Source organism: Paenibacillus sp. TAF43_2, from assembly GCF_052113545.1.
GTDB lineage: Bacteria > Bacillota > Bacilli > Paenibacillales > Paenibacillaceae > Pristimantibacillus.
The window spans coordinates 1-48733 of record NZ_JBFRDK010000070.1 but is presented as its reverse complement, the minus strand read 5'-3'; the positions used below and the strand labels follow the sequence as shown (position 1 = coordinate 48733).

48 protein-coding genes and 1 pseudogene are annotated in these 48733 nt (G+C 43.5%); 8 read left to right on the top strand and 41 right to left on the bottom strand.

Annotation, left to right across the window (positions count from 1 at the left end):
- Nucleotides 1-122: 122 nt before the first annotated feature.
- On the bottom strand, nucleotides 123-1691 hold the full coding sequence (locus tag AB4Z17_RS16565; protein WP_441960918.1) for a glycosyltransferase: 1569 nt from the start codon (nucleotides 1689-1691) through the stop codon (nucleotides 123-125).
- A gap of 107 nt (nucleotides 1692-1798) precedes the next feature.
- Here AB4Z17_RS16565 and AB4Z17_RS16560 point away from each other — a divergent pair, with 107 nt between their 5' ends.
- Together AB4Z17_RS16560 and AB4Z17_RS16555 are read left to right on the top strand one after the other, a co-directional pair.
- Nucleotides 1799-2152: a DUF5658 family protein gene (locus AB4Z17_RS16560; RefSeq protein ID WP_441907574.1), complete on the top strand. Its 354-nt coding sequence runs from the start codon at nucleotides 1799-1801 to the stop codon at nucleotides 2150-2152.
- Between the two features lie 95 nt (nucleotides 2153-2247).
- Entirely contained in the window at nucleotides 2248-3471 is a 1224-nt protein-coding gene (locus AB4Z17_RS16555) for a voltage-gated chloride channel family protein (protein WP_441960916.1), read from the top strand.
- A gap of 52 nt (nucleotides 3472-3523) precedes the next feature.
- On the opposite strand, the gene AB4Z17_RS16550 is transcribed toward AB4Z17_RS16555, so the two are convergent.
- The 13 genes from AB4Z17_RS16550 to AB4Z17_RS16490 form a co-directional block, all read right to left on the bottom strand.
- Entirely contained in the window at nucleotides 3524-4366 is an 843-nt protein-coding gene (locus AB4Z17_RS16550) for an undecaprenyl-diphosphate phosphatase (protein WP_441960914.1), read from the bottom strand.
- A gap of 201 nt (nucleotides 4367-4567) precedes the next feature.
- Nucleotides 4568-5443 carry a radical SAM/SPASM domain-containing protein gene (locus AB4Z17_RS16545; RefSeq protein WP_076265881.1) on the bottom strand — a complete coding sequence of 292 codons (876 nt, stop codon included), beginning with the start codon at nucleotides 5441-5443 and terminating at the stop codon, nucleotides 4568-4570.
- 131 nt (nucleotides 5444-5574) lie between these two features.
- On the bottom strand, nucleotides 5575-6252 hold the full coding sequence (locus AB4Z17_RS16540; protein WP_441960913.1) for a DUF4166 domain-containing protein: 678 nt from the start codon (nucleotides 6250-6252) through the stop codon (nucleotides 5575-5577).
- Nucleotides 6253-6277: 25 nt separating this feature from the next.
- Entirely contained in the window at nucleotides 6278-7183 is a 906-nt protein-coding gene (locus tag AB4Z17_RS16535; RefSeq protein ID WP_441907571.1) for a DoxX-like family protein, read from the bottom strand.
- Nucleotides 7184-7624: a thiol-disulfide oxidoreductase DCC family protein gene (locus AB4Z17_RS16530; RefSeq protein ID WP_441960911.1), complete on the bottom strand. Its 441-nt coding sequence runs from the start codon at nucleotides 7622-7624 to the stop codon at nucleotides 7184-7186.
- Nucleotides 7625-7759: 135 nt separating this feature from the next.
- Nucleotides 7760-8398: a response regulator gene (locus AB4Z17_RS16525; RefSeq protein WP_441960909.1), complete on the bottom strand. Its 639-nt coding sequence runs from the start codon at nucleotides 8396-8398 to the stop codon at nucleotides 7760-7762.
- 21 nt (nucleotides 8399-8419) lie between these two features.
- Nucleotides 8420-9736 carry an ATP-binding protein gene (locus AB4Z17_RS16520; RefSeq protein ID WP_441960907.1) on the bottom strand — a complete coding sequence of 439 codons (1317 nt, stop codon included), beginning with the start codon at nucleotides 9734-9736 and terminating at the stop codon, nucleotides 8420-8422.
- Nucleotides 9737-9865: 129 nt separating this feature from the next.
- Entirely contained in the window at nucleotides 9866-10081 is a 216-nt protein-coding gene (locus AB4Z17_RS16515) for a cold-inducible protein YdjO-related protein (RefSeq protein ID WP_076265875.1), read from the bottom strand.
- A 45-nt stretch (nucleotides 10082-10126) separates the two neighbouring features.
- Nucleotides 10127-11215: a lactonase family protein gene (locus AB4Z17_RS16510; protein WP_441960905.1), complete on the bottom strand. Its 1089-nt coding sequence runs from the start codon at nucleotides 11213-11215 to the stop codon at nucleotides 10127-10129.
- Between the two features lie 108 nt (nucleotides 11216-11323).
- Nucleotides 11324-11521 carry a hypothetical protein gene (locus AB4Z17_RS16505; RefSeq protein ID WP_441960903.1) on the bottom strand — a complete coding sequence of 66 codons (198 nt, stop codon included), beginning with the start codon at nucleotides 11519-11521 and terminating at the stop codon, nucleotides 11324-11326.
- 24 nt (nucleotides 11522-11545) lie between these two features.
- Complete coding sequence (locus AB4Z17_RS16500) at nucleotides 11546-12265, bottom strand: DsbA family oxidoreductase (protein ID WP_430058938.1); 720 nt, start codon at nucleotides 12263-12265, stop codon at nucleotides 11546-11548.
- Between the two features lie 152 nt (nucleotides 12266-12417).
- A complete protein-coding gene (gene sleB / locus AB4Z17_RS16495; RefSeq protein ID WP_441960920.1) occupies nucleotides 12418-13074 on the bottom strand; it encodes a spore cortex-lytic enzyme in 657 nt (218 codons plus the stop codon).
- Nucleotides 13075-13382: 308 nt separating this feature from the next.
- Nucleotides 13383-14180 carry a TerC family protein gene (locus AB4Z17_RS16490; RefSeq protein ID WP_441907566.1) on the bottom strand — a complete coding sequence of 266 codons (798 nt, stop codon included), beginning with the start codon at nucleotides 14178-14180 and terminating at the stop codon, nucleotides 13383-13385.
- Nucleotides 14181-14707: 527 nt separating this feature from the next.
- Between AB4Z17_RS16490 and xerS the strand changes: the two genes are divergently transcribed.
- Nucleotides 14708-15802, top strand: coding sequence for a tyrosine recombinase XerS (gene xerS, locus AB4Z17_RS16485; protein WP_076265870.1), 1095 nt, complete (start codon nucleotides 14708-14710; stop codon nucleotides 15800-15802).
- 49 nt (nucleotides 15803-15851) lie between these two features.
- Here xerS and AB4Z17_RS16480 read toward each other — a convergent pair whose 3' ends face one another.
- The 3 genes from AB4Z17_RS16480 to AB4Z17_RS16470 form a co-directional block, all read right to left on the bottom strand.
- Entirely contained in the window at nucleotides 15852-17660 is a 1809-nt protein-coding gene (locus AB4Z17_RS16480) for an ABC transporter ATP-binding protein (protein ID WP_441960901.1), read from the bottom strand.
- 15 nt (nucleotides 17661-17675) lie between these two features.
- Entirely contained in the window at nucleotides 17676-19421 is a 1746-nt protein-coding gene (locus AB4Z17_RS16475; RefSeq protein ID WP_441960899.1) for an ABC transporter ATP-binding protein, read from the bottom strand.
- A gap of 312 nt (nucleotides 19422-19733) precedes the next feature.
- Entirely contained in the window at nucleotides 19734-20276 is a 543-nt protein-coding gene (locus AB4Z17_RS16470; RefSeq protein WP_441960897.1) for an ADP-heptose synthase, read from the bottom strand.
- Nucleotides 20277-20483: 207 nt separating this feature from the next.
- Here AB4Z17_RS16470 and AB4Z17_RS16465 point away from each other — a divergent pair, with 207 nt between their 5' ends.
- Nucleotides 20484-21458: a YpdA family putative bacillithiol disulfide reductase gene (locus tag AB4Z17_RS16465; RefSeq protein ID WP_339202626.1), complete on the top strand. Its 975-nt coding sequence runs from the start codon at nucleotides 20484-20486 to the stop codon at nucleotides 21456-21458.
- A gap of 49 nt (nucleotides 21459-21507) precedes the next feature.
- Here the strand turns inward: AB4Z17_RS16465 and AB4Z17_RS16460 are convergent, their stop codons facing one another.
- The 11 genes from AB4Z17_RS16460 to AB4Z17_RS16410 all read right to left on the bottom strand — a co-directional run bounded on the left by AB4Z17_RS16460 (nucleotide 21508) and on the right by AB4Z17_RS16410 (nucleotide 31849).
- Nucleotides 21508-22851, bottom strand: a complete 1344-nt coding sequence (locus tag AB4Z17_RS16460) for a DUF4129 domain-containing protein (RefSeq protein WP_441960895.1) — start codon at nucleotides 22849-22851, stop codon at nucleotides 21508-21510.
- Entirely contained in the window at nucleotides 22848-23990 is a 1143-nt protein-coding gene (locus AB4Z17_RS16455; protein ID WP_441907560.1) for a DUF58 domain-containing protein, read from the bottom strand. The genes AB4Z17_RS16460 and AB4Z17_RS16455 overlap by 4 nt, the downstream gene beginning before the upstream one ends.
- An 8-nt stretch (nucleotides 23991-23998) precedes the next feature.
- Entirely contained in the window at nucleotides 23999-24958 is a 960-nt protein-coding gene (locus AB4Z17_RS16450) for an AAA family ATPase (protein WP_441960894.1), read from the bottom strand.
- 15 nt (nucleotides 24959-24973) lie between these two features.
- Nucleotides 24974-25897 (bottom strand): polysaccharide deacetylase family protein, encoded by a 924-nt coding sequence (locus tag AB4Z17_RS16445; RefSeq protein WP_441882372.1) that lies wholly within the window; start codon nucleotides 25895-25897, stop codon nucleotides 24974-24976.
- Nucleotides 25894-26877 carry a phosphotransferase gene (locus AB4Z17_RS16440; protein WP_441960892.1) on the bottom strand — a complete coding sequence of 328 codons (984 nt, stop codon included), beginning with the start codon at nucleotides 26875-26877 and terminating at the stop codon, nucleotides 25894-25896. The genes AB4Z17_RS16445 and AB4Z17_RS16440 overlap by 4 nt, the downstream gene beginning before the upstream one ends.
- Before the next feature lie 15 nt (nucleotides 26878-26892).
- Entirely contained in the window at nucleotides 26893-27564 is a 672-nt protein-coding gene (locus tag AB4Z17_RS16435; RefSeq protein ID WP_441907556.1) for an MOSC domain-containing protein, read from the bottom strand.
- 268 nt (nucleotides 27565-27832) lie between these two features.
- The gene (locus tag AB4Z17_RS16430; protein WP_441960891.1) at nucleotides 27833-29185 is read right to left on the bottom strand and encodes an amino acid permease; all 1353 of its coding nucleotides are present in this window, start codon (nucleotides 29183-29185) and stop codon (nucleotides 27833-27835) included.
- 134 nt (nucleotides 29186-29319) lie between these two features.
- Nucleotides 29320-29925 (bottom strand): response regulator, encoded by a 606-nt coding sequence (locus AB4Z17_RS16425; RefSeq protein ID WP_441960889.1) that lies wholly within the window; start codon nucleotides 29923-29925, stop codon nucleotides 29320-29322.
- A 62-nt stretch (nucleotides 29926-29987) separates the two neighbouring features.
- Nucleotides 29988-30599: a DUF3298 domain-containing protein gene (locus AB4Z17_RS16420; RefSeq protein ID WP_441907554.1), complete on the bottom strand. Its 612-nt coding sequence runs from the start codon at nucleotides 30597-30599 to the stop codon at nucleotides 29988-29990.
- Nucleotides 30600-30614: 15 nt separating this feature from the next.
- Nucleotides 30615-31127: a GNAT family N-acetyltransferase gene (locus AB4Z17_RS16415; protein ID WP_441960887.1), complete on the bottom strand. Its 513-nt coding sequence runs from the start codon at nucleotides 31125-31127 to the stop codon at nucleotides 30615-30617.
- Nucleotides 31124-31849, bottom strand: a complete 726-nt coding sequence (locus AB4Z17_RS16410) for a phosphonate ABC transporter ATP-binding protein (protein WP_076265856.1) — start codon at nucleotides 31847-31849, stop codon at nucleotides 31124-31126. The genes AB4Z17_RS16415 and AB4Z17_RS16410 overlap by 4 nt, the downstream gene beginning before the upstream one ends.
- Nucleotides 31850-32007: 158 nt before the next feature.
- Here AB4Z17_RS16410 and AB4Z17_RS16405 point away from each other — a divergent pair, with 158 nt between their 5' ends.
- Nucleotides 32008-32232 (top strand): hypothetical protein, encoded by a 225-nt coding sequence (locus AB4Z17_RS16405; RefSeq protein ID WP_076265855.1) that lies wholly within the window; start codon nucleotides 32008-32010, stop codon nucleotides 32230-32232.
- A 65-nt stretch (nucleotides 32233-32297) separates the two neighbouring features.
- Here AB4Z17_RS16405 and AB4Z17_RS16400 read toward each other — a convergent pair whose 3' ends face one another.
- Nucleotides 32298-32435 (bottom strand): hypothetical protein, encoded by a 138-nt coding sequence (locus AB4Z17_RS16400; RefSeq protein WP_179089726.1) that lies wholly within the window; start codon nucleotides 32433-32435, stop codon nucleotides 32298-32300.
- A 145-nt stretch (nucleotides 32436-32580) separates the two neighbouring features.
- On the opposite strand from AB4Z17_RS16400, the gene AB4Z17_RS16395 reads away from it, so the two are divergent.
- A complete protein-coding gene (locus AB4Z17_RS16395; RefSeq protein ID WP_441907551.1) occupies nucleotides 32581-33315 on the top strand; it encodes an HAD family hydrolase in 735 nt (244 codons plus the stop codon).
- Nucleotides 33316-33400: 85 nt separating this feature from the next.
- Here the strand turns inward: AB4Z17_RS16395 and AB4Z17_RS16390 are convergent, their stop codons facing one another.
- The 10 genes from AB4Z17_RS16390 to pdhA all read right to left on the bottom strand — a co-directional run bounded on the left by AB4Z17_RS16390 (nucleotide 33401) and on the right by pdhA (nucleotide 45987).
- Nucleotides 33401-35659: a DNA topoisomerase 3 gene (locus AB4Z17_RS16390; protein WP_441960886.1), complete on the bottom strand. Its 2259-nt coding sequence runs from the start codon at nucleotides 35657-35659 to the stop codon at nucleotides 33401-33403.
- 202 nt (nucleotides 35660-35861) lie between these two features.
- Nucleotides 35862-37022 (bottom strand): hypothetical protein, encoded by a 1161-nt coding sequence (locus AB4Z17_RS16385; protein ID WP_441960884.1) that lies wholly within the window; start codon nucleotides 37020-37022, stop codon nucleotides 35862-35864.
- Nucleotides 37023-37279: 257 nt separating this feature from the next.
- Nucleotides 37280-38767, bottom strand: a complete 1488-nt coding sequence (locus AB4Z17_RS16380) for a glutamate synthase subunit beta (RefSeq protein ID WP_441882407.1) — start codon at nucleotides 38765-38767, stop codon at nucleotides 37280-37282.
- A gap of 245 nt (nucleotides 38768-39012) precedes the next feature.
- The gene (locus tag AB4Z17_RS16375) at nucleotides 39013-39504 is read right to left on the bottom strand and encodes a dihydrofolate reductase (RefSeq protein ID WP_441907547.1); all 492 of its coding nucleotides are present in this window, start codon (nucleotides 39502-39504) and stop codon (nucleotides 39013-39015) included.
- Between the two features lie 42 nt (nucleotides 39505-39546).
- Nucleotides 39547-40503 (bottom strand): thymidylate synthase, encoded by a 957-nt coding sequence (locus tag AB4Z17_RS16370; protein ID WP_441960883.1) that lies wholly within the window; start codon nucleotides 40501-40503, stop codon nucleotides 39547-39549.
- A 55-nt stretch (nucleotides 40504-40558) separates the two neighbouring features.
- Nucleotides 40559-41044, bottom strand: coding sequence for an acyl-CoA thioesterase (locus tag AB4Z17_RS16365; protein WP_441960882.1), 486 nt, complete (start codon nucleotides 41042-41044; stop codon nucleotides 40559-40561).
- A 112-nt stretch (nucleotides 41045-41156) separates the two neighbouring features.
- The gene (lpdA, locus tag AB4Z17_RS16360) at nucleotides 41157-42572 is read right to left on the bottom strand and encodes a dihydrolipoyl dehydrogenase (protein WP_076265847.1); all 1416 of its coding nucleotides are present in this window, start codon (nucleotides 42570-42572) and stop codon (nucleotides 41157-41159) included.
- Between the two features lie 3 nt (nucleotides 42573-42575).
- Nucleotides 42576-43907 carry a dihydrolipoamide acetyltransferase family protein gene (locus tag AB4Z17_RS16355; RefSeq protein ID WP_441907544.1) on the bottom strand — a complete coding sequence of 444 codons (1332 nt, stop codon included), beginning with the start codon at nucleotides 43905-43907 and terminating at the stop codon, nucleotides 42576-42578.
- Between the two features lie 14 nt (nucleotides 43908-43921).
- Complete coding sequence (locus AB4Z17_RS16350) at nucleotides 43922-44899, bottom strand: alpha-ketoacid dehydrogenase subunit beta (RefSeq protein ID WP_441907543.1); 978 nt, start codon at nucleotides 44897-44899, stop codon at nucleotides 43922-43924.
- Between the two features lie 20 nt (nucleotides 44900-44919).
- A complete protein-coding gene (gene pdhA / locus AB4Z17_RS16345; protein WP_076265844.1) occupies nucleotides 44920-45987 on the bottom strand; it encodes a pyruvate dehydrogenase (acetyl-transferring) E1 component subunit alpha in 1068 nt (355 codons plus the stop codon).
- A gap of 290 nt (nucleotides 45988-46277) precedes the next feature.
- Here pdhA and AB4Z17_RS16340 point away from each other — a divergent pair, with 290 nt between their 5' ends.
- Complete coding sequence (locus AB4Z17_RS16340) at nucleotides 46278-47015, top strand: alpha/beta hydrolase (protein ID WP_441960879.1); 738 nt, start codon at nucleotides 46278-46280, stop codon at nucleotides 47013-47015.
- A 61-nt stretch (nucleotides 47016-47076) separates the two neighbouring features.
- On the opposite strand, the gene AB4Z17_RS16335 is transcribed toward AB4Z17_RS16340, so the two are convergent.
- Together AB4Z17_RS16335 and AB4Z17_RS16330 are read right to left on the bottom strand one after the other, a co-directional pair.
- On the bottom strand, nucleotides 47077-47574 hold the full coding sequence (locus AB4Z17_RS16335) for a low molecular weight protein-tyrosine-phosphatase (RefSeq protein WP_441960877.1): 498 nt from the start codon (nucleotides 47572-47574) through the stop codon (nucleotides 47077-47079).
- Nucleotides 47571-48212, bottom strand: coding sequence for a trimeric intracellular cation channel family protein (locus tag AB4Z17_RS16330; RefSeq protein ID WP_076265841.1), 642 nt, complete (start codon nucleotides 48210-48212; stop codon nucleotides 47571-47573). The genes AB4Z17_RS16335 and AB4Z17_RS16330 overlap by 4 nt, the downstream gene beginning before the upstream one ends.
- 223 nt (nucleotides 48213-48435) lie before the next feature.
- On the opposite strand from AB4Z17_RS16330, the pseudogene AB4Z17_RS16325 reads away from it, so the two are divergent.
- Nucleotides 48436-48733: pseudogene (locus tag AB4Z17_RS16325) on the top strand (thiamine diphosphokinase); the annotation flags it as partial.

The window sequence follows — 48733 nt, the reverse complement described above, 5'->3', positions numbered from 1 at the left end:
TAGTAGGCACAACCGGCTGTATGCGGACACACAGCCGGTTGTGAAATCTCCTGCACTAATCGTACACTCAAATATATCACTAGAGTGTATGCTTAGTCAAAGGTTATGATTTATTTGCTTTATTACTCTATCCATTTCACCAGATTCGGCTTCTCATCCAAAATGGATTCATATTGCTCCTTCCAGCCATAAATCGCATCAGGGTCAAGCTTCTTGTACCGGTCGTATTTATGCAAACGATCCTGCTCCCGCGCCCAGCCGAAATGTTTTACTCGCAGGTTTGACGTCTTATTAGCAAGTGAATAAATGTTTTCAGGAAATCTCCCGCAGTGCTGAGGGGTTTGCTTCCACACATAAGAAAATCCCTCTACATATTTCAATAGAAATGGGCGGTACACGCTATGGGCATTCCAGTATACATCCTCGCGATAATGATCTTCTGACCAAAAATCAAATAATCGAAACAAATAAGTGAACGTTTCCGTATCGTTTAGCAGCACTGGCAGCTCTTCCTTAAATTTTTGCTCAAAATATTCATCCGCATCCATATTCAGAATCCACTGCGGCCGAATGCGGATCGTTTCCTCCCATTGCTGCGTTCTTAGCTTTACTTCATTATGAAATTGCGAGCTTTCGTTTTTAATATAGGTCAAAGGAATGCCGGCAAGGCATTCATGAACAATTTCCCCGGTATGATCCGTGCTTCCATCGTCAATAATGACCGCATGATCTATATATTCCCTATGATGCTCAAGCACTTCCTTTAAAAAGCGCTCTTCCTCATTTTTTACGATCATAGATAACGTAAGCTTAGGTCCTGCTGTGGGCACAATGATCGTAGGTCCTTGTGCTGGCAACATATTCGAATTTGTATATGCTTTGTCCTGCGTGGATTCCATAAACAATATAGCGCGCTCAATATCCGATTCTCGGTAGATATGAAAGGCTGGGTATTTGGTGTCCACGTACAAATCGATGCCAAGAGCAACTGCTCGAATGCAGAAATGACGATCTTCGCCCCAAAATGATACATTCGAGATCGTCCGAAATGATATCGGCTTCTCCAGTGCTGAGCGAGCGATATACGTGCATGCACCAAGTCCGCCAACCTGATAAACACCAGGAACTCTAAGCTTCATTAAAAACATGACAGCCGCTTCCGCACCGTCACCGGCTTTTACTGTTCCATCTGACTGAAACGGCCAATACGTATCCTTCAGCCAAACCTGGGGCATTTCCATCGTATTAGGCTGCCACTGTGTCCAGAAAATTGTGGAAATGATCTCTTTCTCGGAAGAAATCAAAGATTCAATTGCTTCCGGGTGAATCAGCAAATCCGAATCAATGAGGAATAGTCCATCATATTGCTGCTCTCTCGCTGTTTGGATCATATGATCCTTCCAGCTTGCGATTTTATCAATTAAATCATTGCTCCAGTAATGAGTAAACTCATCCCTGGCATATGGTGTTATCGAATCGCCTTTTATTAAGATGGTTTCACTTTCATTGTTCTCTTTTTGCTTCGATATAAAATCGCTCAGCAATTGCGAGGACTCCTCGTTATCATTGTCGTCAATAAAGAAATAATCTACTTTAAAAGAGCTTGCTTCGATTCGCGCAAGCGAGGCTAAAAAGTGACGCAATATGGTCGGTCTTTGGCGAATGGGACTTCCAATCAATATTCGCTTCAACGTTAGGCCTCCTTTATTCCACAGAAACTCCTTAGGAATGATAATCCATATGAGGCATATGCATCTATTATGCGAAACCCAGATCATTTTTTCAGAATGGAGGCTTAGTGGCCATTACTGCTCTCAAAGAATGGGACTTAAAACCGCTGCTGTTCGGATTGCTGTTTCTTTGCTTTGCCGACGCTTTATTTACAGATATAGGCTTGCGCCTATCATTAATCGAGGAGCTCAACCCACTCGTACAAAAACTTTATGACTGGAATATCGTTAGCTACTACGGGATGAAGCTAGTGCTCCCGCTGCTGCTAATCCTCATTTATTATCGAATGAAAAATCGGTATTGGATCAACCCATGTATTCTTATTACGGTATTGATCTACTTTCTCGTCAATATTTATCACTTGGTTTGGATTTCTTACGGTGTCTATGACGGCTGGTTTTCACTTGATTCGCTGATATGAATTTCTTTACCTCTTCTAGGAGTGTTGTATAATAGCTAATAGAAACAATACAACATATTCCTTCTCTCAGGGAGTCAACGAAGGAGTTCACATGAATGATTGATGTAAGGCATTTCGCACCGCACACACTTGCCAAATATATGTTGAAATGGCTGTTCATTGCTGGAGTGATCGGAATCCTATCTGGTTCTGCTTCCGCATTATTTCTAGCCAGTCTTGAATTCGTAACCGAAACGCGTGTACAACATTTGTGGTTATTGTGGCTTCTGCCACTCGGCGGTGCCTTCGTAAGTTATCTTTATCTCAAGTTTGGGAAAGAAGCAGGAAGAGGAAATAATCTAATCATAGAGCAAATACATACCGGTAATAGCTCCATCCCATTAAGAATGGCACCACTTGTTCTGATTGGAACTTTAATCACCCATTTATTTGGCGGATCTGCTGGTCGTGAAGGTACTGCAGTGCAAATCGGCGGCAGCTTAGCGGAATGGTTTGGCAAGCTAATTAAAAGAAGCCCGCTTGATCGCAAAATCATTTTGATGTGCGGCATTAGCAGCGGCTTTGGTGCTGTCTTTGGCACACCTCTAGCCGGTACAATTTTTGGACTAGAAGTACTTGCAATCGGCGTCATCAGTTATGAAGCGCTGCTCCCCTGCTTTATCGCGAGTTATGTTGGCCATCTGGTTGCTACCGCGTGGGGAATTCAACATATCTCCTATTCAACGGGCGATGTCCCTCCGCTCGATTGGCTGCTCATTGTCAAAGTTTTCATTGCATCTGTGCTTTTTGGTCTAGCCGCATTATTATTCACTCAGCTGGTACGAGGATTCAAACGTTTATTTAGTAAATGGTTTAAAAGTCCTGTTCTCAAAAGCTTTTTGGGCGGACTATTCATTATTGCTCTCGTCTATGCGATCGGAACACGTGATTATTTGGGACTAGGCATCCCGCTCCTAGAGCAGTCCTTTCAAGAGGCGGTTTCGCCGTTTGTTTTTTTATTGAAAACACTATTTACTGCTATAACGCTTGGGACAGGCTTTCAAGGCGGGGAGGTAACTCCACTCTTTGTCATCGGCTCAACGCTTGGAAGCGCTCTTGCAGGTTTGCTCCACGTCTCCGTCCCCTTGCTCGCTGCCATTGGTTTCATATCCGTATTCAGCGGCGCTGCCAAGACGCCAATCGCTTGCTTCATCATGGGCATTGAATTATTTGGGGCTGAAGGTGCAATTTATATGTTTATCGGCTGCGTAATCGCATTTATATGTTCAGGTCGAAAAGGCATCTATGAAGCTCAAAAACCAATGGAGTTACGCCCATAAATCGAAAAAAAAGCCTGCTCCTTATCATAAGGGAGCAGGCTTTTTCTATTGGTTAAAAATAAACGATATAGATTACAGCAGCAAGCACGATGCGGTATATCGCAAAAGGTAMAAGCTTGATTTTGTTAATAAGCTTCAAGAAGAAACGAATCGAAAGAAGTGCAAAAACGAATGCGCTTATGAAACCTGCGATAAAAAACGGCAATGACTCTAACGTGAAGTATTCCCAGTTTTTCGCCAAGGACAACAAGCTCGCACCAGCCATGATCGGCACAGCCATGATGAAAGTGAAATCAGCAGCAGCGCGGTGACTCATGCCTAGCAGCACCCCTCCGGAAATAGTGGAACCGGAACGGGAGAAGCCTGGCCAGAGGGATAAACATTGGATAAGCCCAACGGAGAAGGCTTGCTTATAAGTGATCTGGTCAACTGACTCGATCTTAGGTTTCTTAGGCCCAAAACGATCGGCAATAATCATAAGTATAGCTCCGATAACTAGACCAATTAGCACTGTACGTATCGAGAATAAATGCTCATCAATGTAATCATCAAACAATAGACCAAGTACACCAGCTGGGATGAGGCCAACGATAACATGTGTTAGCTTCAGCTTTTTCTTCGGTTGAGAAGAAGCTTGTGCCGCGTCCTTGCTGCCTCTGTTCAAGCCCAGCAAGTCAATAAAACGATTTCGGAAAATAATGACTACTGCTAAAATGGAGCCGAGCTGAATAACAATTTTGAATGTGTTCGCAACGTACTTCGTCAAGTACTGTTCCGTTTGAAGCCACATATCGTCAACAATGACCATATGTCCTGTCGAGGATACAGGTGCAAATTCCGTTAATCCTTCAACAATACCTAAAATAATCGCTTTTAAAATCGTAATAAAATCCATGTGTAGTTGAATCTCCTAACTCTCTGATTGATAGAAAGACGACAAAGAACAGCACGGAATAAATCATAACACAAAACGACCCCACTCAACAATTCCAACGCAATACCTATAATTCACATAACTTATTTCATCAATAATCGTTACTATAGTTATTTTGTCATTACAAATTGCCTTGTTGACCTACTAGCATAATCCTAGTAATCACCCAAAACGTTGGCGATAGCCGCATTTCCTGCACAGCTCCTCGACAGCTTCCCGTCTTGAGAAACCATCATAGAGATTAGTTGATCGCTCATTCTCAATAATTTCCGAGAAATGAGTATCATGAATGTTTCCTAAATTAATGACGCCCTCTCCGTCCAAGCAGCAAGGGATGACTGTTCCGTCGATAAGAATGCCTGCCTGATTCCTTAAGGCATGGCAGAAGCCTTTCCCATTATACTCCGGCTCTTTTAAATCCGGCCATTTGAACTCAGGATCTTGGTTTAGGTAAATGCGCTCCGCTATTTTGACACCTGAGCCGGGTATGAATTTTTCTTCAATTTTATAATCGAGATTAAATGCCTTCTCAATCATGCCCAGGAGCTCTCGGTTTTTGTTTTTCTGCTGATTCGTTTCATTGTCCATATCTAAGTTCCATAGCCGAAACGAAATAATAATATTGCTGCTTGCGACCGCTTCCTTTACGAAGGATAAGATTTCGGCAAGATAACCTTCTTTATTCGTAGAACCGGCATGACCGTCAAAGCTGTGCAGCGAGAAGTTGATTTGACGCAAGGCGGGCTTGTTCAGTAGCTTTTCCTTGTTTTTCGTAATAAGTGTTCCATTGGACGTAATATTTACTTTGAAGCCCTTCTCATGGCTAATATCAAGCAGCTCGTCCATTTTAGGATGCAGCATTGGCTCGCCTTTTACATGAAAATAAATATAATCCGTATGCGGCTTGATCTGATCCAGTGTTTTTTTGAAATCCTCCACTTTAATGAAACCCTTCGCTCGCAATGTTGGCGGACAGAAGCTGCAGGATAAGTTGCAAATACTTGTTGTCTCTATATAAAACTTTTTAAATTTTTTCATTAGTCTAGTACTCCGTTTCCCATGGATCCAGCTGCATTTAACTCGTTAGCTTGGACCTGCTTATCGTGTCAGCTTCTATTATACAACGCCAAACACGAAAGTGACAAAAAGGAATAAACAGCATGAGCCGTTTATTCCCTCTTCTCTTCACGCAATGGCCGAATTCCAATCGGAATCGCCTCATGGCCACTGTTCACGAATGAAGCTTGGAAAGAGCCTTCATAACGGAAAATTTGGCCAAGGATTGGGTTCCGAACGTCCACAGATATTTTATAGCAGCGCTCCTCATCGTCATACCACTCATTCACTTCTGCTCTGCCAGTAAACAAACGAGGAAATCGAAATTGAAGCCACCCTTCATAGAAACGCTGCTCACCCGAAATGATTCGAATTCCACCCTTTGTGGAAACCGCAACATCCAAATCGACTGCTAAATGCTGCTTATTTCCTAAATAATCAACGATAATCTCTCTTTCTCCGCTATACACCATCGTTGCGTCAAAATGGCGAATCGTCCTTGGAAACTTGAATTTGCGAATCCACGTGACTGTTTCACGTCCGAATGCATCTACATATGCATAGTTTTCTATTGAAAACGGGATGTTTACCCCGCCTTGGGGGAACATGATGTGGCGGAGCGTTCCAATAAACAATGGTAGTGCAGCAAGTTTGTTGTACCAAATTAGCTGCATGACACCATGGCCTATGGACGCGGTACGATCTTTACTGCAAAAGCCAAAACGCTTCTGTATGCGAGGATGGAGCTTTTGAAAATCAGCTCCTAACGCTTGTTCATATATAGAACGCATCGTGATTTCCCCTTTTCTAATCTGTTTATTTAAATTGTCTTTTACAGCGGCTCGCTTGCGGCAAGTGACGTCTGCTTAAATAGGCTGTTAAGCCTAAACCAATCATTGGCAACGTAAGCGTAATTGGATTAAACGGCGACTTCAGCAATTCTGAATTGAATAGAAGCGCTGGCATTGTGAGTGAAATAAGTGCCAATACGTGAATGATATAAATCCATTTTCTCCTATGGAAACAAGCGATTAGCACACCAAGTCCCATTTCTCCAATACCGATCAATTGAATCATTTGCAGCTCCATTTCGTGAAACCAACCCACTTGCCTCATCATCGTCAACTCTCCCGATTCTGGGAACAAGAGCTTAGGCACAAGGCCTTCATAACACCAGAGAAGAACGATGAAGCAGACGCTCAAATAATGAAGCAAAGCTCTCTCTGCAACAACAGAAGGAGGAATACGTTCCTCAAGCCATATTCGCAATCGATCGAAGCTCCATGCGGTAGCCCAGCCAAATAGGGGGCGGAATACAAAGCGATCCAAAATTCGTCCTGCAATACCGAAACGAGTCTGATAATTAAATAATGTTATAAAGGACTGTTTGTCTCCAAGATCCTTGTACTTCCAATAACCGCCTCCGATTCGTATAAGCGAGATTGGCTGCTCCGAAGCAAAAGTTAGCGTTGATACTCTTTCATTTCCATCTTTGAAAATTGTGCTGCTCGTTTCTCCTGTGCCTCTAATGTTAAGACCAAAGCCAATCCTCGTTTCATATTGGAATTTCTGGATATCGGATTCACTGTTTTTTGAAAAATATTGAATTTTCGAGAATCGGAGATCCCATTGCTCATGAAGCTGTGGGATTTGAGTATACGCCCACAGTTCATCCTGTGTTGCACGAATTTCAAGCTCGACGTAAATCGGTTTTCTATTCATTCATGCTCCTCCTATTCCATCGTCCAAAAATCTCTCTAATAACTCTGGTGTCGGGATGATGCACATTTCATGTTTCTCAAACCAACGATAGCGATTTCGCGCAATAATATGATAAACATAATTTCTCCAAGCAAGCGGTACGAAGCGAAACCAATACAACAACCTCCACCAGCCGTCAAGCTTGCGAAATACTCGAAGCGCCGCTTCGGATTTGGTATAGTACTGATTCGACTGCACCATTACAAACGTATCAAGATCATCTATAGGCAAATTTCCATCCTTAAGCAACTGCTGGCCAACAGGCGACTGAAGCGCAGCAAATCGAAAATATTGCTTTTTATCTCTCTTCACGACAAAGTGAGTAATTTTATTACATAACATGCATTTTCCATCAATGAGCAGCACAGCAGCTTCGTCGTTGTGTGAGGTTATTGCTTCCATGTTAAATCGCTCCCTCTCTCGTTTTATTTTAACCGCAAGCTGCATAGTAACGGCAGTTCCATCTTTCATAGAACGACAAATAAAGGGGTACTACGTTACGTAGTACCCCTTTGCCTTCTAGCTATGTAAAATAGGTCATTCCTTCTCATCCCGCTGGAAAATTCCTCTTCGCTTCACTTTTTCCACAGCTTCTTTGCTGCTGCGCACGCCAAGCTTCTTGAGCATTTTATTGACCTGATTTTTGAGCGTGCTTTCTGCCTTGTAAAGCTTCTTCTCAATTTGCGATTGCGTGTAGCCGGCTYCAATAAGTTCGAATACTTCACGTTCTGCGCCAGTTAATTCCTTAAGCTGCTCCTCGCGCTTTAGCCGAGTCAGCTCGTTAAGCAAAGCCTCCATAGGAGCAGAATGATGATATGCATTACGAATCGTTTGCGGAAGCTCCTGGAAGCGTGTCTTCTCCAAATACTGTACAGCACCGGCTGTAAAGGCCTGAGTCATCGTCTGCTCATCATTTAATGACGTTAACATGATAATCTTGGCGGGAGAATGCTCATGCATAAGAATTGCTGTATGAATGCCGTCAAGCCTGCTGCCTTCCAGCTGAATATCCATTAGTACAACATCAAACGTAAGCGTTTGTGCAAGATTTATCGCATCGGTAGAATTAGTTGCCGCACCTACAACAAGCAAATCAGACTCTTTATTCAAAAAAGTAGTGAGCGCTTTAATCCAATCTGTGTCATCCTCAACAATAAACACTTTGATATGACTCAAGGTTGCTCCCTCCTTCTCTACTCATTTTAAAATCTTTTTTCGCGGCCATATTAAGGCTGCACGTGTTCCTACACCTTCTTGGCTGGTCAGAATAACCTTTGCACCGCTCTTTTGCATAACATTATAAACATAAGATAAGCCAAGTCCGAAATTCCGTCCACTTTTCCCACTGCTATAAAAGGGATCAAACACCTGGCTTAACTTCTCCTCCGAGATGCCTATGCCACTATCCTGCACAGAAAGCTCCGCACCCTTCTTATACGCTGCAAGCCTTACTTCAATTGCTCCTCCATTTGGCATTGCATCACTTGCATTCATGAGCAGGTTGCCAAATGCCTCGCTTATATGAATGGGATCGCATTGGATGACAGGACGCAGCTCATACTTCGCGGTTAACGAAATTCCTTTATTTTGCATCAGACCCTCATGCTGAAAAAGAACTTTTTCGATGAGCTGATCGAGCTGAACCGGCTGCTCTTTCAGTGTAATGTCTTTTATTTGACTATGAATACGGCTGATCATCTCAAGCATATGTTTGGATGCATTCGTTATGATCTGCATATGCTGCATAGATTGCTCATTCGATTCAGGCAGCAGATTTCTTAAATTTTCCGTACTGATGGCTATTTTTCCGATTTCATTTTTTATCGTATGATTAAGCATCGTAGTTCCAGTGCTGACTGCTCGCATCGTACTTTCCATTGGATCATGCTCAAAGCGGAGTTTAACACCAAGAACACCATACATGAAGGTACATAACAGCGCGACCGACAACGAATAAATCATAAAGACTGAAATATAATTAAAAAATTCAAAATCCGGCGTAATCACCTTTGCCACATATATGAAGATTAGAACAGCAAGCAGTGTTGGAACCATTATGATTGTGGTGATAAAGCGGCTTCGCTTTAGCCTTGCATCACGCTCTTTCCAAAAGGATGCGACTAATAAATAACAGGAAATTATATAATAAGGTGCGCTCCATAGCAGCAAAAGGTTAAAAAACCATTGCACATCAGAAGAAAACATAACAAATAAAGCCATCAACAAAATCGGAATGGAAAGATAAAATTTCAGTTTTTTTCTCATTCGGTTATGGTCTAGAACAGACGCATAAAGTAGGCAGAATACGAAAACAGCATAAGGCGTAAATGTGTAATTTAGAAATTGCAGTATATCAGTTATTAAGAATAACCCATTTTCTATTAAAACTTCTGAGAGTCCGCCAATTGAAGCGCTGAATAAAAATAAAGCAGCCCAGCGATTCGATTCGCTCCTGCGATTATTTAAGATGACAATTACGGCTGCCGTAAATAATGCGACAAAATAAAACAGCATATAGGGTACCATCCTGTCATTGTTTGTATGTCTATCCTACCATATTTTTAGTCAAACGATTCCGCTGTGCAATAAAAAAATCCCAATCCAGCTCTAACGAGAGGATTGGGATTTATTTGAATAAACATTTTAGTAGTCCGATTTCGGCTTACGTGGCTGAGGTTTCGGCTTATTCTGAACGGCTGGCAAATGCCTCATGCTTCTGAGCATTGGTCCTTTGCAGATCGGACAGGTTTGCTCTGTCGCAGCAAACTCATCTCTAACCCATGCTTTGCAGTCCGGATTTTTACATTTGAAAATTTTGGTCGCCTTTAATTTCGGTTTTTCTTCTTCGCTAGTTGCCACGCTTCTGTATTCCCCTTTTCTCTCTATGCTTACGTCATTAATTATTTACATCGTTAAATAAACAGGGATTACACAAACTGGCTTAGATAACGATACGCTATTCCCAGTGAAGGTCAATTGTCCACTTGATTTATTAACTTTGAATGTAACGATATTGTTTGTGTCTCGGTTTGCAGCAAGTAAATAATTGCCGTTTGGCGTCAGTGCAAAATGACGTGGATGTCCGCCTTCAACCGAAATGTGCTGAACAAGCGACAAAGCACCCGTTTGTTCATCGATTGCGAAAACAACAATGCTGTCATGACCGCGATTGGAACCATATACATATTTGCCGTCTGAAGATACTGTAATTTCAGCACAAGAGTTTTCACCATCAAAATCCGACGGAAGAGTGCTAACGGTTGCTAAAGTCGTCAACTGGCCGGTTTCTTTATCGTATGTAAACGATGTAATTGTTGAATCCACCTCATTAATGACATAGACGAATTTACCATTCGGATGGAACGACAGATGACGCGGCCCTGCTCCCGGATGCAAAGAAATTTCGGCATGGTGAATAAGCTTATGATCAGCTTCATCCAACCGATAAGTGACGATTCGATCCAGTCCCAAATCAGAAACGAACAGGTATCGACCGTCAGGGCTGTAGAACGAGGAATGCGGATGCGGACGATCCTGGCGTTCTGGATGCTGACTGCTTCCAACATGTTGTTTCACATCAAGCTCTTGACCGATAGCGCCCTCTTCTGTGATGCCAAATAGTCCAATCATGCCGCCATGATAGCTAGTAACCGTCAAATAACGGCTGTTCGCATCGCGCTGAATATGACAGGTCGTCGAAGCAACCGTCTCTTTACGGTTTATGAGCCGTAATGAGCCCTCCTTGGTATCAATGGCAAATGCCGCAGCCTCTCCAACCTTAAGACCTGATTGATTCACGGTTTCGGAGATCGTATACAATAGCTTGCGGTCTGCATCTACATTGAGAAACGTCGGATTTTTAAAATCAGCAACCGCGTCCGTCAACGTTAATGTACCCGATTGCTCATCGAATGCATACACGTACACGCCATTCTCCTCTGCTTCTGCATAAGAGCCTGCGAACACAAGCAGACGTTGTTGTTCATTTGTCACGTTTAAAACCCCCTAAGTATTTGCATGTCGTCGCTTCTTAACGAGCGTCTGACTTTTATACCGTTATCTATTATAAGTTGTGAAAGCTAATCCGACAAATACGTTTTTTCATAAGATCGTTTTACGATTCCAGCAGCTGCCTGTCCAGACAACAAAGTCGCCGAGGATTACACCCTCAGCGACTTTCGTTAATGGCACTTCGATACGTTTTTCATTTATTAATATAAAAGCAAACTTCTCAGACATCCCGATGATTTCACCAATACGCTCAATTTGACAGTTGCTCCTTAGAGTTGATTCCTCCATGAAATGTCCGCCCTTCGTAAGCTCTTAAGACTTTGATGAATCTGGAACGCAATAACCATCCGTACATGTAACATCAGCGTCCCCTTCATTCACTTGAATAAAGGTTGGATGTTTTTCTTCCCACGCTTTATTTAATGTGTCCAAAAACACTTCAGGCGATTGTGCGCCGGAAACAGCATATTTACGATCAACTACATAAAAAGGAACACCTCGGATACCGAGCTTGCTGCCTTCCTCTTCTTCACCACGAACATTGTCAGCGAATTGGTTAGATTCAAGCATTGCAGCTGCGGCGGCGGTGTCAAGCCCAACTTCAGCAGCGATTTCAACAAGGCGCTCGCGATTGCCGATATTTACGCCATCTGTGAAGTATGCTTTAAACAATCTCTCGGAAAGTTCCTTTTCCTTGCCCTGCTCAGCAGCAAAGTGAACGAGACGATGTGAGTCAAACGTATTTGTAGATACCGTTCCTTCAAAATGAAAAGTGATTCCTACAGCTGCAGCTTGTTCTGCTACGTTCGCCGTTGTTTCCTTTGCTTTCTCCACGCTCATTCCATACTTCGTTGCAAGCATGCTGTATGTGCTTATATTTGAATTAGGATCAGCACTTGGATCTAGCTCAAAACTGCGGAATACGATTTCGATCTTGTCTTTATGCGCAAATTTTGCAAGCGCGAGCTCGAACTTCCTTTTTCCTATATAACAAAACGGACATACATAATCCGACCAAATTTCAACTTTCAATGTTGGCACCTCCAGAATGTTTAAAAAAAGTATGATACTATCTTTCTTATTGTAACATGATTGCATAACTTTTTGAAAACATCTCGCTGGCCAATATGACAGATACAAAAAGATTCTTATCGCAAGTTACCTTGTCGATAAGAATCTTTTGTTTATACTGCAAATATATGACGTCCAATTTTTACGGTTTGCTTGCGTGACCAAATCCATTCTGATGTAGCTGTCTCTGGATTAAAATAATAAAGAGCTCCACCTGTTGGATCATAACCTTTGACAGCTTCCTGTGCTGCTTGATAGGCAAGTTTGTTTGGGGTAAGATTATATTGCCCATCATCAACAGCAGTAAATGCTCGCGGCTGTTCAATAACGCCTCTTACTGTATCTGGGAAACTGGACGATGCCAATCGATTCATAACGACAGCTCCAACTGCAACCTGCCCTTTATAGGATTCGCCACGTGCTTCTGCATAAATAATTCTTGCCAGCAAATCAAGCTCACCTTGATTCACGGAAACACTCTTAAGTGTTTTCCAAGTCTGTGCGCCTGCGACGCCGTCGGAAGCCACACCATAATCCTTCTGAAAACGTTTGAGTGACTCTAACGTCGTTGTGCCAAAATAAGCAGTTACGTCTTTATTAAAATAACCTAGCGTTTTTAACCGATATTGCAAATCCGGAACATCGGGTCCTGAGCTTCCTACCTTTAATGTAGCAGGCGGAGCAGCATGAGCAGCTTCGAGCGGAACCGAAAATGCCAGCATAAATATAATAATAAGCGCCATACTATGTTGTATGAATTTAGTGTTCATCATTTAAGAATGAACCTCCTTTTTCTATAGCGTACATAAAAATTGTCCGCAATTTGGAAGAAGATTGGCAACTCTTCTACAGACTCGTTTGAGTTTAGCACAGTTAAAATGGAATTGTAACCGAATTTGCAGAATTGCATATATTTACTAATTTACAACATCGCAAAAATCTGAATCAAATAATGAAGCAATCTTAACGGTTTAATGTGACGTGATATAGAGGAATTCGGAACATTTATAAGCTAATAAAAAGAAAAAAACTGTTGAGTTTGCTCAACAGTTTTTTTCTGATTTATATTGAAAATAAATTAGTTGTTATTTGTTGCTACCTTACCGTCATTGGATTCCTCTTTGTCGCTCGATAGGAACCATCCTATAACAGCGATTAAGACAAGGACAACATAGAAGGTAATTTTCCAAGCTGCTGAATGGGAGAATGATTCTGAAATGATCCCCAGTTTAGGGTGTGACAATGTGACAACAGCTAGCTTGACGCCTACCCAACCTACGATAACGAATGCAGCAACTTCAAGTCCAGGCTTGCGCTCTAGCAGCTTCACGAAAGCTGAAGCAGCGAAACGCATAATGATTAGACCGATGAAACCACCGATAAAGATGACTGCAAAGTGACCGCCATCCATTCCGCCTATTTTCGGCAAATTGGTCGTTGGCAGCGCCATCGCAAGCGCAACAGCTGCCAAGATGGAATCAACTGCAAATGCGATATCCGCAATTTCTACCTTTAATACAGTAAACCAGAAACCGCTAGCTTTTTTGGTTTCTTTTTTGTCTTCCGTTGCATTATCGACATGCTTCTTGAAAATGACTTTTCGGAAAATATGGTTTAGCGCAATGAATAATAGGTACAACGCGCCAATTGCCTGTACTTGCCACACTCCAACCAGAAAGGAAATAGCGAATAACGAAGCAAATCTGAAAACAAATGCCCCTGCTAAGCCATAAAACAATGCTTTTTTCCGTTCTTTCTCCGGCAGATGTTTGACCATGATAGCCAGCACAAGTGCATTGTCTGCTGCGAGCAAACCTTCAATTGCAATGAGGATGAGCAGAACCCATCCATATTCCATTAACAAACCAAAATCCATACAAGATTCCTCCCTTTCGACTCTGCATAAGTAAATTTAACTTGTGCTTACACCCAAAAAATAGACCTTTGCCGACTAGTGGCAAAGGTCTCGCTAACAACGTTAAGTTGCCAATAAAGCCGGAGATCGTTAGATTCTCGTAATGACGACTTTACTGTAGCAGCTACTCCCCTTTGGAATGAAGCACGATGAAGTTATAAAAAGGTATACGGGCTGTTTATTAATGGGTTTCAAAAATAAAAAATAAAATAAATGAGATATTATTTTGTTTTTTTAGAGTGACCATTAAATAAATTTTTATACATCCAAGCACCATAATCAACGTATGAAGGTCATAATGAGAAGAAGTCTCTGAGTAGAGAATTCTTTTTTTTCCTATTACCCTTTTATGACGTTGTACCCCCTTACTCTAATTGTTACAATATAACTATTCATCTGGTTATTATTACAATTTGTTAACATAATTATTATTATGTTTATTAAACGCCGTTAATTATTCGCACCATTAATTTTAGGAGTGACTCGCCATCAATATTATTAAACAAAAAGATCGTGAAGAGCTGGACAAGAAACTTCCTACGATGCCATGGTATATTGAAAAATTTATTAATTACAAACTTCCGGATTTATCTCCTTCATCGCTTGTCGAATATATGAGAGACTATGAAACCTTTCTTAACTGGTTAATGGCAGAAGGCCTTTCTGAAGCAGCAACTATTAGAGATGTAGCTTTGCTTGAACTGGAAAAGCTGCATATGGACAGTATAGATGGCTTTCGTATGTATTTATCGACTCATAAAGTAGAGCGAAACAGTAAAACGACGATCTCACGCAAGCTTTCCTCCCTCCGCTCGTTATTTCATTATTTAAGTCAAATTGCAGAGGATGAGGAGTTTTATCCTCTGCTCAAACGGAATGTTATGGCAAAGGTTACGATTAAACGTACGCATAAGCCGAAGGATACAGCCGCAAAGCTTGAGGGAAAGCTGCTTCAAGAAGAGGAAATTTCCGAATTTATGGCTTATATTAAACAGCATTATGGGACGGATGTTGCCAAAAACAAGCAGGCACTTTACGCATACGAGCTTAATATGATAAGAGATGCATGTATCATTAGCTTTATTCTACATTCAGGCTTGCGCGTATCTGAACTCGTCAATTTGAACGTCGATGATATAGATCTCAAGAAGAAGCTTTCCTATGTATATCGCAAAGGTAAAAATGACGATACGTTTAAAACCCCTGTATATTTTCGCCAAGAGGCGGTTGAGGATCTGCAAGCTTATTTGACTCTTAGGGAACTCCGTTACAAGGCGCCAAAAAGAGAAAAGGCTTTGTTTCTGGCTGTTGCTAATGGAAAAAATGAGGGTTCGCGCATGACGAAGCGAGCCATTCAAGAAATGGTCCTGAAATATGCCAAACGCTTTGGAAAACCTTACTTATCCGTACATAAGCTCAGACATAGCTTCGCCACGGACTACTATCTGCGAAACGACATCTACAAAACTCAAGAGCAGCTTGGGCATGCTTCACCGGAAACGACGCAAATTTATGCGCATTTAACAGATAAAACGATGGCACAAGCAATCGATCGCACAAAAAAAGAGGACGAGTCAAGCTAGCGCATTTTTTGCGTAAGCCTGACTTGCCCTCTTTTTTTATTTAATGCCATTAAGAACTGGTTTGCAAAATAACTGATTCCTGCATAGACAGCTGTGTTAGAACAAGATTGGAGTAGATGCCGCCTTTCTTCATCAGCTCCGAATGCGACCCCTGCTCGGCTACTCTTCCGTTCTCAATGACGAGAATAAGATCAGCATCCTTAATGGTGGATAGTCTGTGCGCGATAATAAAAGCTGTTCTTCCTGCTAGCAGCGTATGCAAAGCCTCTTGAATATGCTGCTCTGTTTCCATATCTACGCTGGAAGTAGCCTCGTCTAATATGAGTATGCCGGGATCTGATAGCAATACACGGCCGAAAGCGAGCAATTGCCTTTGGCCTACCGAGAGTTTTGAGCCTCTCTCCTCCAGCTGCGTTTGATACCCTTCTGACAATTTGCTTACAACGCGGTCTAGCCTTACGCTCTCGGCTGCTCTAAGCAGCTCTTCCTCTGTTGCATGGTCGTTGCCATAACGCAAGTTCTCTTCTACCGTACCCGCAAAAATAAATGAATCCTGAAGCACGATCCCCATTTGCTTGCGTAGTGATTCGAGCGTTGCCTGCTTGACGTCCATCCCGTCAATTCGTACAGTACCGTCTGTAGCATCGTAGAAGCGCATCAAGAGATTAACGATCGTGCTTTTTCCAGCGCCGGTTGGCCCGACTAAAGCTACTCTTTGCCCGGGCTTAACGAGAAATGAAACGTTATGAAGCACATCAGGTTTATTTTCCTCATATCGAAACGAAACATTATCAAACTCRACCTCGCCGCGAACCTGCGGCAGTTCTAAAGCATGCTTGCTATTTTTCACCTCTGGATCGGTATCCAGCACTTCAAATATACGCTCGGCAGAAGCCATAGCTGACAACAGCTGGCTATAAACCTTGGATAAGGCGCTCAGCGGCCCCCAGAAGCGCCATAAATAATTAATGAACGCCATAATGAAGCCAAGCGTAAGCGCGCCTTCAATGACCTTCGTGGCTCCGAACCAAACTACGATACAGGTGCCCAGCATTCCGATCATTTCAACCAGTGGATATACAGTCGATTCCAACGTAATTGCTCGCATAAATGCGCCTTTGTTGCGGGTATTTATGCCTTCAAATCGCTCATTATTAGTCCGCTGGCGTGAGAAGGCTTGAATGACACGAATGCCCTGTATCGTTTCGTTCACATTACCGTTAATCGATGACATCGTTGAGCGTGAACGCGACCATGAGCCTTCAATTTTTGGACGGAGCTTAGCAACGATGAAATAGAGCAGAGGCATCATAATAAATGAGAGCAAAGCAAGCTGCCAATCCATCCAGATCAAAATAATGACGATGCCAAGTAAATGCGTAACCTCCATTACCATCGTTATCAAACCGCCGTTGATTAGCTCTCCAATTGCATTTGTATCATTCGTAATTCTGGACATAATTTTACCAGCGGGACGTCCATCAAAAAAACGAAAGGACAAGGTTTGCAAATGATTAAATAATTGCTGACGAAGATCAAACAAAATACGTTGACCTGTAAAATTGATCCATCTGGTATGCATATAGCTAAACAACCAGCCTATTAGCTTAACGCCCAGCAGAATAGCACCCAATACATGGATAACCGAATAATCTTTTTGGTTTATCCCTTTATCGATGATATATGCTAGAATAATTGGCTCGGATAAGCTTAATAACATATTAATAAGTACTATAATAATGACCCACGTCATTAATTTGCGATAAGGGATAAGATATTGAAGCATACGCCGCATGTATTTCCCATTAAACGGCTTTTCTTCTACATCAGAATCCATATCCCACTCCACTTGACTCATGTTTTCACCTCTCTTCTATTGATGCGCGATTTGCTTCTGTCTATCGAACAATTGACGGAAGAAGCCACTGCCTTCATTTAGTTCCTTATGTGTGCCTTGTTCAGCCACACGGCCATTTTCAAGCACAATAATACGGTCCGCATGCTGAATCGAGGAAAGCCGCTGCGCGATTATAAATGTCGTACGACCCTTCATGACTTCTAATAAAGCTTCATGAATAGCTGATTCTGTTGCTGTATCTACACTCGCTGTCGCTTCATCCAGTACTAGAATTGGCGGATCCATTAAAATCGCACGAGCAAGCGCCACGCGTTGTCTTTGTCCGCCAGAGAGCCCGACACCCCGCTCACCGATTCGCGTATCGTAGCCGCTTGGCATGCTTTCGATGAAGGAATGGATTTGCGATTTGCGTGCTGCCTCCTCAATTTGCTCCTGCGTCGCATCCGGAAGACCGTAGGCGATATTATCTCTAATCGATGCTGAGAACAAGAAGGTCTCTTGCGGTACAATTCCTATGCTTCGCCGCAGTCCATCAAGCTCATATTCCCGCACATCTACACCATCAATGAGTACACTGCCACCGGACACATCATAATAACGAGAAAGCAAGCCAATCAGACTGCTTTTGCCTGAACCCGTAGCTCCGAGTACACCGATCACCTCACCTTGCTTCACTTGGAAAGAAACCTCATCCAATATCGGCTTATCCTTCGCTAAATCCTGATCGGAGAAGAAGAATGTTACACGATCAAAAACGACGTTGCCGTGCATTCCGTCCGTAATTATCGCTTGTTCAGGGGTTTGAATATCAACCGGTGTGTCCAGCACTTCAAATACACGTGGTGCTGCTTTAATCGCTTGTTGGAAAATATTAATTTGCCAGCCTAGCATGTTCAGCGGCCAAATAATGCCCCATGTGTACCATTGAAACGCCATGAAGGTACCAATCGACATCTCTTCCCGAGCAACAAAAATAGCACCGATCCAGATCATCAAAACAAACGTGAGTCCTCCGTAAAAGCCCATGAGCGGAAATGCTTTTGCCTCCAGCCTTGCCCGGTCCATATTTGTATCAAAGTTTTGCTCATTTCGCTCAGCGAATTTCCGTTGTTCTACGGACTCCGTTGCAAAAGATTTGACAACTCGTATGCCTGAAATATTTTCTTGAAGCGTAGTCGTTAAGCGCCCCATTTGTTCACGAATATTGGACCAAGCTGGTCCTACTTTGTGATTAAAGCGAAATAACACGAACAAAATAAAAGGAATTGTAATTAAGCTGATTAAAGTTACTTTCCATTGCATCGTCATCATGAAAATCGTCGTTCCGATAAATGTCAGCATGCCAGTAAATAGGTTCATCGCTCCAAACCCGACAAAGTTTTTTACCGCATCAATATCACCAGTCATTCTGGACATGAGCTGACCAGTCTGCGCACGGTCATAATAAGAAAATGATAACCGCTGCAAATGCTCATAAAGCTCTTTCCGGAGTTTAAACACGACATTTTGGCCGACTAGCTCTTGGGAATAACCTTGTATAAACATGCCTAAGCTCTTTAAAGCTTGAATGCCTGCCAAAGCAAGTGTTAATCCGATCACAACGGACATATTGCTTTTTCTGATCCCTTCGTCAAATATTTTGGCTAATACCCAAGGAGCTACCAAATCGAATATCGTCGCAAAAATCATAATGATAACCGCTGTAAATACCCATTTGGCACTCGGTCTTACATAAATCATCAAACGTAACAGCGTTTTCATTGGATTGCCCCTTCCCCTATAGGAAACAAAAAAAGACCTCAAGCCATAATCGGCTTGAGATCTTCGTATAATAGCGTGCAACGGTCAAAAAAGCTGCGTTGACACCAATGAACGAAGGCAGCCCGATCGGCATGTTTGAACAACAAGATGGAAATTCATGCTAAACTGCGCGCCTTCGACATTCATTCCAATCTGATTGAAAAACATTCGTGAGCCCCCCTTTTCGTATCCATTTGATCATATTTTCCTAACCCATCCAAATCTTAACACCTGTTTCTGCCTTTGCGCAAGAGGTTTTTACAAAAAAATGATTTAAAACCTGTCCGACTCATTCGGCAAATCAAAGTCGCTTGAGGAGATGCCTTCCTCTACCGCAAACTCAAAATCTTCAATATCGTAAATTTGTACAGGAACCTCTGCTTCTATCAGCTTATCTTGAAACTCAAACTGATCCGACAGCAATGGGACTTGCAGCTTCAACCCTGTTAACAGCAATTCCGTTTCGATCGGATCGAACATCTCGCCATAATGGGCATTATCGACAGCATGCACGACCGTAAAATGAATCGTATCATTTAGAATGAGCGGAGAGCTTTCTCGCCAAGGCACTTGCATAGCCTTTTCAATTTTTTTGCGATTAAGAGCATCCTCAAAAAAAGAAATAAGTTCATTTATTTTGGTTTTTACATGCCCATCATCATCTGGATCATCCATGACAGGTTCAACACCGTCTCTCATTTCATACAGCTCAGCTATGGATGAATAAGGTACGACAAAATCAATTGGACGACTCGGTACAAGAAGATGTCCATACGTTGCCACCAGTACTGCCTCTATTACAAAACGTCGCCGCATGTGATCTCCTCCTATCATTTTGTGAAATAAAGCTAGTTTCATAGAACCGGTATACAAATAAGAATGGTTACACATTATTATACAATAATATATTGCATGTACACGAGAGCCATAAATCCAGATTTGCACAATATGTACGCCTCGCAGTAAAATGATCGTTATATTAGAATTTATATAGCTTCGTTATAGTATAGGAGGGTAATACAAATGCAAAAAGAAGAAGCCATCATCATTGGAGGCGGTCCGTGCGGCTTGGCAGCAGCGATTGAACTCGAACGGATTGGTCTCCAGCCGCTTGTCATAGAGAAACGCAACATTGTACATTCAATCTCGCAATATCCCACTTATATGCAATTTTTCAGCAGTCCAGAAAATCTTGAAATCGGCGATATACCATTCACAACGGCTAACGATAAGCCTTCCAGACTGGAAGCACTTAATTATTATAGAACAGCCGCGCAGCGCAAAAACGTTCGTGTGCAAGCCTATGAAATGATAAATAAGATTACGCCTGAGAATGGACAGTTTATTTTGCATGGAGAAGATCGTTTTGGCGAGAAGCGCACATACCAAAGCAAGTATGTCATCATCGCTACAGGTTATTTCGATCATCCGAATGAGCTGGGCATTCCCGGTGAGCAGCTCGATAAGGTTAGTCATTTCTTCCGCGAATCGCATCCCTACGTTGGTATGAAAGTTGCCATTATTGGCGGCAGCAACTCCGCAATCGATGCGGCTTTAGAGCTTGAGCGGGTCGGTGCAGAGGTAACGGTCGTCTATCGCGGCAATGATTATTCCACCAGCATTAAGCCATGGGTTAAGCCAGGTTTCCAGAGCAAAGTAACGAAAGGCTCTATTCGCATGCTGTTTCAGTCAACTGTAACCTCTATCGAAAACAATGACATCACTGTACTAGGACCTGAAGGCGAGATCCGTTTGGAAAATGATTTTGTATTAGCTTTGACCGGCTTCCATCCCGATCGCAACTTCCTTAACACAAGCGGCGTTACGATTGAGGAAGAAGGGTATCCAACCTTCAACGAAGATACTATGGAAACGAATGTTCCAGGCATTTATCTCGCAGGAGTGGTAGCCTCCAGACATGAAGCAAATGAAATTTTCATCGAATCCGGACGGTATCATGGCCATAAGATTGCCGAACATATTTTAAGCCTCAAATGATTATATGGTTAAGCTTTGAATCAAACACCAAAAAAAGGGAATCAGCTTTTTAAGCTTGATTCCCTTTTTTTTCGAACTGGTTTTTAAGAGCGTTGATTTGTTTGTCATCTGGCTGCTTATCGCCATACCTTGCTTCTTCGTACAACTCAATAAATCGAGGCATATTGTCGAGCTTGCCAGCCTGCCATGTATTCAGGTCTTCTGACGTTTCGCGCGGAGTCATATGTTCTTTGACCGTATACCCCTGTTCGGCGCTGCTTCTCAATAAGCGAGCATATAAAAACCTGATTTTTTCTGTATTTGTTCGCAGCTCGTTCCATTCCTGGGCAAAGGAGCGCTTCTTTGGCAGCAGCTGCTTCAGTTTATTGCCCATTTGCTCCCGCCATTTAGTTAATGTCATTAAACTTTCAACTTCATCTGTAAAACCAACCCCGTTATTGCGGCTATCTGCTCCTCTTTCCTGCAATTTAGCAGCAATCAGCTTCGCCCATTGCATTACCTTTCTAGCAATAAAATAGAACAGAATGCAGAGGATGATGATGACTAACACGATGCCGATGATTTTCGCAATTTGCTCGAGTAGCAGCATCCAATCAGACGGCGGCTTCGTTTCCTCCAAAGGCATCTCAGGTGTTGAAGAATCAATAGGAGGTTCTTCGGCCGGTGTTTGCTCCCTAGACTGGTTTAGCCAATTCATTATTCGTTCAATGATTGAATGAAAGAAGCTCTCAATCATCTTCTGAATTTGGCGGAAAAGAGCAAGAATGCTAATGATGCTGACGATTACAATAATTAATAGACGATTTTGGCGTTTAAAAGCAAGAGTAGCTGACGTTTTACCTGAATCTACTGTTTCACTGTTCAAATGCCGCTCATTTGCAAAAAAGAAAAATATAATGACGGCAGCAATTCCGCAAACCATTAAAAGACCGTTGTACTCCATCAGTTTTTTTAACGCAATTATTTTTAACGGCTGCACAGCTACATAAAGGAGCACGCCAATCAGCATCTGTGTATTGGGAAATGAGTTGAACCATCCCCGCAATTGCGCCGACATGCCCCTCATTGCTGCTACAGCAGCAGCAAGTCCGCATACAACCATAGGGACGATATCCACATTACCTACCCATGCGATAATGAACAAACTGCTATGCAACGCCCCAATAGCAATAGCTAGAAGCAGCTTCACGCCGTATCGTAATCTTGGATATTTTCCGAGAATTAGCGATGCTGCCCAGTAGCAGAGAGGAATCGTTGCTATCCATGGCCACAAAGCTCCAGCAGGCAGCAAGTAAACAGCTATCGCTATAAATACGGGCAAATAAAAGAGCAGTTCAATAACGCCTTGACCTAGGGTATTTAAAGGAAAAGATCGCTTTTGGGGCTCATTCACGCGGTCACCTCTTCTCTGCTGCTACCTGATATCGCTTGTCCAACATCGCTAATCGTTGGCTTAGCTTTATCTGTCAGCATCCAAACTGCGACTGCATTGCCGTTGTAGCGAAGCTGTTCAGCTTGTTTTTCCAGTTCTTCGTTCCAATAAGCCGTAATCATTAGCACATCTCGTTCACTGAAGCCGCTTCTTGCTTCGCGTTCCAACAAATGATGAAACAGCTCTGTGCGTTCAATATCGAGCTTCGCCATTTCCTCTAAAATAACGATTAAATGCTCATGCCCGCCTCTAGGTTCAATGTGGACGCTTTCCATCATGCCGGTCAAAGGCATATTGGATGCAAAACCAACTTCCATGCCCTGCTGAATTACAGCTTCAGCTGCCCCTGCTGCCCATTCAATGCCTAGCTCGATTAACGATAAATCAGTTACGCTTCGCCACATGCCCTCTACATCGTCCACATTCAAATAAATCATCAGTCTGCGGTCCGCGGTAAAATCATACTGATGGACTTGAAGGCTTCCTGTTTTTGCAGTAGCTTTCCAGTTGATTTGCTTATACGTATCGCCCGCTTGATAATCACGAACGCCTGCAATAATGAATGGATCGTTGATAATCCAGCGGCGAATCGATTGATCACCCTGCCAGCTATGATAAGGCAGCTCATGAATGGGGACCTCGGCAGGCTTTGGATAAACAAGCAGTTCCCCTTGAAGCGCAATTTGAGCGGACGAATGGGTTAAACCAAGCGGATCACCGCCCGTTAACGTGACGGTTTGAAGCTTGTACCAGCCTCGTTTTGCACAGGTGATGCGGTGTGTGCGCGTAATTTTTGTATACGGCGATAGACTAAAGAAGCTCTTATGGTTCTGATAAAGCTGCCCGCTGCTCACAGAAAAATTATCAAGCTGTTGAAAATGCAGATGAGTGGATAGCTGTGATTCCACGCGCAGCCAAGGCACCGGCAGCCATTTGGCGTTTGCCATCTCTTCTATCATCTCAACTTGCTCACCGCTATAGCATGTTTTGCTCGTAAAACGCCGTTCATATTGGATACGGCGCAATACGAGCTTTTGAAATATTTTGCCCTGTAGTGACAAAATGACGATTGCAGCTAATATAAACCAGAATAAAATCATCAGGCTGCCTAACGAGCCGTAACGCCTGCTTCAGCAGGCACGGCCGTCAAACGAATAATGTCATCAATAATGGACTCCGCCTGATTTGCTGTACGATGCATGCCGCGAATGGCTAGTCGGTGGGACAAGACCGGCTTCGCCATTGCCTTTATATCATCTGGCGTAACGAAATCACGTCCTCGCAAAATGGCATGGACCTGGGAAGCGCGGAGCAGCGCTTGACTGCCACGCGGACTGACACCAACAGAAACCTCCTCACGCCTTCGTGTTTGCTCCACGATTTGCAGCAAATACTGAAGGATGTCATCGTTCACTTTCACCGCTGAATAGGCTTGCTGTGCCTTCTGAATGACATCTATTCCTGCAACTGGCTCAAGCTCCGCAAGCGGATCATGATCTTTAAAACGTTTTAATAGCAGCAAACCTTCTTCAGTCGTCGGATAACCCATCTTAATTTTGAATAAAAAACGATCGAGCTGTGCTTCCGGAAGTGGAAACGTTCCTTGATGCTCCACTGGATTTTGTGTAGCAATAACCATAAATGGACGTTCCAAATATTTGGTTTCACCGTCGATGCTGATTTGACGCTCTTCCATACATTCGAGCAAACTCGATTGGGTACGAGGCGTCGCACGATTAATCTCATCTGCTAACAGCAAATGAGTAAACAATGGACCAGCTCTGAATTCAAACTCGCTTATTTTTTGATTATAGAAATGAATGCCGCTTAGATCCGATGGAAGCAAGTCGGGTGTAAATTGAATTCGCCTGAAAGATAAAGCCAATGATTTGGCCATAGATTTAGCGAGCAAGGTCTTTCCTGTTCCAGGCACATCCTCGAGCAGCACATGCCCTGATGTAAGGAGTCCGATGAGCATTAGTTCTACAACTTCCTCTTTGCCTACGATGACGCGTCCAATATTAGATTTCAATTGTTCGGCTAGTAGTTTTATCGCTTCAATAGACATAAGTCAACTCCTTCGTTAGGTTGTAAAGCCTGTTCGAGCACGCTGCAGTTTTTGTAGTTCACTCCAGCGAATCATACGGATGTTTTCTTTTTGCAACGTATTCTTGATCTCTGCATCACGGAATAATTCGAACTCCATTCCCCGCTTTAGAGGCTGCATGTGAAAAGCATTCAGCTCATCGGTTACGAGAGACGGATGTATAATAATTTCAGAAACGCCTGGTTGCAGACCCTCAAGCACCTGCTGCATGCTTGCCTTTAGTGAATCAAATGTTTCACCCTCCTCCAAGTGGAACGGCAAGCCGATTAAATAATCAAGGATAACAACACCCTTCGAATCCGCCAGCATTCCGAGCTGTTTGGCTTGCTCTTCCAGCTCAGGAGAGGCCACTTGACCAATATTTTGCCTTAAATTACGCGGCAAACGGAAAGGCAGGCCATAGGAAGCGCATACATCCAGAACGATAGATAAGAAATTTCTGCCGGTTGCTAACCCATACAAGCTTCCCATGTGATTGTCCGCATGCGATGGTTTCATCCCCATAGCTAAAGCCATTTCAATTTGTGCGATAAGTTCTTCTTTTACTTGCTCTGGATCAGCTTGCAGCTCAAAGGTTTTACTGTCCTTCGGGAAATAATTTTCATGGGTGACAAGCGAACTTGTGCTTCCTTTGCGGTTGACTGGACCCCAGCGGTACATATCCCATTCGCTAGTAAATGTGAAATGGACACCCACATCGACTTGCGGGTGCCTTGCACTCCATAGCGCTGCTTCCCTCGCCCAGCCGCAAGGCATCATAATCGTCGCCGAGCTCACCGTTTGTTCTAGCAGCAGCTGCTGAATGCCGACATTTACCGAATGGCATACTCCATAGTCATCTGCGTTAATAATGAGCAGTTTTTCGTTCTCGCCGTATCCGAGTGCTTTGGCTAAACTCATGAAAAATCATCCTCCCAATGTTCATTAATCCAGCGGCAGCCAAATGCTGACTGATCGATAATGCCGCAAAGTATTTCCTCATCATCTAAATTATCTCTTAAGCGTATGGCAAAATGCAATGCTACATCAAGCAATCTTAATTTCATTAATATCGGCAATATCTTAATTTCATGAAGAGTTAACGGATTCGTATCCTGATATCCCTGCAATAAAAGCTTCACCTTCTCTTTTATATTTAGGCCGTCTGGTTTTATGATATCGACAATAATGACAGCAAGCTCCATCGCTCTAACATCGACAGTCGTGAATTCAAAATCCAGCACGCCTACGATTTCATCACCTTGACATACCGTATTATTAAAAACCAAATCACCATGGATCCATTGTTCCGGCAGCCCGACAAGTTGATTACAATCCTCTTTCAGCTTCAGACGCTCCTCATGCAAGGCCATGAAGCTTGATTTTCTACCTTTAAGATCTACGGACAACTCTGCCATTGCAAAAAAAGCTTCCTCATCCATCAAAGCATATGTATTCTCCAACATGAAATAAGGGCTGTAAAGCGGCAAGCCTTTTGGGTTTATTCCGCTTAAAGCGCTAGAAAGCTTCGCAGCTGTAACGCCTAGCGCATAAACATGCGCTGGGTTTGAAACCGTCGGTCGGTCACCATCAATAAACTGAAATAATGACGATAAGGTGCCATCTGTTGCAACGCTAATCGTTTCGCCTTGTTTATTCTGAATTGGAATCGGCACCTTAAATGTTAGCTTCTGTTTATTCAAATCGTTCAGTATCTCATGTTCAAGCCTTACAATATCAATATCCTTATGGTTATTGTAAATGCGAAAAACAAATTTTTTATTTCCCGACGAAATGATTCGGGTCGTATTATTCATTCCGCTCTCCCTGCTCTCAATAAGACAAGGCTCAGCGAACGCATATGCATCTAAATAAGCTGTAAAATCTATGGTGTCGGTCAAAACAGACAAGCCTCCTTATTGATCAAGCTGCAATCTTGTCAAGCGAGCCCCTAGCTGTTCCTGCCAGCTCGCAGCCAATTCTTTCACTTCAAGCAGCTCTCTTATTCCCTTTATGTCATCTTTATCACGGTACATGACACGGTTAGCTTCCATAACCGTTTTACGGGCCGGATGTTTATATTTAATTTCAAACGTCATCCCTGCCTGTATATGGCCCTCTTGGAGTACGCGGAAATAAAGACCTGTGTAGCCTTCACGCTGAACATGTCCCGGCAATTCCGGCAGCTTATGCCGCAGCCCCAGCTTATAGCACGGCTGTCTTGGCTGACTTACTTGGAGGATCACATCGCCTGCCTGGATAATATCGCCGATGCACAAATCCCCTTCAGTCCAGCTCGAGAGCGTAAAGTTTTCACCAAAAGCTCCGTAATCAAATGGCTCCTCGTATTTCTCACGCCAATAGGCGTATCGTTGCTCGAAATAGACGCATACCGCTTTGTCCGGTCCACCATGGTGAATCGTATCGCCTTGTCCATCGCCCTCAAGTCCTATAGTGCTCAAAGCATGGGTTGCTTGTGAAGGCTGCTTATAAATTCCTGTTAATATTTCTTTGCTGCCGTGTGTTATTGATTTCGGCATTCCTATATTTAGTGACACAAGTTTAGCCGTTTCTATATGATGTGTCATTCGCTTCGTTCCTCCTATTATGATCTCTCATTTGACTATTATAATCTTCTTAGGGAGATGTTGGCAAAGAGAGATCACTATATCAATAACTTTTGTGATTTTCCCTTTCCCCGCAACGCTTTCGACACATTCTACTTGCGTTAGCCACTGGCTGTCGAAAACCTCTCTTTTCTGTTGCTTATTGCGTTTCCCCGGGAAATGTTTTTTAAATAGTCCGACTATTTCCTGAATGAGCACATCATTATTTCCCGCAGCATCGATCAACAGATTAATTTAAAGGAAATTTTCTTTCCATAAAATAAAGCTCCTTGCGCGAACGATTAACTCTGCTCTGCAGGCTCATCCCATGTTTTTGCCGATACCTTAGCTCCATGAAAGAGATCAAAGTAAGAATTACAAAAGCTGCAATTGAGCCTCGATAATCGATGAATATAGCAACCAGTATCGTCGTTAACAGCAGCCAAGCTATGGAAACCACATGGATTGGGATACTCCAGCTGCCCAAATGCCACGGTGATTCATGCAACTGCACATGGTTCTTCCTTTGTTTTATTTTCCAGGCAATCGGTATGGCATAAGATAGATTTAAACAAATTATCGCTACAGTTAGAAGAAAAATGATTGTATCGTCTCTATAGCTGAAAAACGCAATGAGAAGAATAGTTAGTGAAATGACCGCACACAACCAGACGGCAGGAATCGGCGTCTGATGCCGCTCCGACACATTAGACCACCGTTGGCTCAGCGGCATGGCGCCATCACGTGATAGGCTGTATACAATCCGCGAGCATACTGTCATCGTCTGCAGTCCGCTGCTCCATAATGATAGAATGACAAAAATAATGATCATACTGGCGCCGCCCCAGCCAGCAGCTGCCGTTTGTAGAAACGTTCCCAACCAGCTTGGTCCGTTAGACAATGGAATGGATATAAGCATAAAGCTCAGAAGTACAAAACCAATAACAAATGTGTAAGCAGTAGATAAAAAAATCGACCACGGTGCTCGTACACGAGGATCAATTGTTTCTTCCGATCCTTGGCTTGAGCCCTCCATGCCAATAAATAGCTTTAACAAAAGGAGCGTACCGCTGACGAATGATCCCGCCTGCACGGTACCATTCCACTCTGCATTTTGAAATTGATACATCAATACAGGAGAATAGCTGCCTGGCCATGCAAGCCAAGCTAGCCCAGCAATAATGAATAAAGCAATAAATATTTGCAGTATAACGCCGCCTGCTTGCAGCTTGCTTAACATCCGGTTTCCAAAGTGGTTCACAGCACCTTGGGAAGCAGTCAGCACTGCAACGACACACCAAAAAGTGAAATCCGATGTTTGATAACCTATTCGAGCGGACATAAAACGGTCCAGTAAAGCTGCACATGCGCAGTTTAGCAGCGCAAGCATCGCTAAATGTCCAGATGCTTGAAGCCAGCCTGCTCGCACTCCCCATGAGCGCCCGCCTAATGAGGATGCCGTATGATAAATCCCGCCTGCAGTCGGTGTCACAGATGAGAGTTCTGCGAGAGATGCACTTAAAATAAGTGCAAATAAAGCGATTATAGGCAAACCAAATCCAATAACCGACGGTCCCCCCTCTCCGATCGCTGGCCCAAACAAAAAAGCTGCGCTTCCAATCCCCTCCTACGTAACTGTATGAGTGGTTTGGATGTCACATGCAAAAGGAAGAGTGATTAAAGCGCATAACAAAAACTCGCATCTATCTAGATGCGAGTCGATTGATTTCTTTTTTTTCACTCAGCTTGATTAGAACTTTGCTCCAGTATTCCATAAACGAGTGATTTGAGCTCTATGATATCAAAGGGCTTCGTAAAACAATGTGTAATGCCAAGCGCTAGCGCCTCTTCCATTATGTCTGGATCTGCATATGCCGTTATGAGAATGACAGGCACCTCTGGCGACAGCATTCTTATCCCGCGCAAAATTTCTATACCATCCATTTCGGGCATTTTCAAATCAAGCAGTACACAATTCGGCTTCTGCTTCTCGTAAATGTCCAAGGCGATACTGCCGCTTTCAGCTTCATAAACATCGATTCCCTTCGCAGCAAACAATTCAACAAGCATCATTCGAATTGCGGGCTGATCATCTACAACTAAAATCTTATAGAGCATATCTGCTGAATAAGGCATCGAGCTTATAGTTGCTTTCGCAGCTGCCTCAGCAAGGGGTTGATCTGCTATTCGATTCGTAGATATTGACGTAACTGTCGCGGATGGTAAAACAGGCGTCCTTTCGATGGAGCGTTGCTGCTCCTTTTCCATTTTTCGTTGGTGAAAGAAGACAAACGACACCGCGACAATTAATGCTGCTGCGAATAATATGAGAAAATATATCAATGCGTCGTCTCCTTATGTTCTTAGGCTGAATAACTGCTAAGAGAAAATGGTTTCATTCAGAATTAATCATTAACCAGCATCGGACCAAGTGGACCATCTTCATTAATGATATCTTGCAGTTCGTAGACGGATATTGGAAAATACAGAAATCCAAACACATAAGCCGCCAGCTCATATAGCTGGAAATAGACGACAAGTGAACGGTCCGCTACGTAATAGTCCTGGTCAGGTCTTATGGATTTGAAAGGCTCCAGCGTATCAATCTTTCTTGCCAAGATTTGTGCGCTTACGATAGCGCTTATCCGCGCCACATAATCCGACCCAGGCTTAAACAGCTGGGCCAGCGTATAGGTTTGTCCTGTCGATTGCTTAAAAGTCAGCGATTGCTGAAGCGTCAAGCCGTGAGCTCCACCAGTAAAGGCATAATTGAACAAGGAAAGACTAAGATAATCCTTTTGATTATTTTTCTGTTCAAAATAACCTAGCATCTGCGCTCTCGGATCATCAAGCGAACCTTGATTATGAACCATCTGCTGCACGGTATGATGAATCGTATGGTTGATCTTTTTATCTGCAGCTTCGCTTCTGCCTCCGCTCACATAAGGCAATGACAGCTCGGCTTTCGGAAAATCAGCTTTTGCCGTTTGGATAACGACTGGCGGTTGAAATGACATATGAAAGACACCTTCCTATTCGGTAAGATGCTCCATTGTATGCAATACACGTCTCATCTCATGCCAAACGATTCCGCCATGCGTAGAAGCGGACACCCCTCTACGCTCAAATTGCTCCGATTCGTAGAACGGAATCAAATGCTCCTCGCACATCAGTATAATGGTTTCAATCTGTGATAAACTACATTGTTCGATCAGCTTCCTCAGCAACAAAGTGCCGATTCCACGCCCGCGATAATGCGAATCAACTGCGATAGTAAGGATGCAAAAGTTGTTCCCCTCAAAAAAATCAGCTTGATTCCCCTTCATATCATCACCGCAATCAGTCTGTGAAGTACGAATGCCGTTTGTTATTCCAACTAATTGGTCGCCAAGCCAAGCTGACCAAAAAAATGAACGATAATGCTTATAGCGAAATTGAAACCCTGCCATGGTAGCAGCAGCTTCAGGAGAGTAGCATTTTTGTTCTAGCTTAATAGCAGCGTCGAGCTCAGCTTCTGTTATGAGCCGTAGTACGATCTCGTTCACAGGAGTGCCTTCTCGCGTTCAGTCAATCTTCTGCCGCTTACGTTAAGAACAAGTTTTCCGTCTTTCAAGCCGAGAATTTGATCAGCAAATCGCTCCGCCCAGTCCCCTTGATGCATAACAGCAATCACAATAACGCCTTGCTCCTTGCATAGCGCTTTCAAATCAGTTAGAACTTGATCCGCTGTATGGGGATCAAGTCCCGAAACCGGCTCGTCGGCTGCAATGACTTTAGCGCCATGAACGAGTGCTCTTGCAATAGCCATACGCTGCCGTTCGCCCCCGCTAAGAGTGCTCGCCTTCTGATGTGCTTTATCAAGCAGGCCGCGTTTTTCGATCATATCCATTGCACCCATATAATCATCATTACGTACCATCCCGGTCCATCTCCGCCAAGCAGGCGTTTGTGAAATTGAACCGATAATAACATTTTTTAATCCCGTCTTGTTCGGGAATAGAAAAGGTTTTTCTTCAACATAAGCAACCTCTCTGCGAACTTTAAGCTTGCCTTTGAATCCTTCTTTGAAAATATCTTTGCCATCAAATTGATAGGAGCCTTCACTCCACTTTTCTTGCAAGGCTAGGCACCGAAGAAGTGTGGACTTCCCGCTTCCGCTATCACCTTTAATGGCGATAAAGTCGCCGGGATAAGCCTCAAAGCTAATATCATCGAGCACCTTTGGCCCGCCGGGAATACGTCTGGATAAGTTCTTTACTTTGATCATTTTCCGCTCTCCTTCTGTTTGCAGCAACTGCTTCTATGAATCTAGTTTACGTTAAACAAAAAACAGTTTCCATACGAACAAATGTTTGGTATAATAAAAACAAGAACAAACGTTCTAATGATCGACGAATTCAACATTTTGAAGGAGGCCTGATCACCATGAATAACATCTGCGAAAATTTCCGATATGTAGAGAATGAACGTCCTGGACGCGACTTAACATTTAAGTTTTACGCCGATGGACGGCTTATTATCATCGATAATGTTGCAGAGGAGGTGATCACTCCCAAAGATTTAAAGGGCGCCAGCAAGGACTTCTACGTTCGCAGACGTATCGCCTTCATTAAGAATCAATTAAAAGCTTCACAGCTTAAATATGCATAACATGGATTAGAAGGAGAGCTGAAGCAATTCAAGCTCTCCTTCTGTGTTCATAAAAACTTGCTTCATTAAGGGAGCTGTTTGTTAATGCCGTTTAAGCTCGCAGGTCGCTTCGCGAATTTATCGGTTTTAAGCTTGCCTGACTGTCCACGCAAGGTAGAATGATTTTGACGAGATTCTCCATTGCCGTTTTTGTTGATAGCCATTGCAATCACCTCCACTATCATTATGCCGATATTATTGGATATGTATGTAAAAGCAGTTCCTCTCCTACACCCTACATTGACTCGACCCTGCCACTTGCGGTAGATTGATCATACAGTTTCAAGTTTTGCAAAGGAGATCGTATACATGAAGCAACAAATTATGTTTGACCTCGACGATACATTAATTCACTGCAATAAATACTTTTATTTGGTCATTGATCAATTTATTGATGCGATGACCACTTGGTTCGGCAGCTCTCCCCTCGTTTCAATACAAGCCATCCGAGACAAGCAAATGGAGATCGATATTGCCGGCGTAGCCGTATTCGGATTTAAAAGCGAGCATTTCCCACAATCGTTTGTTGATACTTACATTCACTTTTCTCATTTGACTGGTCGCAAGAGATCAACAAATGAAGAAAACTTTCTATGGAAGCTTGGCTTAAGTGTATATGAGCACGATACCGAGCCGTATCCAAATATGGAACAAACGTTGTTCTCACTAGCGGAGGCCGGCCATGAGCTTCATCTCTATACGGGGGGCGAGATGCCCATTCAACGTCGCAAGATTGAGAAATTAAACTTGGAGCGTTATTTCGATTCCCGCATCTACATTCGTCGTGTCAAAAATAGCGACGCATTAGAAACCATTTTGTCCAATGGTGTCTTCGATCGCAGCAGTACGTGGATGGTTGGCAACTCCATTCGAACGGATGTTGTGCCTGCATTAACAGCAGGTATTCACGCTATTCATATGCGTGCGATAACCGAATGGGAGTATAACATCATTCAGATTGAAGTGGAGCCAAAAGGCGCTTTTCTAACCTTGGATCATCTAAAGGATGTCCCGGACGCTATTCACGGGTACGTTAATCGATAATGAAATGACAATAACAAATAAACCCGAATTCGTCCCTTGATGCTTCTGACGAATTCGGGTTTTTGCTATGTGAGAAAAGTGGTCGCTACTGTTCGATTGCTAATTCTCCGGTATCTACATTTCTAAGCACTATTTTTCCTTCTCCAGGCGTACCATCCGGAAGCTCAAGCTTCAGCTTAGTCGTCTTCCCCTTCTCGACTAAAGCTTTCACCTGAGTATCCGTCAAATTCCTGCCAAAGCTTTCTTTCCATATAACGAATTTACAACCTTCCTTATAGTGAGAACAGCCATAGCCTTTGCGCCCCATAAAGATGGAACCGCCGCAGCCTGGCCTTGGACAAGTGGCAATAACAGTCGGGCAGCCTGATACAGTAGACGCAGCCGATGCCACTTTTTTTGCCGCTCCAGCCGTTTTAGTTGAGGCTGCACGGTTGCGAGTCGCTGTACCTGACTTCCCGCCAGTGCCTTTGCGGGAATCAGGAGCTTCACTCTCAAATGATGTTTTGGCCGCTCGTGATTGAACGCGAACCTTGTCCACGATCATCGTCGCGAATTTTTTTACATTTTCCATGAATTGTCCATCCGAAGCTGTTCCTCTGGATATCTCGTTCAATCGTCGCTCCCACAACCCCGTCATCTCAGGAGAGGTAAGCAAATCAATACCAGCACCACGAATCAGCTCAATAGCTGTTCTACCTTTTTGTGTAACTTGTATTTTTTTGCCCTGCATTTCCACATAACCAACGTTTTTCAGCCGCTCAATCGTAGCTGCGCGCGTAGCTGGTGTACCTAATCCTGAATCTTTCATTGCATCTCGGACATCCTCGTCCTCAATTTGTTTGCCTGCGCTCTCCATTGCTTTAAGCAGTGTGCCCTCCGTGTAATGCTTGGGAGGCTGTGTGTCCTTCTCTTTCACAATGGCATCCGAACAGATAATCCCTGCATCTGCTGATATGGAGAACGGCTCATTTACTTCAATTTCTTCGTCCTCTGCTTCTTCCTTATCCTTGCTTTTGGCTGAAGGCTTTGCCTTCTCCTTCTTCTGGTCAGCATAGATGACCTTCCATCCTAAGCTAAGAAGCTCCTTAACCGTCGTTTTGAACATTTCGTTTTCTACCTCAGTCAAGACGGTGTGTACCTTATATTCAGCAGCTGGATAAAATTGCGACAAAAACCTTCGCACGATCAAATCATACAGCTTTTGCTCATCAGGGCTAAGTCCATTTGCTTTACGATTCGTTGGCAAAATGGCATGGTGATCCTCAACCTTAGTCGGGTTGCAAATAAATTTATTTCCCTTATGCACAAGGCTCCGATTAGCCCCTTTGACGAGATCATCATAGGCTGTACCTTGAAGTGCATTCAACGTTTTGTGCATTTCAGGGATGTTCTGCTCAGTCACGTAATTTGAGTTTGTTCTCGGATAAGAAATAACTTTATGCTTCTCGTACAAAGCCTGTGCTGTATCCAACGTTTTTTTCGCAGAAAAAGCATATTTGCCATTGGCTTCCCGCTGCAAAAGAGTGAGATCGTATAGCTTAAACGGATACTCCTTCGTATCCTTAACTTCATAAGACGCAATTCGTCCCGCCTTGCCTTTAACCTTTGCCGCAACGGCCTCAACTTTTGCTTGATCTGTCATTCTCTCGGCCTGCCACATGCCGCGGTACGTCATTTCATCCTGTGTGAAGTGTCCTTCCAGTTCAAAAAATTTCAAAGAGGAGAATGCTTCAATTTGCTTCTGCCGATCATATATAAGGGCAAGCACTGGCGTCTGAACTCTGCCAACCGATAGCAGCACATTATGCTTCGTTGTAAAAGCACGTGAACCGTTCATGCCGATCAGCCAATCCGCCTCGCTTCTTGCTGTTGCCGCGCGGGTCAAATTCTCATATTCGGCGCCCTCTTTCAATTCCTCGAACCCTTTTCGAATCGTCTCTGGTGTAAGGTCTGAAATCCAGAGCCGCTTAACGGGTTGGTTTAACTTAAGATGACGCTGGATAAGGGAAAAAATATATTGCCCTTCTCGCCCGGCATCACAAGAGTTGACAAGTAAATTACTGCGTTTTGCCAGATCACCGATAACCTTAAGCTGATCGATTGTTTTTTTGTTCGGTACGAGCTTGAACTGTGTCGGTATAATGGGAAGATCATTAATATTCCACTTTTTGTAACGATCATCATAGGCATCAGGCTCTGCAAGACCGATTAAATGACCGATCGCCCATGTAATAATATAATGCTCGCCTTCTATGTAGGAACGGTGATTTTTTGCTTTAGGATCGATTGCGGCTGCTATATTTCGTCCCATATCAGGTTTTTCCGCAATGATTAGTGTCTTCAAAAGATTATCGCTCCTTCATTAAGCTTTTCGAAAGTCTAACGTCTATCGCTCTTCACAATTAGCTATAAACGTTTCGCACTGTACAGCCACTAGAACATTTTACAGATTTCCGCGCAAAAAAGAAATGTTTTTCCCCATATCAAGTTTGAAATTTCTCCATAGAAAAAAGCAAACCCAAGTGGGAGAGTTGTCCCAATTGGGTTCACGGAAGGTCTGTGTTAATAGCCGGCTTCTCCATATAGGCAATGATTTTGGCGAAAATCGAACGAACACCGTCCGACCACTTCGGGTCTTCCGCATACTTTCGATTAATCCATGTAAACGGATCTACTTCTGCCGGTCTATCCTTGCTTAAGTTAAATACGGTTCGCGCCGCAATTTCTGCCGATTGCTTAATATTGGTGTTAAAATCCTGCCAGCTATGAAAAACATTAAAAGGATTGTTGGCAATCTTTTTATGCTGCTTATTCGTTTTCGGTACAAACCCTTGCTCTTGTCCAGTTATAGCGAATAAGACGGCCGGATGAATATCGAAGGCTTGCGCTGCCGTTATAATCGCTCCAAAATAAGGCTCCTCAGCTAGTATGGATGATTTCGTCTTTAAAAATGAGATCAACCGCGCTTGATCAATTTCTTGATAACGAAGCTCGATAGGCAGCCCGTCTACAGGGACAACAATAGGTTGAACTTGGTTGATAACAACGGGTGGCTGCAGCTTGTTGTCAGACGGTAAATTTAAAGACCAGCCATACAATAAAGTAGCTGCAATTAATAGAATACTTAATGTGCTGTATATATAAGTTCTAGTACTAATCCTACGTGCTAATGCGTTGCTCCATTTCGTTGCAGGCAGTGAAATGACCTCTGCATGAGTTGAAGCTTGTGTGATTTTACGCGATTCAGCACCTTCAGTAATAAGCAATCCTCTCAGCTGCGTCAAAAGGCCATTCTCAGCCTCATTTGAAGCTACACCCGATTGCTCCCTGTTTAATACGAGCTCGTCCATTACACGCTGTATGAGAGGCTTCTTGCAGCTTATGAGCAGCTGCTCCTCCAGCCAATCATGGAACGGATCATATATTTCTGCTGAAGTTCGATCTAGCTCTAAGCAGGCTTGAAAAATATCTTCCGCTCTAACCGGTCTTTGCCGCTCCAAAACAGCTGTTCTAATGAGCATTTCTGTGACGGAGCGTTTAACGCTGGTCTCGAAATTCGGTAATTGCTTATGTATTATGCGTTTGACCGCATCCGCTACAATTTCTGCTCGTTTTTCCCCAGGCAGCGCAGCGTATTTGTGTTGTACATAACTTCGAATATTTCGAACGTCTGTTGGTGACAAAACATATGCTTCATCGGCTGCCATGACGAATCGCCCCTTCGCGTCATCTCAAACCGATTTTACCACAAGTTTCCTTAGGACAGTGAGCTTAGTTTTTGAATTTCGTCTTGAATGTGCGCGGCTGCAGTTTAAATGCTGTTATTTGTTCCTTCTCGTTAACCGTAAATTGATATTCACAATCACAGCCTTTATCATGCGGGACAGTATTGATCCCATACTCAGCAAGAAAAGCGCCCTAAGGCGCTTCTCATTCATCAAATTTATTATCTCACGTCCAATATTTAAGGAAGCATCGATGATCCCATCAAATATTTATCCACTTCACGTGCGGCCTCGCGACCTTCATTAATCGCCCAAACCACTAAGCTTTGACCACGGCGCATATCGCCTGCAGCAAATACTTTATCCACATTAGTGTTGTATTTGCCATAAGTCGCTTTTACGTTTGTACGACGGTCTTGTGCAAGACCAAGCTGCTCAATCAGCGTCGTTTCAGGGCCTTCAAAACCTACTGCAATAAATACAAGATCTGCAGGCCATACTTTTTCTGTTCCTGGAATTTCACTATATATTTTACGTCCAGTCTCATCAACCGTACGTTCAATTTGAACAGTATGAAGCTCTTTAAGGTTTCCATTGCCATCGCCAACAAATTTCTTCGTTAGTACAGAAAACGCTCGAGGATCTTCGCCAAATAGTGCTTTTGCTTCCTCATGTGCATAATCAAGCGTGTACACATTCGGGAATTGCGGCCATGGATTTTTATCGTTGTCTCGCACTAGCGGCGCTTTCGCATGTGTGCCGAATTGCGTAACCGACTTACAACCGTGACGCAGTGCAGTAGCCACGCAGTCCGATCCAGTATCTCCGCCGCCAATAACGATAACGTCCTTGTCTTTCGCGGAAATATAGTTTCCATCTTCAAGATTCGAATCCAAATAGCTCTTAATTGTGCCATTCAAGTAATCCATTGCCATGTGAACACCGTTCAAATCGCGGCCTTCCATTTCAACGTCGCGAGCTCTTGTCGAGCCTCCGCATAGAACGACTGCGTCAAAGCTATTAACAAGCTCAGAAGCTGTAATATCTTTGCCGATCTCTGTATTCGTTACAAACTCAACGCCTTCTGCTGCCATAATATCAACACGGCGCTGAACCACATGTTTCTCAAGCTTCATTGTAGGAATACCATAGGTTAGCAAGCCGCCGATGCGATCTGCGCGCTCATATACGGTTACGGTATGTCCTGCTTTATTCAGTTGTGCAGCAGTTGCCATTCCAGCAGGGCCTGAGCCTACCACGGCAATTCGTTTACCTGTGCGGACTTTTGGCGGTTGTGGAACAACCCAGCCCTCTTCAAACCCGCGATCAATGATTGCTTGTTCGATCGTTTTAATCGTTACAGCATCGCCTATTAAACCAACCGTACAAGATCCCTCACACGGTGCTGGACAAACGCGGCCAGTGAATTCAGGGAAATTATTCGTTTTATGCAGACGGTCTAGCGCTTCACGCCATAACCCGCGATAAATCAAATTATTCCATTCTGGAATGAGATTGTTTACAGGGCAGCCTGAAACCGAACCTGCCAGTTCAATGCCAGTGTGGCAATATGGTGTACCACAGTCCATGCAGCGAGCGCCTTGTGTTTTTAACTGCTCATCCGAAAAATGCTTATGAAACTCTTGCCAGTCTTTGATACGCTCTAGCGGGTCGCGATCGGCCGGCAATTCGCGCTGAAATTCCATAAAACCAGTAGGTGTAGACATGATCGCATTTCCTCCATCCATATTTCCCGTTAACACTGCTTAGATTCTCTTTAAAACTATATCGGGAATTCTTAAAATATTCAATAACGAACTTTCTGCGAAAACGAATATTTTGTCTAAAGCACTCGTTTACTATTTTACAACATCCTAGCATTCAAGTACTTATGAAGGTAATGGATTATGCGTACAATCATTTGCACTTTCTGACATATCGTTCGTCAAACGTTCGGTTTTACCTTAAAAAGCTATACTTCCGACCGAATAAACGTTTGAAACGTGAAAGCATACTTGTTTTTTTCATCACTATCTCTGCTCTCGCTTTCCACAAGCTTCCACTGCGAATCAGAGAATGCAGGAAAAAATGCATCTCCGCCTTCAATATCTGCTTCCACTTTTGTAAGCAAAATTTTATTAGCGAAGGGCAGGAACTGCTCGTAAATATCAGCACCGCCTATCACAACAAGCTCTTCAGCTGTATATAATTCTAGCGCTTCTTTAATCGAATGTACGATTTCACAGCCCTCAGGGTGGAAATCCGTTTGACGTGTCAATACAACATTTCTACGATCAACCAATGGCTTAGGCAGGGATTCAAACGTCTTACGGCCCATGAGTACCGTTTTACCAATCGTCATCTTCTTGAAAAAAGCCATTTCTGCTGGCAAACGCCATGGCAGCTTGTTTCCTATTCCTATAGTTCTATTGCGATCCATAGCGGCAATCAAAGTTATATTCATAATGGTTAACTCCTTTCTTAATTTATTAAAATGAATATGAATTTACACAGCTACCGGAGCTTTAATCGTTGGATGCGGGTTATAATCCGCAATGGATAAATCCTCAACTGCAAAGTCGAAGATTGATTTTTTGTCTGCGTTTAATTTTAACTGAGGGAGCGGTCTAGACTCTCTGCTTAGCTGAAGCTCGATTTGCTCCAAATGATTCGTGTAAATGTGGGCATCTCCAAGCGTATGAATGAATTCTCCCACTTCAAGCCCGCATTCGTGTGCAATCATATGGGTCAATAAGGCATAACTTGCGATGTTAAATGGTATGCCTAGGAAAATGTCAGCGCTTCGCTGATAAAGCTGGCATGAAAGCTTGCCGTTTGTTACATAGAATTGGAACATGGTGTGGCAAGGAGGCAGTGCCATGCTCGGTACGTCTTCTGGATTCCAAGCGGAGACGATCAGTCTTCTCGAATCCGGGTTTTTCTTAATCGTCGCAATGACATCCTTAAGCTGATCAATCGCATCCCCTTGCGTCGTCTTCCACTCTCTCCACTGCTTGCCATATACGTTGCCGAGCTCGCCGAATTCAGCGGCAAACTGGTCATCCGTTAAGATGTGCTGCTTAAAGAGATCCATTTGCTCAACATACACTTTAGAGAATTCAGCATCCGTTTGCGACCGAAGACCAAAATTCGTCATGTCAGGGCCCGTGTAGGATGCGCTCTCCACCCATCTCTTAAACGCCCATTCATTCCAAATATTATTATTATGCTGCAGCAGATAACGAATGTTTGTATCTCCTTGAATAAACCAAATCAACTCACTGGCAATTAATTTGAATGGCACACGTTTAGTTGTAAGCATCGGAAAACCTTCGCTAAGATCAAAACGCATTTGATAGCCAAAGGTAGAGATCGTTCCAGTCCCCGTTCGATCTTCTTTTTTTGTTCCATGTTCTAAAACATATTTTAACAACTGCAGGTAGGTTTGTTCGCTTTTGCTCATTTAGACATTGCTCCCTATCATGAAAAAAATCAGAAAAATAACAATAATTATATCATCAACCAGGGTTTCTGTCCTGTTTTCGTTTCTTTCTCAGCGCATGCCTCTCAGGAGCGGAAAGATGCAGCTTTATCTCCTCTTCTGTCTCTGGGACGACCGTTGGGACAATAGTAGGTTTGCCATTACCATCAATTGCAACAAAAGTGAAAAAAGCAGTAACTGTCGTTTTGCGCTCACCGGTGAACAAATTTTCGGAATGAACGGACACGAACACTTCCATCGAGCTGCGATTTGTCCACGAAACAAAGGCTTCAACCTCAATAACTTCTCCGACCCGAATCGGCGCCAAGAAATCAAGACTGTCCGTTGATGCGGTTACAGCTTGCATCCGTGCATGTCTCATGGCTGAGATCGCAGCAACCTTATCCATGTACTCCATCAGCTTTCCGCCAAACATCGTATCAAAATGATTCGTATCCAAAGGAAAGATCAGCTGCGTCATAATTGTGCGTGATTCTCTAGCCATTTTCGTTAATTGTTCCATGCTCGTGTACGCCTCCTATTTGTTGGATTAAAGCTCTTGAAGCGCAAAGAGGCCCCGCCGGCTGGAGAGCCGCGTGACCTCTGTTGTCGCAAAACGATAGCATTATTGCGATTTATTTAATGAAAGTGTGGATCGGGTGGCCAAGTGCAACCTCGGCTGCATCAAGCACGATTTCACCAAGTGTAGGATGCGCGTGAATTGTAAGTGCGATATCCTCAAGAGTTGCGCCCATTTCGATAGCCAAAGCAAGCTCAGCAATCATATTGGAAGCCTCAATACCGATGATTTGCGCACCAAGCACAAGACCGGAATCTGCATCGGATACGAGTTTAACAAAGCCTTCATTTGCATTAAGCGACATCGCGCGTCCATTGATTGCGAACGGGAATTTGCCAACTTTTACATTATGACCTTTGTCTTTTGCTTCCTTCTCACTGAAACCAACGCTTGCGCATTCTGGATCAGAGAAGCAAACTGCTGGTACACATTTGTAGTCAATTACACTGGATTGACCCGAAATGGCTTCAGCTGCGATACGGCCTTCGTACATTGCTTTGTGCGCAAGCGCAGGTCCAGCAATGATATCGCCAATCGCATAAATATGAGGAATGTTAGTGCGGCATTGCTCATCAACTTCAACTAGTCCACGATCGGACAGCTTCACGTTAATAAGGTCAAGACCTAGCTCACCATCCGTATTTGGACGACGTCCAACCGTTACGAGCAGGTAATCCGCAGTTACTTTCTCTTCTTTATCGCCAACTGTATAAGTTACAGTAACATCTTTATCTGTTTGCTCAGCACCTTTTGCTTGTGCGCCAGTAATGATATCCACATTCGTGCTTTTTAGTTTCTTCGCAACGATGTTGGACATATCTTTGTCAAAGCCCGGCAAAATTGCATCGGAGCCTTCAATTACTGTAACTTTTGTGCCGAATTTGGAGTACATTTGACCAAGCTCGATACCGATATAGCCGCCGCCGATAACGACAAGGCTCTTCGGAATTTCTGGCAAGGACAATGCGCCTGTTGAAGATACGATACGGCCAGTGAAAGGGAAAGCTTTTAGTTCAATTGGACGTGATCCTGTAGCGATAATGCAGTTTTTGAAACGGTAGCGAGGCGCTTCTTGATCGTTGAATACACGCGCTTCGTTTTCGTTAATAAACATAACTTCGCCTTGGAAATATTGGACTTTGTTTGCTTTCAGAAGAGAAGCAACGCCGCCTGTCAATTTTTTCACGATGCCGTTTTTGAACTCTTGCACTTTAGTAAAGTCAACCTTAGCTTCTCCAACTTCGATACCGAATGCGGAAGCGTGACTGATTGATTCATATTGATGTGAAGCGGAAATAAGTGCTTTCGATGGAATACAGCCCACATTCAAGCATACGCCGCCTACATGTTCTTTATCCACGATGAGTACGTTTTGACCAAGTTGAGCAGCACGGATCGCTGCTACATAACCGCCTGGGCCCGCACCAATAATTAGAGTGTCAATATCTAGGGAAGCATCACCAACAACCATGTCTTATACCTCCATTATGAACAGTTCTGGTTGACCCAGAAGTGTTTTGATGTAATTCATAAAGTTTTGAGCTGTAGCRCCGTCGATAAGACGGTGATCGAAGCTAAGTGAAAGAGCCATTACAGGAGCAGCTACGATTTCACCACCCCGAACAATTGCTTTTTCAGTAATTCTACCTGTTCCAAGAATTGCAACTTCTGGGAAGTTGATAACTGGAGTGAAGAACATACCGCCAGCGGAACCAATGTTGGAAATCGAGATTGTGCTGCCTTTAAGCTCGTTAGCAGCAAGTTTTCCGTCGCGGCCGCGAGCAGCTAGATCACGGATCGAATCAGCAATTTTGAATAGGTTTTTACGATCTGCATCTTCAATAACGGGCACGATTAGGCCGTTGTCTGTATCTGTAGCGATACCGATATTGTAGAATTTGCGAAGAACGATTTCTTGATTAGCTTCATCAAGCGTTGCGTTCAAGATCGGGAACTCACGGCATGCTGCCACAAGAGCTTTCACGATGAACGGCAAGTACGTAAGCTTGGAGCCTTTTTTCTCAGCATAAGGCTTATATTTAGCACGAAGTGCTACGAGCTCCGTTACATCAACTTCATCCATGATTGTAACGTGTGGAGCTGTATAAACCGATTTCGACATTGCGTTAGCAATGATTTTGCGAATACCTTTGAATGGTACGCGCTCTTCCGGACGGTACGGTGTTCCAGCCGATACTGCAGCAGGTTTAGCTTCGCCAGCACCTTTAGCTGCAACTTCTGCGTTGCTTGTTTGTTCAGCTGCAGGAGCAGATGCATCTGTAGCCGCAACAGCAGGAGCGCCGCCAAAACCAGTTACGTCATCACGAGTGATACGTCCGTTTTTGCCAGTTCCGCCTACTTGTGTTAGGTCTACGCCTTGCTCGCGTGCAAATTTACGAACGCTAGGTGTTGCTAGTACAAGACCGCCAGTTGCTTTAGGAGCAGCTGCTGCTTGTGCTGCAGGAGCTTCTGCTTTAGGCGCCTCAACTGCTGGTGCCGCCGCTGCAGGAGCTTCTGCTTTAGGTGCTTCAGCTGCTGCTGGTTCAGCTTGCTCTGGCAATTCGCCTTCTGCATCAATAATTGCAACAACCTCGCCAATGTGGCAAACTTGTCCGTCTTTTACGAGTACTTCGAGTACTTTACCATTTACTGGGCAAGGCACTTCGACGATCGCTTTATCGTTTTGAACTTCCATAATAATGTCATCATCTGTAACCGTGTCTCCGACTTTGATATGCACTTTAATGATTTCGCCTTCGTGCAAACCTTCGCCGAGCTCTGGGAAACGATATTCGAATTTAGCCACCGCTTTAACCTCCTTTAAAAGTTCAGTACTTTGTTAACCGCTGCAGAAATACGAGCTACCGTAGGAAGCCACGCATCCTCAACTAGAGCAAACGGATATACAGTATCCGGACCAGCAACACGCAGTACTGGAGCTTCTAAGTGCAGAATTGCTTTTTCATTGATTTGTGCAATGATCTCTGCTGCTGCGCCAGAAGTTTTTTGTGCTTCTTGAACGACAATAGCACGGTTTGTTTTCTTAATTGAAGCAACGATTGTATCGATATCAAGCGGAAGCAGTGTGCGAAGATCGATAACTTCTACACTCACGCCTGTTTTTTCAAGTTCTTCTGCTGCTTTGACAGCTGTGTGAACCATAAGACCATAAGAAATGATCGTTACGTCACTGCCTTCGCGAACAACATTTGCTTTGCCGATCTCAACTGTATATTCACCTTCAGGAACTTCAGCCTTGAACGCACGGTACAAGTTCAAGTGCTCCATGAAAAATACAGGGTCATTATCACGGATTGCAGAAATCATCAAGCCTTTTGCATCATAAGGGTTTGAAGGAATAACTACCTTGATACCCGGTGTTTGAATAGCAAGACCTTCTAGGGAATCCGTATGCAGCTCAGCCGCTTTAACGCCGCCGCCAAAAGGTGTACGGAATACGATTGGTGAGTTGTAGCGACCGCCAGAGCGGTAACGCATACGAGCAGCTTGGACAAACATTTGGTCAAGCGCTTCATAAATAAAACCTACGAATTGAATTTCAGCGATTGGACGAAAGCCTTGCAAGCCCATACCAACTGCCATACCTGCAAGAGCTGACTCAGCAAGAGGCGTATCAAATACGCGTTCTTCACCAAACTCATCCTGCAAACCTTCTGTCACACGGAATACTCCGCCGACTTTACCTACGTCCTCACCAAAGATGACAACGTTCGAATCACGTTTAAGTTCTACGCGCATCGCATCGCGAATTGCTTCCAACATATTCATTTGAGCCATGATCGTCTGATCCTCCTCTTCTATTGAAAATCGTCCTTTTGCTCTTCCAAGTATTGCGGTGTTGTTTCGAACATGCTATCGATCAAGCCTGCTACAGTCATTTTTTCAACTGCTTCAGCTTTTTTGATGTGCTCAGTTACTGTTGCTTTTGCTTCATCTTTCACACGGTTTGTGTCTTCTTCAGTCCACAAGCCTTTTTTCTCTAGATATTTACCGAAACGAACAAGCGGATCTTTTAAAGCCCATTCTGCTTCTTCATCTTTTGTACGGTATTTAGTCGTATCATCCGCCAAGGAATGCGGACGGAAACGGTAAGTTAGAAGCTCAATCAAAGTAGCGCCTTCGCCATTTCGGCCGCGCTCTGCTGCTTCTTGAACAGCTTTGATAACAGCTAGTACGTCCATACCATCCACTTGAACACCTTTGATACCAGCAGCAACAGCTTTATGTGCAACAGACAAAGCGCCTGTTTGCTTGGAGTAAGGTGTTGTAATAGCATAGCCGTTGTTTTGTACAACATAAATGACAGGCAGCTTATAAGCGCCTGCGAAGTTCATGCCTTCGTAGAAGTCGCCTTCTGACGAACCGCCGTCGCCTGTATAAGTGATAGCTACACGTTTTTCATTCTTTTTCTTAAATGCCATTGCTACGCCAGTTGCGTGCAATACTTGTGCGCCAATAATGATTTGAGGCATTAGAACATGTACATCCTCAGGAATTTGACCACCTTGTTGGTGTCCGCGAGAGTATAGGAAAGCTTGGTATAATGGCAAACCATGCCATACAAGCTGTGGCATATCACGGTATCCTGGGCAAATGAAATCATCTTTGTTTAGCGCGTATTCGCTGCCAATCATTGATGCTTCTTGACCTGATACTGGAGCGTAAAAGCCAAGTCTTCCTTGACGGCCTAAATTAACAGCACGCTCATCCCATGTACGAGTAAATACCATGCGGTACATAACTTCTTTTAATTGATCATCAGACAAAGCCGGCAATAAGTCCGGGTTAACAACTTCCCCGTCGAGTGACAAGACAGATAGCGGAGTTACCGGTTCCGTTTGAACTTCGTATGGCAATTTGCTCATTTTGATCGCTCACCTCAATCGAAATATTTGAAAATCGTTTACCTCTGTTATAGAATTATTATAAACCTGTTTAATGAAAATGGTCAAAGCAAAAAACATAAAAACCGTTGTTTTTTCGCTGATTCTCATCATTCTTTTAAGAAATTGTATATGCTACAGACTTTATTTATTAGTATAACAGCATAATACAACAAGACAGAAATAGATGTGATTCCTTTGATTGTCTTTCTATTGTTTACCCACAACAGATGTTTTCCATTCAATAAATTAAGCCGATAGGAGAGAAAGAAATGACAGATGAGCGATATTTGAAGAGAACAATAGTAAAGGAAACCGTGCCAAGCCGATATTTGGCTGAACAAAGCCGCAATTTGCGTATCTTTTTGCCGCCAGGTTATAACGAGGTGCTTAGCTACCCTGTCGTCTATTGCCAGGATGGCGAAGATTTTTTCAACTTTGGGCGAATTGCTACTACAGCGACGCGATTGATTTTGGATGAGGGACTTGAGCCCTTCATTATTGTAGGTGTTGATGTCGACAAAAAGCAGCGCACGGAGGAATACACGCCAGATGGCAATCGGCACGAGGCATACATTCGGTTTTTCGCGGAAGAGCTCATTCCGTTTGTTGAGGAGCGTTATGCGGTAAGACAAGACCCAGAGCATCGATTATTGGCAGGCGATTCGCTCGGCGGCTCCGTTTCCTTGCATCTAGCTCTCTCCTACCCGCAGCTATTTACACGAGTTATGTCATTATCAGGAGCTTTTTATGGCGTATCCCTAAATATTATTTCCGCAGCAGGAGACCTTAGCTGGCTCAATATTTATATGATTGTTGGTCTGCAAGAGGATGCCTATGAAACGGACCGTGGCGTATTTGATTTTGTAGCTTTGAATCGCAATGCCAAGGCGCTGCTCGAACTCAATCAAGCTACTGTCTTCTATGAAGAAAAAGACGGCAAGCATCAATGGGGTTTTTGGCAAAAAGAGCTTGATAAAGCTCTCGCCTATTTCATTGAGGTTGAATAATTAAAAGCAAAGCTGTCCAGCAGGCTCCTTACGGAACTGTTGGACAGCTTTTTTAATGAATTTATTCATTTAATTGCAAATCTGCTTTTACCCGTTTGAGAAGCTCCTTGCATCCGCTGTCGACTAACTCATAAACGAACGGAAAATTGTTTTCATAATAAGGATCAGGCACATCGGCTATTCCTTTTGCAGGCAGCAGCTCCATAAAAGTAAACAATCGCTTGGATTCCTCTGCTGTAGCTTTACCTTCTCCAAAAAACAGCTTGCGAACATCTCGTAAGTTGTTTGTGTCCATACATACGATATAATCAAACGTGTTGTAGTCATCAGGCGTAACTAATCGAGCTTTCATACCTTGATGTGAAATTTGATGCTGATCCAGTTGATCCCTTGTGCCCTCATGCGGCGGATGACCCAAATGCCAGTCACCGGTTCCTGCGGAATCAACCATAATTTGATCTGTCAATTTTGCTTGCTCTACCTGATGGCGCATAACAGCTTCAGCCATTGGGGACCTGCATATGTTTCCGAGACAAACAAATAAAATGCGAGCTTTCATGATATTCCTCTTTTCTGCTGTTCATTAGAAGTATGAATATGTAACGTGCGTCTTGGCAGCTTCCACTTGAAATAGACAGATAGCATGCGGAAGCTAATAATAATAACGAATAAAACCAAGAGCTCCAAGGTTGATTTTATCCAACCTAGTCCAATCGCGAGACCTGCAAGCATGGCCCATACGGCATAAATTTCATCTTTTAGCACAAGCGGCTTGCGGCCTGCCAGCACATCGCGAATGATACCGCCGCCAATCCCTGTCAGCATGGCAGCCACAAGGACCGCACTGAGCGGATGCTTCATTTGCGTCGCATACAGCGCTCCTTGAATAGCAAAGGCTGATAACCCAATCGCGTCAAAAAACGCCTCGCTCCGCCGCCAGCGCTGAATCCAGTCAACAGGCAATAGAAAAGCAATCGTCATGGCAATGATAGCTATTTTGAGCAGGTATCCTTGATTCCAAAGCGATGTAACTGGCATACCTATCAACAGATTACGCACGACACCGCCGCCAAATGCTGTGACAAGTCCAAGCACGAACACACCTAGTATATCGTATTCTTCCTCCATAGCGACAATCGCTCCGCTGACTGCAAAGGCAATTGTTCCGATAATGCTAAAAATACCAAAAATGTCCATACTCACAGCAAATGCTCCTCGCTTCCCGTACATGAACCGATCAATGCACCTTGACTTTCAATCATCATTTTAGCTGGGAGGATGTGGATACGCAACGACAAATTTCGTGAATTTCATCCGTTTAGCCATACAGTTATTCCACTCCTCTAGTTTTTATAGAACAAAAGGCATTATACTGGAGTGAATTACATTAGATGTCGCCAAAAAGAAAGGAAAATTCATCATGCATCCTCGCATCGTCATATGCACGGGCGGCCAGCTTGGCGCCTGGGCACTTGCACATATAAAGCCCGATGATCTGCTGATTGGAGCAGACAGCGGCGCTCGCTTCCTCATTAAGAACGGACGACGACCAGATATTTCGATCGGAGACTTTGATTCCGTATCAGAAGAAGATTTGTTAGAAATTCGAAAAAATAGCGGTCAAACGATAGCTTGTGACCCCATCGACAAAAACTACACCGATACGGAAATGGCCATACGTCTCGCTTTGGACTTGCAGCCTACTGAAATCATTTTAC

What these genes read in the sequence shown, in the direction of transcription:
- AB4Z17_RS16370 (WP_441960883.1), bottom strand. Translation starts at nt 40,503, where the DNA reads ATGAGCAAAAGCGAACAAACCTACCTGCAGTTGTTAAAATATGTTTTA.
- AB4Z17_RS16465 (WP_339202626.1), top strand. Translation starts at nt 20,484, where the DNA reads ATGCAAAAAGAAGAAGCCATCATCATTGGAGGCGGTCCGTGCGGCTTG.
- AB4Z17_RS16395 (WP_441907551.1), top strand. Translation starts at nt 32,581, where the DNA reads ATGAAGCAACAAATTATGTTTGACCTCGACGATACATTAATTCACTGC.
- AB4Z17_RS16450 (WP_441960894.1), bottom strand. Translation starts at nt 24,958, where the DNA reads ATGTCTATTGAAGCGATAAAACTACTAGCCGAACAATTGAAATCTAAT.
- AB4Z17_RS16385 (WP_441960884.1), bottom strand. Translation starts at nt 37,022, where the DNA reads ATGGCAGCCGATGAAGCATATGTTTTGTCACCAACAGACGTTCGAAAT.
- AB4Z17_RS16435 (WP_441907556.1), bottom strand. Translation starts at nt 27,564, where the DNA reads ATGACACATCATATAGAAACGGCTAAACTTGTGTCACTAAATATAGGA.
- AB4Z17_RS16475 (WP_441960899.1), bottom strand. Translation starts at nt 19,421, where the DNA reads ATGAAAACGCTGTTACGTTTGATGATTTATGTAAGACCGAGTGCCAAA.
- AB4Z17_RS16530 (WP_441960911.1), bottom strand. Translation starts at nt 7,624, where the DNA reads ATGGAAGCAATAACCTCACACAACGACGAAGCTGCTGTGCTGCTCATT.
- AB4Z17_RS16520 (WP_441960907.1), bottom strand. Translation starts at nt 9,736, where the DNA reads ATGCTGTTTTATTTTGTCGCATTATTTACGGCAGCCGTAATTGTCATC.
- AB4Z17_RS16335 (WP_441960877.1), bottom strand. Translation starts at nt 47,574, where the DNA reads ATGAAAGCTCGCATTTTATTTGTTTGTCTCGGAAACATATGCAGGTCC.
- AB4Z17_RS16420 (WP_441907554.1), bottom strand. Translation starts at nt 30,599, where the DNA reads ATGTCATTTCAACCGCCAGTCGTTATCCAAACGGCAAAAGCTGATTTT.
- AB4Z17_RS16340 (WP_441960879.1), top strand. Translation starts at nt 46,278, where the DNA reads ATGACAGATGAGCGATATTTGAAGAGAACAATAGTAAAGGAAACCGTG.
- AB4Z17_RS16400 (WP_179089726.1), bottom strand. Translation starts at nt 32,435, where the DNA reads ATGGCTATCAACAAAAACGGCAATGGAGAATCTCGTCAAAATCATTCT.
- AB4Z17_RS16410 (WP_076265856.1), bottom strand. Translation starts at nt 31,849, where the DNA reads ATGATCAAAGTAAAGAACTTATCCAGACGTATTCCCGGCGGGCCAAAG.
- lpdA (WP_076265847.1), bottom strand. Translation starts at nt 42,572, where the DNA reads ATGGTTGTTGGTGATGCTTCCCTAGATATTGACACTCTAATTATTGGT.
- sleB (WP_441960920.1), bottom strand. Translation starts at nt 13,074, where the DNA reads ATGAACACTAAATTCATACAACATAGTATGGCGCTTATTATTATATTT.
- pdhA (WP_076265844.1), bottom strand. Translation starts at nt 45,987, where the DNA reads ATGAGCAAATTGCCATACGAAGTTCAAACGGAACCGGTAACTCCGCTA.
- AB4Z17_RS16545 (WP_076265881.1), bottom strand. Translation starts at nt 5,443, where the DNA reads ATGAAAAAATTTAAAAAGTTTTATATAGAGACAACAAGTATTTGCAAC.
- AB4Z17_RS16405 (WP_076265855.1), top strand. Translation starts at nt 32,008, where the DNA reads ATGAATAACATCTGCGAAAATTTCCGATATGTAGAGAATGAACGTCCT.
- AB4Z17_RS16330 (WP_076265841.1), bottom strand. Translation starts at nt 48,212, where the DNA reads ATGGACATTTTTGGTATTTTTAGCATTATCGGAACAATTGCCTTTGCA.
- AB4Z17_RS16380 (WP_441882407.1), bottom strand. Translation starts at nt 38,767, where the DNA reads ATGTCTACACCTACTGGTTTTATGGAATTTCAGCGCGAATTGCCGGCC.
- AB4Z17_RS16540 (WP_441960913.1), bottom strand. Translation starts at nt 6,252, where the DNA reads ATGCGTTCTATATATGAACAAGCGTTAGGAGCTGATTTTCAAAAGCTC.
- AB4Z17_RS16375 (WP_441907547.1), bottom strand. Translation starts at nt 39,504, where the DNA reads ATGAATATAACTTTGATTGCCGCTATGGATCGCAATAGAACTATAGGA.
- AB4Z17_RS16455 (WP_441907560.1), bottom strand. Translation starts at nt 23,990, where the DNA reads ATGATTTTATTCTGGTTTATATTAGCTGCAATCGTCATTTTGTCACTA.
- AB4Z17_RS16445 (WP_441882372.1), bottom strand. Translation starts at nt 25,897, where the DNA reads ATGAGTTTAGCCAAAGCACTCGGATACGGCGAGAACGAAAAACTGCTC.
- AB4Z17_RS16365 (WP_441960882.1), bottom strand. Translation starts at nt 41,044, where the DNA reads ATGGAACAATTAACGAAAATGGCTAGAGAATCACGCACAATTATGACG.
- AB4Z17_RS16555 (WP_441960916.1), top strand. Translation starts at nt 2,248, where the DNA reads ATGATTGATGTAAGGCATTTCGCACCGCACACACTTGCCAAATATATG.
- AB4Z17_RS16470 (WP_441960897.1), bottom strand. Translation starts at nt 20,276, where the DNA reads ATGCGGCGACGTTTTGTAATAGAGGCAGTACTGGTGGCAACGTATGGA.
- AB4Z17_RS16490 (WP_441907566.1), bottom strand. Translation starts at nt 14,180, where the DNA reads ATGGATTTTGGTTTGTTAATGGAATATGGATGGGTTCTGCTCATCCTC.
- AB4Z17_RS16535 (WP_441907571.1), bottom strand. Translation starts at nt 7,183, where the DNA reads ATGAATAGAAAACCGATTTACGTCGAGCTTGAAATTCGTGCAACACAG.
- AB4Z17_RS16505 (WP_441960903.1), bottom strand. Translation starts at nt 11,521, where the DNA reads ATGGAGGAATCAACTCTAAGGAGCAACTGTCAAATTGAGCGTATTGGT.
- AB4Z17_RS16350 (WP_441907543.1), bottom strand. Translation starts at nt 44,899, where the DNA reads ATGGCTCAAATGAATATGTTGGAAGCAATTCGCGATGCGATGCGCGTA.